This window comes from Bradyrhizobium sp. C9 (assembly GCF_002532045.1).
In the GTDB taxonomy this organism is placed as follows: domain Bacteria; phylum Pseudomonadota; class Alphaproteobacteria; order Rhizobiales; family Xanthobacteraceae; genus Bradyrhizobium.
In genome coordinates this window covers 56,289-108,730 of the sequence record NZ_NWTG01000025.1, presented here as the reverse complement: position 1 = coordinate 108,730, position 52,442 = coordinate 56,289, and the positions used below count along the sequence as shown (strand labels likewise).

The 52,442-nt window shown below is 64.8% G+C and carries 48 protein-coding genes (1 of these 48 only partly in view); 27 read left to right on the top strand and 21 right to left on the bottom strand.

What is annotated here, in order from left to right; genetic code table 11:
- Positions 1-57 precede the first annotated feature (57 nt).
- Positions 58-786, bottom strand: a complete 729-nt coding sequence (locus CO675_RS33025; protein ID WP_097675977.1) for an SIMPL domain-containing protein — start codon at positions 784-786, stop codon at positions 58-60.
- Positions 787-791: 5 nt separating this feature from the next.
- Complete coding sequence (locus CO675_RS33020) at positions 792-1,502, bottom strand: GyrI-like domain-containing protein (protein ID WP_198964828.1); 711 nt, start codon at positions 1,500-1,502, stop codon at positions 792-794.
- Between the two features lie 185 nt (positions 1,503-1,687).
- On the opposite strand from CO675_RS33020, the gene dapF reads away from it, so the two are divergent.
- Both dapF and mtaB read left to right on the top strand, forming a co-directional pair.
- Positions 1,688-2,563, top strand: a complete 876-nt coding sequence (gene dapF / locus CO675_RS33015; protein WP_097675953.1) for a diaminopimelate epimerase — start codon at positions 1,688-1,690, stop codon at positions 2,561-2,563.
- A gap of 60 nt (positions 2,564-2,623) precedes the next feature.
- Positions 2,624-3,895 carry a tRNA (N(6)-L-threonylcarbamoyladenosine(37)-C(2))-methylthiotransferase MtaB gene (gene mtaB / locus CO675_RS33010; RefSeq protein ID WP_097675952.1) on the top strand — a complete coding sequence of 424 codons (1,272 nt, stop codon included), beginning with the start codon at positions 2,624-2,626 and terminating at the stop codon, positions 3,893-3,895.
- Between the two features lie 117 nt (positions 3,896-4,012).
- Here the strand turns inward: mtaB and CO675_RS33005 are convergent, their stop codons facing one another.
- The 3 genes from CO675_RS33005 to CO675_RS32995 all read right to left on the bottom strand — a co-directional run bounded on the left by CO675_RS33005 (position 4,013) and on the right by CO675_RS32995 (position 7,378).
- Positions 4,013-4,966: an amidohydrolase family protein gene (locus CO675_RS33005; protein WP_097675950.1), complete on the bottom strand. Its 954-nt coding sequence runs from the start codon at positions 4,964-4,966 to the stop codon at positions 4,013-4,015.
- 379 nt (positions 4,967-5,345) lie between these two features.
- The gene (locus CO675_RS33000) at positions 5,346-6,485 is read right to left on the bottom strand and encodes a DUF2336 domain-containing protein (protein WP_097675949.1); all 1,140 of its coding nucleotides are present in this window, start codon (positions 6,483-6,485) and stop codon (positions 5,346-5,348) included.
- A 191-nt stretch (positions 6,486-6,676) separates the two neighbouring features.
- Positions 6,677-7,378, bottom strand: a complete 702-nt coding sequence (locus CO675_RS32995; RefSeq protein ID WP_198964827.1) for an RluA family pseudouridine synthase — start codon at positions 7,376-7,378, stop codon at positions 6,677-6,679.
- 49 nt (positions 7,379-7,427) lie between these two features.
- Here CO675_RS32995 and ftsY point away from each other — a divergent pair, with 49 nt between their 5' ends.
- Complete coding sequence (gene ftsY, locus CO675_RS32990) at positions 7,428-8,369, top strand: signal recognition particle-docking protein FtsY (protein WP_097675948.1); 942 nt, start codon at positions 7,428-7,430, stop codon at positions 8,367-8,369.
- A complete protein-coding gene (locus tag CO675_RS32985) occupies positions 8,369-8,968 on the top strand; it encodes a septation protein A (protein WP_097675946.1) in 600 nt (199 codons plus the stop codon). The genes ftsY and CO675_RS32985 overlap by 1 nt, the downstream gene beginning before the upstream one ends.
- 52 nt (positions 8,969-9,020) lie before the next feature.
- Here CO675_RS32985 and CO675_RS32980 read toward each other — a convergent pair whose 3' ends face one another.
- From CO675_RS32980 to ccmA, 6 genes are all read right to left on the bottom strand, one after another.
- A complete protein-coding gene (locus CO675_RS32980) occupies positions 9,021-9,395 on the bottom strand; it encodes a ComEA family DNA-binding protein (protein ID WP_097675944.1) in 375 nt (124 codons plus the stop codon).
- Positions 9,396-9,570: 175 nt separating this feature from the next.
- Positions 9,571-10,164 (bottom strand): DsbE family thiol:disulfide interchange protein, encoded by a 594-nt coding sequence (locus CO675_RS32975; RefSeq protein ID WP_097675943.1) that lies wholly within the window; start codon positions 10,162-10,164, stop codon positions 9,571-9,573.
- Entirely contained in the window at positions 10,161-10,340 is a 180-nt protein-coding gene (ccmD, locus tag CO675_RS32970) for a heme exporter protein CcmD (protein ID WP_097675941.1), read from the bottom strand. The genes CO675_RS32975 and ccmD overlap by 4 nt, the downstream gene beginning before the upstream one ends.
- Positions 10,341-10,344: 4 nt before the next feature.
- The gene (locus tag CO675_RS32965) at positions 10,345-11,130 is read right to left on the bottom strand and encodes a heme ABC transporter permease (protein WP_097675940.1); all 786 of its coding nucleotides are present in this window, start codon (positions 11,128-11,130) and stop codon (positions 10,345-10,347) included.
- Positions 11,131-11,205: 75 nt separating this feature from the next.
- Positions 11,206-11,874, bottom strand: coding sequence for a heme exporter protein CcmB (gene ccmB, locus CO675_RS32960; RefSeq protein WP_097675938.1), 669 nt, complete (start codon positions 11,872-11,874; stop codon positions 11,206-11,208).
- A complete protein-coding gene (ccmA, locus tag CO675_RS32955) occupies positions 11,871-12,473 on the bottom strand; it encodes a heme ABC exporter ATP-binding protein CcmA (RefSeq protein WP_097675936.1) in 603 nt (200 codons plus the stop codon). The genes ccmB and ccmA overlap by 4 nt, the downstream gene beginning before the upstream one ends.
- A 240-nt stretch (positions 12,474-12,713) precedes the next feature.
- Here ccmA and acnA point away from each other — a divergent pair, with 240 nt between their 5' ends.
- The 3 genes from acnA (at position 12,714) to CO675_RS32940 (ending at position 17,338) form a co-directional block, all read left to right on the top strand.
- Complete coding sequence (gene acnA, locus CO675_RS32950) at positions 12,714-15,434, top strand: aconitate hydratase AcnA (protein WP_097675935.1); 2,721 nt, start codon at positions 12,714-12,716, stop codon at positions 15,432-15,434.
- 225 nt (positions 15,435-15,659) lie between these two features.
- Positions 15,660-16,421, top strand: a complete 762-nt coding sequence (locus CO675_RS32945; protein ID WP_097675933.1) for a DUF1223 domain-containing protein — start codon at positions 15,660-15,662, stop codon at positions 16,419-16,421.
- A gap of 545 nt (positions 16,422-16,966) precedes the next feature.
- The gene (locus CO675_RS32940; protein ID WP_097675932.1) at positions 16,967-17,338 is read left to right on the top strand and encodes a DUF2794 domain-containing protein; all 372 of its coding nucleotides are present in this window, start codon (positions 16,967-16,969) and stop codon (positions 17,336-17,338) included.
- Positions 17,339-17,453: 115 nt separating this feature from the next.
- Here CO675_RS32940 and CO675_RS32935 read toward each other — a convergent pair whose 3' ends face one another.
- From CO675_RS32935 to CO675_RS32920, 4 genes are all read right to left on the bottom strand, one after another.
- Complete coding sequence (locus CO675_RS32935) at positions 17,454-17,999, bottom strand: GNAT family N-acetyltransferase (RefSeq protein ID WP_097675930.1); 546 nt, start codon at positions 17,997-17,999, stop codon at positions 17,454-17,456.
- A gap of 84 nt (positions 18,000-18,083) precedes the next feature.
- A complete protein-coding gene (locus CO675_RS32930) occupies positions 18,084-18,875 on the bottom strand; it encodes a Bax inhibitor-1/YccA family protein (RefSeq protein ID WP_097675972.1) in 792 nt (263 codons plus the stop codon).
- A 234-nt stretch (positions 18,876-19,109) separates the two neighbouring features.
- On the bottom strand, positions 19,110-21,680 hold the full coding sequence (locus tag CO675_RS32925; protein ID WP_097675929.1) for an ABC transporter permease: 2,571 nt from the start codon (positions 21,678-21,680) through the stop codon (positions 19,110-19,112).
- Entirely contained in the window at positions 21,677-22,396 is a 720-nt protein-coding gene (locus tag CO675_RS32920; RefSeq protein ID WP_097675927.1) for an ABC transporter ATP-binding protein, read from the bottom strand. Before CO675_RS32920 ends, CO675_RS32925 begins: the two co-directional genes overlap by 4 nt.
- A 55-nt stretch (positions 22,397-22,451) precedes the next feature.
- Between CO675_RS32920 and CO675_RS32915 the strand changes: the two genes are divergently transcribed.
- The 12 genes from CO675_RS32915 (at position 22,452) to CO675_RS32860 (ending at position 36,645) form a co-directional block, all read left to right on the top strand.
- Positions 22,452-23,123, top strand: coding sequence for an arylesterase (locus tag CO675_RS32915; protein ID WP_097675970.1), 672 nt, complete (start codon positions 22,452-22,454; stop codon positions 23,121-23,123).
- 165 nt (positions 23,124-23,288) lie between these two features.
- Positions 23,289-23,825, top strand: coding sequence for an RNA 2',3'-cyclic phosphodiesterase (gene thpR, locus CO675_RS32910; protein WP_097675925.1), 537 nt, complete (start codon positions 23,289-23,291; stop codon positions 23,823-23,825).
- A 139-nt stretch (positions 23,826-23,964) separates the two neighbouring features.
- Positions 23,965-25,155, top strand: a complete 1,191-nt coding sequence (gene zapE, locus CO675_RS32905; protein WP_097675923.1) for a cell division protein ZapE — start codon at positions 23,965-23,967, stop codon at positions 25,153-25,155.
- A 233-nt stretch (positions 25,156-25,388) separates the two neighbouring features.
- Positions 25,389-26,357, top strand: a complete 969-nt coding sequence (mdh, locus tag CO675_RS32900; RefSeq protein ID WP_092121604.1) for a malate dehydrogenase — start codon at positions 25,389-25,391, stop codon at positions 26,355-26,357.
- Positions 26,358-26,517: 160 nt separating this feature from the next.
- Positions 26,518-27,714 carry an ADP-forming succinate--CoA ligase subunit beta gene (sucC, locus tag CO675_RS32895; RefSeq protein ID WP_097675922.1) on the top strand — a complete coding sequence of 399 codons (1,197 nt, stop codon included), beginning with the start codon at positions 26,518-26,520 and terminating at the stop codon, positions 27,712-27,714.
- Positions 27,715-27,716: 2 nt separating this feature from the next.
- Entirely contained in the window at positions 27,717-28,193 is a 477-nt protein-coding gene (locus CO675_RS32890) for a DUF1579 family protein (protein WP_092121609.1), read from the top strand.
- A gap of 37 nt (positions 28,194-28,230) precedes the next feature.
- Entirely contained in the window at positions 28,231-29,112 is an 882-nt protein-coding gene (gene sucD / locus CO675_RS32885; RefSeq protein ID WP_097675920.1) for a succinate--CoA ligase subunit alpha, read from the top strand.
- Positions 29,113-29,368: 256 nt separating this feature from the next.
- Complete coding sequence (locus tag CO675_RS32880) at positions 29,369-32,329, top strand: 2-oxoglutarate dehydrogenase E1 component (RefSeq protein WP_097675919.1); 2,961 nt, start codon at positions 29,369-29,371, stop codon at positions 32,327-32,329.
- Between the two features lie 187 nt (positions 32,330-32,516).
- Positions 32,517-33,761, top strand: a complete 1,245-nt coding sequence (odhB, locus tag CO675_RS32875) for a 2-oxoglutarate dehydrogenase complex dihydrolipoyllysine-residue succinyltransferase (protein ID WP_097675968.1) — start codon at positions 32,517-32,519, stop codon at positions 33,759-33,761.
- A gap of 72 nt (positions 33,762-33,833) precedes the next feature.
- Positions 33,834-34,583 carry an SDR family oxidoreductase gene (locus CO675_RS32870; protein ID WP_198964826.1) on the top strand — a complete coding sequence of 250 codons (750 nt, stop codon included), beginning with the start codon at positions 33,834-33,836 and terminating at the stop codon, positions 34,581-34,583.
- Positions 34,584-34,666: 83 nt separating this feature from the next.
- Complete coding sequence (lpdA, locus tag CO675_RS32865) at positions 34,667-36,067, top strand: dihydrolipoyl dehydrogenase (RefSeq protein ID WP_097675916.1); 1,401 nt, start codon at positions 34,667-34,669, stop codon at positions 36,065-36,067.
- Between the two features lie 38 nt (positions 36,068-36,105).
- Entirely contained in the window at positions 36,106-36,645 is a 540-nt protein-coding gene (locus CO675_RS32860) for a hypothetical protein (protein ID WP_097675914.1), read from the top strand.
- A gap of 82 nt (positions 36,646-36,727) precedes the next feature.
- Here the strand turns inward: CO675_RS32860 and CO675_RS32855 are convergent, their stop codons facing one another.
- Entirely contained in the window at positions 36,728-37,318 is a 591-nt protein-coding gene (locus CO675_RS32855) for a DUF4337 domain-containing protein (protein ID WP_097675912.1), read from the bottom strand.
- 157 nt (positions 37,319-37,475) lie between these two features.
- Entirely contained in the window at positions 37,476-38,426 is a 951-nt protein-coding gene (locus tag CO675_RS32850) for a tyrosine recombinase XerC (protein ID WP_198964830.1), read from the bottom strand.
- A gap of 152 nt (positions 38,427-38,578) precedes the next feature.
- Between CO675_RS32850 and CO675_RS32845 the strand changes: the two genes are divergently transcribed.
- A complete protein-coding gene (locus tag CO675_RS32845; RefSeq protein WP_097675911.1) occupies positions 38,579-40,789 on the top strand; it encodes a primosomal protein N' in 2,211 nt (736 codons plus the stop codon).
- A 204-nt stretch (positions 40,790-40,993) separates the two neighbouring features.
- On the opposite strand, the gene CO675_RS32840 is transcribed toward CO675_RS32845, so the two are convergent.
- Complete coding sequence (locus tag CO675_RS32840) at positions 40,994-41,485, bottom strand: septal ring lytic transglycosylase RlpA family protein (protein WP_097675909.1); 492 nt, start codon at positions 41,483-41,485, stop codon at positions 40,994-40,996.
- 629 nt (positions 41,486-42,114) lie between these two features.
- Here CO675_RS32840 and CO675_RS32835 point away from each other — a divergent pair.
- The 7 genes from CO675_RS32835 (at position 42,115) to CO675_RS32805 (ending at position 50,206) form a co-directional block, all read left to right on the top strand.
- Positions 42,115-42,675: a F0F1 ATP synthase subunit delta gene (locus CO675_RS32835; protein ID WP_050400899.1), complete on the top strand. Its 561-nt coding sequence runs from the start codon at positions 42,115-42,117 to the stop codon at positions 42,673-42,675.
- A complete protein-coding gene (gene atpA / locus CO675_RS32830) occupies positions 42,675-44,204 on the top strand; it encodes a F0F1 ATP synthase subunit alpha (protein ID WP_050400871.1) in 1,530 nt (509 codons plus the stop codon). The genes CO675_RS32835 and atpA overlap by 1 nt, the downstream gene beginning before the upstream one ends.
- Before the next feature lie 91 nt (positions 44,205-44,295).
- Complete coding sequence (locus CO675_RS32825; protein WP_097675907.1) at positions 44,296-45,174, top strand: F0F1 ATP synthase subunit gamma; 879 nt, start codon at positions 44,296-44,298, stop codon at positions 45,172-45,174.
- Between the two features lie 26 nt (positions 45,175-45,200).
- Positions 45,201-46,643, top strand: a complete 1,443-nt coding sequence (gene atpD, locus CO675_RS32820; RefSeq protein ID WP_097675906.1) for a F0F1 ATP synthase subunit beta — start codon at positions 45,201-45,203, stop codon at positions 46,641-46,643.
- A gap of 116 nt (positions 46,644-46,759) precedes the next feature.
- On the top strand, positions 46,760-47,167 hold the full coding sequence (locus CO675_RS32815) for a F0F1 ATP synthase subunit epsilon (RefSeq protein ID WP_097675964.1): 408 nt from the start codon (positions 46,760-46,762) through the stop codon (positions 47,165-47,167).
- A gap of 203 nt (positions 47,168-47,370) precedes the next feature.
- Positions 47,371-49,032, top strand: coding sequence for an adenylate/guanylate cyclase domain-containing protein (locus CO675_RS32810; protein WP_097675905.1), 1,662 nt, complete (start codon positions 47,371-47,373; stop codon positions 49,030-49,032).
- A gap of 124 nt (positions 49,033-49,156) precedes the next feature.
- On the top strand, positions 49,157-50,206 hold the full coding sequence (locus CO675_RS32805; protein ID WP_097675904.1) for an AraC family transcriptional regulator: 1,050 nt from the start codon (positions 49,157-49,159) through the stop codon (positions 50,204-50,206).
- Positions 50,207-50,231: 25 nt separating this feature from the next.
- Here CO675_RS32805 and CO675_RS32800 read toward each other — a convergent pair whose 3' ends face one another.
- From CO675_RS32800 to CO675_RS32790, 3 genes are all read right to left on the bottom strand, one after another.
- On the bottom strand, positions 50,232-50,738 hold the full coding sequence (locus tag CO675_RS32800; RefSeq protein ID WP_097675903.1) for an RNA pyrophosphohydrolase: 507 nt from the start codon (positions 50,736-50,738) through the stop codon (positions 50,232-50,234).
- Positions 50,739-50,784: 46 nt separating this feature from the next.
- On the bottom strand, positions 50,785-51,288 hold the full coding sequence (locus CO675_RS32795; protein WP_097675902.1) for an RNA pyrophosphohydrolase: 504 nt from the start codon (positions 51,286-51,288) through the stop codon (positions 50,785-50,787).
- Between the two features lie 84 nt (positions 51,289-51,372).
- On the bottom strand, positions 51,373-52,442 hold the 3' portion of the coding sequence (locus CO675_RS32790) for a divergent polysaccharide deacetylase family protein (RefSeq protein WP_097675901.1). It continues 157 nt past the right edge of the window; 1,070 of the gene's 1,227 nt are visible here — the last part of the coding sequence; the start codon falls outside the window, past its right edge; its stop codon occupies positions 51,373-51,375.

Below are 52,442 nucleotides of genomic sequence, written 5' to 3'. Positions count from 1 at the left end.
CTTGTGCCACGGGGGCCGTCCACATATGGGTCCCGGCCTTCGCCGGGACGACGCGGTCTACTTCTCCTTGATTGCCCAGGAGACGCTCACGTTGACGGTCAGCGTTTCCTCGCCTTGCGCGACCGGCGTCGGTGCGGCGAAGCCTGCCGTGGCCATCTTGGCGCGGAACATCGGGACCGGCGCCGAGCCGACTTCCGCGATGTTCAACGGCGCGCCGAGCGTGACGCCGGCGGCCTTGGCGTAGATCTCCGCCTTGCGGCGGGCGTCAGCGATCGCGCGCTCGCGTGCCTCGTCGAGCAGCTTCGAGGCCTGCGATACCGAGAAATTGAGCCCGCCGATATCGTTGGCGCCGGCGCCGACCAGCACGTCGATCACGCTGGCGACCTTGCTCACATCGTGCAGCTTGATCGTGACCCGATTGCTGGCGTGGTAGCCGACGATGCTGGGCGGGGCGTTCGGCGACGACGGCGGACGGTTGGCGAATTGCGGCTGCAGCGACAGCCGCGAGGTCTGATAGTCCTTTTCCGCGATGCCGGCGCCCTTCAGCGCGGCCAGCACCTTGCCCATCGTCACATTGTTGGCGTCGGTGGCCTCGCGTGCGGTCTTGCCGTCGGTGGTGACGCCGGCGTCGAGCTGCGCCTGGTCGGGCGCGGTCGATACGGTCGCCTCGCCGGTGACCGAGATCGCCGGCGGAAAATCGCTGTCGGCGAGTGCGGGCGCGGCCAGCAGCGTGGTCGCGATGAGGGTAGCAGCGATGGGGAGGCCGAGGGGGAGACGATGGGGCATCTGGCTCACTTCAGGGGTACGTAGACGTTGATCACAAGCTTGTCTTCGGCGGTCTTCAGCGGATCGGTGATGTATTCCTCGATAAAAGTGTCCTTGGCTTCGAGCTTCTTGTCGTCGAGGTGATTGGTGATCGCCTCATAGGTGTTGTCCATGTTGTCGTAGGAACCGCGATGGACGAACTTGAGCGCCTTGCCGTCGGGCGAATTGCCCATGCTCATGTTCTTGCCGAGGTTCTTGACGTCCTGATCGACCGGGATTTCGGCGATGAAGGTGAAGCCGGTATCGTCGGTCGAGGTGTAGACGATCATCGGATTGCCCGCTGCCTTGATGCCGTCCTTGTCGAGCAGCGCGGTGAGCTGCTTGAACGCCTCGATCAGCGCGTCGAAGGCCGAATCCCAATTGGCCGTGCCCTTCAGCATCACGACCTTTTTCGGTTCCAGCGTGAACGGCTCGCCGAACGGGTCGGCGGTCTGCACCGGGGCGGCCGGCGGCGGCGTCGGGGACTGCGACGCGGCGGGGCTGTCGGCCGGCGACTTGGTCTCGGCAGGCGGGGGCACCGGCGTTGCCGATGGCGCAGGCGCAGGGGTGGGGCTCGGGCTTGCCGCCGGAGCGGGCGAGGCTGACGGCGACTGGGCAGGCGCCGGGCTTGCCAGGGCGATCGCGGCCAAAGGGAGCAGCACGACCAGGGCCGCGCGGAGCGTGTTGATACGGTTCATTCGGTATTCTCCATCCCCTTCCTCAAACGGCCGCTCGATCTGTCCCGGCGCGCGCGGTCCTTGAGGCGCGATATTCCTAACACGCGAGTTCTGCATTCGTCCCATGACAGATGTGTCATAGGGCTATTCAGACTGGCTAAGGGGCCACCACTCGCCATATAACCGGGCAGAATTTAGGAAAATCGATGAGCGCGCTCGCCAATCACGCATTCGCCAAGATGAACGGCATCGGCAACGAGATCGTCGTCGTCGACCTGCGCGATTCCAAAGCGCAGGTTTCGGCGGCGGAGGCGCGCGCCGTGGCGTCACCGGCCGGCGGCGTGCCATATGACCAGCTGATGGTGCTGCAGCCGCCGCGGCTCGATGGCACCGAAGCGTTCATCTCGATCTACAACAATGACGGCTCGGAGGCCGGGGCCTGCGGCAACGGCATGCGCTGCGTGGTGCGGCGGATCTTCGAGAAGACCGGGCAGACCACGGCGACGTTCCAGACCCGCGCCGGCCTGCTCAATTGCTGGCAGGGGCCGGCGCCGGATCTCTACACCGTCGACATGGGCGCGCCGAAGTTTGGCTGGCAGGACATTCCGCTGGCTGAGGAATTTCGCGACACCCGCTACATCGAGCTGCAGGTCGGGCCGATCGACAATCCGGTGCTGCATTCGCCGTCGGTGGTCTCGATGGGCAATCCGCACGCGGTGTTCTGGGTCGACGACGTCAATGCCTACGACCTCGAACGTTTCGGGCCGCTGCTGGAAAACCATCCGATCTTCCCGGAGCGCGCCAACATCACGCTCGCCCATATCGTCGATCGCGACCACATCACGATCCGCACCTGGGAGCGCGGCGCCGGCCTCACCAGGGCCTGCGGCTCCGCGGCCTGCGCGACCGCGGTCGCGGCGGCGCGGTTGAAGCGCGCCAACCGCATCGTCGAGATCACGCTGCCGGGCGGCAAGCTCGGGATCGAGTGGCGCGAACGCGACGATCACGTGCTGATGACCGGCACCGCCGATTTCGAATATGAGGGCCGCTTCGATCCGGCGCTGTTCGCCAGCGTCGCCTAAAGCATGATCCGGAAAAGTGGAAACCGGTTTTCCGACGAGATCATGCTCGAACAAAGAGTCATGAGCGTCGACGTCGTTACCTTTGGCTGCCGCCTCAACGCATTCGAATCCGAGGTGATCAGGCGCGAGGCGGAGCAGGCCGGCCTGACTGAGACCATCGTCATCAACAGCTGCGCCGTCACCAATGAGGCGGTCGCGCAGGCTCGGCAGTCGATCCGCAAGCTGAAACGCGAACGCCCCGCCGCGCGCATCGTCGTCACCGGCTGCGCGGCGCAGACGCAAGCCGAGATGTTTGCCGAGATGGCCGAGGTCGATCGCGTCGTCGGCAATGACGAGAAGATGCGCGGCGACGCCTGGCAGGCGACGCGCGCGGCTTTCGATGTTGGCGCGAGCGAGAAGGTCGCGGTCGCCGACATCATGGCGGTGACCGAGATGGCGCCGCATCTGCTCGACGGCTTCGAGCGCGGCCTGCCGCGGGTATTCGTGCAGGTGCAGAACGGCTGCGATCATCGCTGCACCTTCTGCATCATCCCCTACGGCCGCGGCAATTCGCGCTCGGTGCCGATGGGGGCAGTGGTCGATCAGGTCCGCACATTGGTCGAGCGCGGCCACGCCGAGATCGTGCTGACCGGCGTCGATCTCACGAGCTATGGCGCCGATCTGCCGGGCGCGCCGAAGCTCGGCCAGCTGACGCGGCAGATCCTGCGCCATGTGCCCGAGCTGAAGCGGCTGCGCATCTCGTCGATCGATTCGATCGAGGCCGATCGCGATCTGCTCGACGTGATCGCCGACGATCCGCGGCTGATGCCGCATCTGCATCTGTCGCTGCAGTCCGGCGATGACATGATCCTGAAGCGGATGAAGCGCCGGCATTCACGCCAGGACGCGATCGATTTCTGCGCGCAGGTGCGCCGGCTACGGCCGGACATCGCGCTCGGCGCCGACATCATCGCGGGCTTCCCGACCGAGTCCGAGGAGATGTTTGCGCGCTCGCTCGATCTGGTCGCTGAATGCGATCTCACCTTCCTGCATGTGTTTCCCTATTCGCGACGTCCGGGCACGCCGGCGGCGCGGATGCCGCAGGTCGAGGGCGGCGCGATCAGGGAGCGTGCGAAGCGGCTGCGCGCAGCCGGCGAAGCCGCGTTGCAACGGCGGCTGGCTGCGGAAGTCGGCGCGACGCGCGCGGTGCTGATCGAGAGCGACAGGCAAGGCCGCACCGAGCATTTCCTGCCCGTTGCCATTGAGGGAGATGTGCCGGGTGCGGTGCGGCGGCTCGTCGTGACCGGCCATGACGGTGCGCGTCTCGTGGGGGAGCGCGGCAACGCAATCTAGGATGTAATATTCTTATGGCCATGTCCGCCTTGCCTTCGAAAGAGGAGGTGGAGTCCACGTGATCTGCGTGTCGGCCTTGGGCCAAAAAAGCGGACTCATAATCGCAGCAAGCTTGGTTCACGTCCAGCGAAGCCGCGCCAGGATCGCTCGGCCCATGATCCAGTCCTTGTCGCTCTCGGTGAGGAACGGAAGCTCCTCCGTGAATTGCGTCACGCGTTGCAGATAGCTGGCCCGGGCGAATGAATTGGTTATGTCGGTCCCCCAGTGGCAGCGCTCGGGTCCGTAGGCGTCGAACAGGCGATGGATATGCGGGATCACGTCACGGAATGGATATGACTCAGTCGAAATCAGCGGTACCGACGACAACTTCACCGACACATTCGGATATTTTGCGAGCGCGGCCGCTTGGACAATAGCTTCCGGCACCGTGTTGTTTCCCACCGAGTCCGATGAATCAGGTCGAGGGCGCAAGCCCGCGCCGACACCCATATGATCGATGATGAGCGTAAGTTGCGGGTGTCGTTCGGCGATGCGGGCGAACAGCGATGTCTGGCCCGAGGTGAGAAACATCACAGGCAGGCGGGCCTTCTCGGCCGCCGGCCAGAACCAGTCCGCGGTTCCGTCTGTCAGCCACGCCGCTTCGCCGGGGCCGAAGTTCAACCTCACGCCCAGCACGCCGGGCTGGTCGCGCCAGGTCGCCAGTCGTGCCGAGCGGTCGGGCTTGTCGAGAGCTACGCGCGCCATGATAGCGAAGCGGCCCGGGTACCGTCTGACCGCCTCTTGGGCATAGTCGATGCGCTCGCCTTCGAGCGACACCGGCGGAACGATGACGACGCGATCGACGCCAGCCTCGTCCATCAGTGGAATTATTCGCTCGATGGTGAAGGGCTCCGGAAGCTGCGGCTTGGCACCGGGAAGCCATGGTCTTTCCGGGGTGCTCTCCTTCCACAGGTGAACCTGCGAATCGACGATCACTCGTTTTTGCTGCGCGACTGCCGCCGTGGCGTGCTGCATTGACAGCGCGACGCCGGTCGCGACGGTGCCGGTCAGAAAACTGCGGCGCGAAGGCATGCGATGTCCTTCCTGCTTTTATCGTTCACGACGATGATGGTGATCGGCACCGCGCCATCTGGGCGGGGATCGCGGCAAATTGGCTCGCAATACCGAGGATCAAATCAGGAAATCGGGACCAAAGAAATGGGCTCGAAGGTCAATTCGCGCCGCAAAAATCAGGTCGCGCATGCCTCAGTTGGGTCAAACGTCCCCGGTAGTTGTCGAATTCTGCTTCGCTTTCAGAAAGCATCGTGAGTGTCTCCGCGTTTCAGGTCGACGCCTGCCGGCGGAGGAAGCGCTCCCTGTGAGAGATTCGTGGGTCTCACGGCTGGCGCAACACGAATCAGCTGTTTGACAGGTTAAATCGCTTCCAGTCGCGTCATCGTGCATGACGTGATCAGTGCGCGCGGCCGCCGGGCTTTGGCGGCTGCGTTGCGCGAACCTGCCAGAACCGCAGCAGGCGATCGGCATCGCCGCGTGTCATCTTGGTGAACTGGGTCTTCGCATTGGCAAGCTCGACGTGTCCCATCGAGCCGGTCGCATAGCGGCATTCCATCACCGCGGCGGTGGTCTCCCAGCTCAAGCCGGCCGCCCGGCACGGCACCAGCAGGCCTTCACTGCGCAGGCTTTGCATCAGGGAGCGGATCACCTCGATGCTCGACTGCGCTAGGTCCGCCAGCGCAACAATGGTCTCTTCATATTTCCGCTGCCTGGCGAAGCCGAGCAGGGCGGCCTCGTCGAGCTCGCCGCTGTCCTTCAGCTTCGCGACCTGGCGCTTGGCCGCGGTGAAATCGCGGACCTGCGACATGTCGCGCTCGACGCCGGCCGCGACTGCGGCGATCGCGTGCCGGATTTCCTCGTACAGATACGGCGGGGCGCGCTCCAGCAGACGGCCGCGCACCTCTTCCGTTGCCCGGCGTAGGAGCTGCAGACGGAGCTCCGCCGGCAGGTCCGCGCGGATGCCGGTCTCGACTGCGAGGGTCGGATCGTGCTCGGCTTGCGCGAGGATGACGGCAAATCCGTCCGGCGATACTTTTGCACCGGGATTGGTGACCAGGCGGTGGCTCACGCTCGCAAAGCGACGGGCCAGAAGCGCGTCGGTGACGACCTCCTTCAGCCACCAGCGGCCGGCGACGGCGAGCAGGTGCTGCTCGCTCTTGGTCTGCGCGATCTCGACCAGATCCTCGGCGCTGAGGCGCGAGGATTCCTGCAGCATCGGCCGCGCGATCCGGATCTCGTCGTTGCCGGCGAGGCGGCGGACGATCGCGGGCGGTGCCTGCGCCACCGGGGCGAGCTGCTCGCTGATCTCGGCAAGCGCCATCCGGGCGCTGATCTCGGCGAGCGCGCGCAGCTCGATGGTCTTGACCAGCCGTTCGAGCACATTGTCGAACAGTTCGATCTGCTCGCTGTTGAAGCTGCCGGCGGAGTGGAGGAAGAGATCAGTGACGCGCTTCGCCGTCGCGATGCATTTCTCGGCGGAGCCGGCGCGGATCGCAGCCTCGACCTCGTCGACAATCGCCTGCCCGGCAGTCAGCATTGCTCGTCCTGAGCCCGTCCCGATTGCTTGTTCTAAGCCGGTTTGCAGCTTTATCGGGCGGACCTGAACGTTTCGTAAGGATAATGATCAGTAGAATCCCGGAGGAAGCTCTACACCTTGACGTGTTTTCTTGACGCGAGCCGGTATCCATCCCGGATCAAGGCCGGGACAGGCTTTCGCTCGAAAACGCTCTATTCGCCGTTCCAGCCGCAGGCCTTGAGCCGCTCCTGCATGTGCGCCGGCGCGGGCGCGACGACATGCACCGGGTCCTTGTTGCGGGAGATCGGGATGCCGATTTCGCGGGAATGCAGATGCAGGGTCGGCTCGCCGAAGCGCGGACCGTTGCCGTAGATATTGTCGCCGACGATCGGCCAGCCCATCGCCGACGAATGCACCCGGAGCTGATGGGTGCGGCCGGTGACTGGCTCCATCGCGAGCCAGGCGATGCCCGCGCCGCGTCCCAGCACCTTCCAGTTGGTGATCGCCTTCTGGCCGTCCGGGTCCGGCTTCTGCCACCAGCCGCGCTCGGCGTTCAGCCGGCCGAGCGGCATGTCGATGGTGCCTTCGTCCTCGGTGGGGCCGCCCTCGACCACGGTCCAATAGGTCTTTGCGATCTTGCTGTGCTTGAACAGCAGCCCGAGCGAGGCGGTGGCCTTGCGATGGCGTCCCAGGACGAGGCAGCCGGAGGTGTCCTTGTCCAGCCGATGCGCCAGCACCGGCGGCCGCGGCAGGCCGAACCGCAATGCGTCGAACGAGGCCTCCAGATTGGGGCCGCCCTTCGGGCCGCGATGCACCGGCAGGCCCGCCGGCTTGTCGATGACCAGCATCAGCCCGTCGCGGTGGAGCACCCGCGCCAGGATTTCTTCCGCGGTCAATTGGGGAACATCGATCAATTCGTCGAGACTTTCGTTTGTGAGGCGAAACGGCTAACACACCCCCGCCATGAACGATACCACGGGAACAAAACAGAGCTGGTGGCAGCGGCTGAAAGGCGGCCTGAAGCGAACCTCGAGTTCGATCGGGACCGCGGTCGCCGACCTCGTCACCAAGCGCAAGCTCGATTCTGCCATGCTCGATGACATCGAGGATGTGCTGCTGCGCGCTGACCTCGGCACCGATGTCGCGGTCCGCATTGCGCAAGCTGTCGGCAAGGGCCGCTACGACAAGGCGATCTCCGCCGACGAGGTCAAGGACGTGGTCGCGACCGAGGTCGAGAAGGTGCTGGCGTCGGTGGCCAAGCCGCTCGAGATCGATGCGACGGTGAAGCCGTTCGTGATCCTGGTCGTCGGCGTCAACGGCTCCGGCAAGACCACGACGATCGGCAAGCTGGCCGCGAAATTCTCCGCCGAGGGCCGCAAGGTCATGCTGGCCGCTGGCGACACCTTCCGCGCCGCGGCGATCGAACAGCTCAAGGTCTGGGGCGAGCGCACCAAATCGCCGGTCATCGCGGGCGCGCAAGGGTCGGATTCGGCAAGCCTTGCCTTCAGCGCGCTGACCGCGGCAAAGGAGCAGGCGCGCGACGTGCTGCTGATCGACACCGCCGGCCGGCTGCAGAACAAGTCCGAGCTGATGAACGAGCTCGAAAAGGTCGTACGCGTCATCAAGAAGGTCGATGCGTCGGCGCCGCATGCGGTGCTGCTCGTGCTCGACGCCACGGTGGGACAAAATGCGCTGTCGCAGGTCGAGGCATTTCATCGTACGGCAGGCGTCACCGGCCTCGTGATGACCAAGCTTGACGGCACCGCGCGCGGCGGCATCCTTGTCGCGCTGTCGGAGAAGCACAAGCTGCCGGTGCATTTCATCGGCGTCGGCGAAGGCGTCGAGGACCTCGCGCCCTTCACGGCGAAGGATTTTGCCAAGGCGATTGCCGGGATCGAGAATTGATGGACAAGACCCAGCCACATCCGCTGTTCAAGCTAGCGACCGAACTCGGGCCGCTGCTCGTGTTTTTCATCGCGAACGCCAAGTACCATCTGTTCGTCGCTACGGCTGCGTTCATGGTCGCGATCGTGGCCGCCATGATCGCGTCCTATGTGGTGACCAAACACGTGCCGATCATGGCGCTGGTGACCGGCGCGATCGTGCTGGTGTTCGGCACCCTGACGCTGGTGTTGCACGACGAGACCTTCATCAAGGTCAAGCCGACCATCATCTACGGCCTGTTCGCGGCCGTGCTCGGCGGCGGGCTGCTGTTCGGCCGTTCCTTCATCGCCGTGATGTTCGACCAGATGTTCAATCTGACGCCGCAGGGCTGGCGCATCCTCACCATGCGCTGGGCGCTGTTCTTCGCCGGCATGGCCATCCTCAACGAGATCGTCTGGCGAACGCAGACCACGGATTTCTGGGTCAACTTCAAGGTGTTCGGCGTGACGCCGCTGACCATGATCTTCGCCATCGCCCAGATGCCGCTGACCAAGCGCTATCATCTGGAGCCGGTCTCGCTGGAGACCAGCGAGGCGGAAGCCGGCGACCTGCGGAAATAGGTCGAAGCGCAGCGCGGGCGATTGCGCCGCGCTGCGTTCGAGGCTTCAGAGCTCAGCTCTTCTGCTTGGCGACGATCTTGTCCTTGATCTTGTCGTACGTCGCCTGCGGCAGGATGTTCTTCTGCACCAGTTCATCCTTGCCCTTGTAGGGGCGGCCCTTGATGATCGCGGCCGAATAGGCCTTGCCGACACCGGGCAGCGCGTCGAGTTGGTCAGGGCTGGCGCTGTTGATGTCGAGCAGGTCGTCCTTCGCCATTCCCGTCGTCTTCAGATCAGGGGTCGCCGTTTTCGGCGCTGGCGCCGTGTGGCTCTCGGATTTGGCGGCGGGCGCGGCCGGCTGCGGCGACTGGGCCATCGACGGCGTGGCCGTCATCAGGCCGAGCGTGAGTGCAGTAGCGAGAAGTGAAGCGAGCGTGGTCTTGCGCATATGTCCCCTCCAGAGGAACGTTGATGTCAACGTCACTGAGTTGGGGGTGCGTTCATGGCGTTGCCGTGGCCGCGAAATGAACCGCAGATAAATGCGTCGAAGTATTATGCCGCAGGTGTTTTCTTGGCCCATTCACGCGCAATTCAGGTTCGCGAGTCACGGCATGCCGACGCGATTACTTGTCCGCGCGCAGCGCCTTCTCGATCTCGACCTTGAGCACGGTGTTGACGTTGTCAGGCGTCACCGGGCCGACCAGCTTGTAGACGATCGTGCCCTCGCGTCCGACCAGGAAGGTCTCGGGCACGCCGTAGACGCCCCATTCGATCGAAGCGCGGCCGTTGCCGTCGACACCGACGACGCCGAACGGATTGCCGTAGCGGCCGAGGAAGCGCCGCGCGTTGTCGGGCGAGTCCTTGTAGTTGATGCCGATGATCTGGAAGCGCTTGTCCTTGCCGAGCTCGGTCAGCAGCGGCGCCTCATCGTGGCAGGGCACGCACCACGACGCCCAGACGTTGACGATCGAGACCTTGCCCTTGAAGGCCGCGGGATCGAGGCCGGGGACGGGCGCGCCGTCCTTCACGAGGCCGTCGAGCGCGGGCAGCGCGGTCTGCGGCGCCGGCCGGCCGATCAGCGCCGACGGGATTTTCGAGGGATCGCCGCCATAAAGCCGCAGCAAGAACAGCCCCGCGAGGGCGAGGAAAACCACCAGCGGCAGCACCACCAGCAGGCGGCGGGCTTGCGGCGGACTGTTGGTCGCCTGATCGCTCATCGAATATCCGCCGCGCTGCGGCCAGAGCGGCGCGTGACGCCGCTGGCCTCGATCTCCTTGAGGTGCGCCCGTTGCCGGCGATAGTCGGCGACGATCCAGACGATCAGCAGCAGCACGACGGCTGCGACCAGTGCGTAGGACGTCACGATGAAGGACGCGTAGGGACCAAGCGACATCGTGTTACGCCGCCCCGATTTCTTTTGGGCCGGCGGCCGCTTCGCTGGCAAACGTGACGCGACTGGCCTGCATCATCTGCAGGCTGCGCACGCGCCGGCGTAGGATCTCGTTGCGCATCGCCGCCAGGTGCAGCGTGATGAAGAGCAGCGAGAACGCGATCGCCATCACCAGCAGCGGCCACAGGAACGCCTTGTCGAGCGTCGATCCGCCCATCCGGAGCACCGAGGCCGGCTGGTGCAGCGTGTTCCACCAGTCGACCGAGAACTTGATGATCGGAATATTGATCGCGCCGACCAGGGTCAGGACCGCCGCCGCCCGTGCCGCGCGCGAAGGATCCTCCACCGCGCGCCACAGCGCCATCAGCCCGAGATACATCAGGAACAGGATCAGCACCGAGGTCAGCCGCGCGTCCCATTCCCAATAGGTGCCCCACATCGGCCGGCCCCACAGCGAGCCGGTGACCAGCGCCAGGAAGGTGAAGGCGGCGCCGATCGGGGCGGCGGCTTTCGCAGCGACGTCGGCGAGCGGATGCCGCCACACCAGCGTGCCGAGCGCGGCCACGCTCATGACGCCCCAGACGAACATCGACAGCCACGCATTCGGCACGTGGATGAACATGATCTTGACCGTGGCGCCCTGCTGGTAGTCGTCGGGCGCCATCGCCGACTGGTAGAGCCCGATCGCGAGCAGGATCGCGGTCGCACCCGCGAGCCACGGCAGGATGCGCGCGGTCAGCGCCAGAAACCTGGTCGGATTGGCGAGGTCGGTCAGCGTCTCGGTCAGCTTCATGGCACCCTGATAGTCGTCCGGTGTGTCACAGGCAATTGGCCGAATTCCCCTCGGCGAGATTTGATCGGGCTCAACTCAGTCCAGCCCGTGCCGCAGGCTCGCGGCGGCGGCAAACGGGCCGATCACGAGGCTGGCAAGCGACAGCGCGCAGAGGATCGAGAACGGTGTTCCAAAGGGCAGGGGTCCCGAGATCGCCGCCTGCGAGGCCGCGACGCCGAAGATCAGCACCGGGATCGACAGCGGCAGCACCAGCACCGCGAGCAGCAGCCCGCCGCGATGCAGCGTCACCGCCAATGCCGCGCCGATCATGCCGGTGAAGGTCAGCGCCGGAGTTCCCGCCAGCAATGTCGCCGCGACCGCAAGCGTCGCCGTGCCGTCGAGATTGAGCAGCAGGCCGAGTACCGGCGTTGCGATGATCAGTGGCAGCCCGGCGGCGATCCAATGTGCCAGCGCCTTGGCCGCGCAGGCGAGTTCCAGCGGCGTCCGGCTCATCACGATGAGGTCGAGCGAGCCGTCCTCATGGTCGGCCGTGAACAGCCGGTCCAGCGTCAGCAGGCTCGCCAGCAATGCGCCTAGCCACAGGATGGCAGGGCCCAGCCGCGACAGCAGCGCCAGATCTGGCCCCACCGCGAACGGCATCAGCACCGTGACGGTGAGGAAGAACAGCACCCCGATCAACGCCCCGCCACCAACGCGCAGCGCAATCCGGATGTCGCGGCGGATCAATGCGGTCAGCGCGCTCATGCCGCGCCTCCCATCCGCAGATCGCGCGCATCGATGCCGAGCGGCAAATGGGTCGCGGCGACGATCAGGCCGCCGCTTGCGAGATGGGCGCGCATCAGGCCGACGAAAAGCGCCTGTCCGGCCGCGTCGAGCGCCGACGTCGGCTCGTCCAGCAGCCAGACCGGCCGCCGCACCGAGAGCAGGCGCGCGATCGACAGGCGGCGGCGCTGGCCGGCGGAGAGATAGGCTGCCGGCAGGTGCGCGGCATGGTCGAGCGCCACGGCAGCGAGGCAGCGGCCGGCATCTTCCGTCTCGCCGCCGAGAAAATCCCGCCAGAAGGAAAGATTTTCCGCGACGCTTAGCGCCGGCTTCAGCGCGTCGCGATGGCCGAGGTAGTGGGCCTGTTCGGGCAGGCTGAGCTCGGCGTCGCCGCCCTCGAGCGCGATCGAGCCCTCGGCGGGAACCAGGAGCCCGGCGAGGACGCGCAGCAGCGAGGTCTTGCCCGCGCCGTTGGGCCCGGTGACGGCAAGCGCCTCGCCGGCCACCGCGGACAGATCGAGGCTGGAAAACACCTCGCGTCCGCCGCGCACGCATTTCAGATTTCGTCCCGAGAGCCGCATGGTTCGTTGTGTCACAGCCCTCTGAAATCTTTCGCTACCGCGTGAGAATTTTTGGGTCGCGCAACGCTGTCGCACGCTTGTCGGTGTGGCGGTGCTTCTAGAAAGGTTCTATAAGCCCGGAACTTGATGCAGCACACACAATCGGCGACCGCAAGCCATCCTGGCCATCCCCTCGGCCCGTGTCGGTCGCCGGTGTTTAGTTACCCTTGCCGGGTATAACTGAAAATTGGGATCCCTCGCATGACCTCGCTCGACAGCTTCAAATGCCGCAAGACCATGAAGGTCGGCGGCAAGTCCTACGTCTATTACAGCCTGCCCCAGGCAGAGAAGAACGGACTGAAGGGTATTTCGAAGCTGCCGTATTCGATGAAGGTTCTGCTCGAGAACCTGCTGCGCAACGAGGACGGCCGCACCGTCAAGAAGGAAGACATCGTTGCGGTGTCGAAGTGGCTGAAGAAGCGCCAGCTCGAGCACGAAATCGCGTTCCGCCCGGCGCGCGTCCTGATGCAGGATTTCACCGGCGTTCCGGCCGTGGTCGATCTCGCGGCGATGCGCAACGCGATGCAGAACCTCGGTGGCGATGCCGAGAAGATCAACCCGCTGGTGCCGGTCGATCTCGTCATCGACCACTCGGTGATCGTCAACTTCTTCGGTGACAACAAGGCGTTCGCGAAGAACGTCACCGAGGAATACAAGCAGAACCAGGAGCGCTACGAGTTCCTGAAGTGGGGCCAGAAGGCGTTCTCGAACTTCTCGGTGGTGCCGCCCGGCACCGGCATCTGCCACCAGGTCAATCTCGAATATCTCGCCCAGACGGTCTGGACCAAGAAGGAGAAGATGACGGTCGGCAAGAAGACCGGGACCTTCGAGGTTGCCTATCCGGACTCGCTGGTCGGCACCGACTCGCACACCACCATGGTCAACGGCCTCGCCGTGCTCGGCTGGGGCGTCGGCGGCATCGAGGCGGAAGCCTGCATGCTCGGCCAGCCGCTGTCGATGCTGCTGCCGGAAGTGGTCGGCTTCAAGCTCAAGGGCGCGCTCAAGGAAGGCGTCACCGCGACCGACCTCGTGCTGACCGTCACCCAGATGCTGCGCAAGCTCGGCGTGGTCGGCAAGTTCGTCGAGTTCTTCGGCCCGGGCCTCGATTTCCTGTCGGTCGCGGACAAGGCGACCATCGGCAACATGGCGCCCGAATACGGCGCGACCTGCGGCTTCTTTCCGGTCGACGCCGCGACCATCGATTACCTGAAGACCTCGGGCCGCAAGGCCGATCGCGTCAAGCTGGTGCAGGCCTATGCCAAGGCGCAGGGCCTGTTCCGCACCGCCAAGTCGGCCGACCCGGTGTTCACCACCACGCTGACGCTCGATCTCGCCGACGTCGTGCCGTCGATGGCCGGACCGAAGCGCCCCGAAGGCCGCATCGCGCTGCCGGCGGTGTCGACCGGTTTCGCGACCGCGCTGGTCGGCGAATACAAGAAGCCCGAGGGTGAGACGAAGCGCTTCGCGGTCGAGGGCCGCAATTTCGATCTCGGCCATGGCGATGTCGTGATCGCGGCGATCACCTCCTGCACCAACACCTCGAACCCGAGCGTGCTGATCGGCGCCGGCCTGCTGGCGCGCAAGGCTGCCGCCAAGGGCCTGAAGGCCAAGCCGTGGGTGAAGACCTCGCTCGCGCCGGGCAGCCAGGTGGTGGCGGAATATCTCGCCAATTCCGGCCTGCAGGCCGATCTCGACAAGGTCGGCTTCAACCTGGTCGGCTTCGGCTGCACCACCTGCATCGGCAATTCCGGCCCGCTGCCGGAAGACATTTCGAAGTCGATCAACGAGAACGGCATCGTCGCCGCCGCCGTGCTGTCGGGCAACCGCAACTTCGAAGGCCGTGTCTCGCCGGATGTGCAGGCGAACTACCTCGCCTCGCCGCCGCTGGTGGTCGCGCATGCGCTCGCCGGCACCGTGACCAAGGATCTCGCGGTCGAGCCGATCGGCATCGGCAAGGACGGCAAGCCGGTGTTCCTCAAGGACATCTGGCCGACCACCAAGGAGATCAACGCCTTCATGAAGAAGTACGTCACCGCGACGATCTTCAAGAAGAAGTACGCCGACGTATTCAAGGGCGATACCAACTGGCGCAAGATCAAGACCACTGAAAGCGAGACCTATCGCTGGAACATGAGCTCGACCTATGTGCAGAACCCGCCTTACTTCGAAGGCATGAAGAAGCAGCCGGACCCGGTCGTCGACGTGGTCGACGCGCGGATCCTCGCGATGTTCGGCGACAAGATCACCACCGACCACATCTCGCCGGCCGGTTCGATCAAGCTGACCTCGCCCGCCGGCAAGTTCCTCAGCGAGCACCAGGTGCGCCCCGCCGACTTCAACCAGTACGGCACGCGGCGCGGCAACCATGAAGTGATGATGCGCGGCACCTTCGCCAACATCCGCATCAAGAACTTCATGCTGAAGGGCGCTGACGGCAATATTCCGGAAGGCGGTCTGACCAAGCACTGGCCCGACGGCGCGCAGATGTCGATCTACGACGCCGCGATGAAGTACCAGCAGGAGAACGTGCCGCTGGTGGTGTTCGCGGGCGCCGAATACGGCAATGGCTCGTCGCGCGACTGGGCTGCGAAGGGCACCCGCCTGCTCGGCGTGCGCGCGGTGATCTGCCAGAGCTTCGAGCGCATCCACCGCTCCAACCTGGTCGGCATGGGCGTGCTTCCGCTCACCTTCCAGGACGGCACCTCGTGGTCCTCGCTCGGCCTCAAGGGAGACGAGAAGGTCACGATCCGCGGGCTGCAGGGCGATTTGAAGCCGCGGCAGACGCTGACGGCCGAGATCGTCTCCGCCGACGGCAGCAAGCGCGACGTCCCGCTGCTCTGCCGCATCGATACGCTGGACGAGCTCGACTACTACCGCAACGGCGGCATCCTGCATTACGTGCTGCGCAAACTCGCGGCCTAAGGCCCTTTGTTTGAGCAAAGTCTATTCGGAAAACCGCTTCACACTTTTCCGGACCATGCTCTTGCGCGGATTTGTGATCGGTGCCTCACTGCTTAGTGAGTAGCGGCTAAAAAGAAGGCGGCCTATGACAGGGCCGCTTTCTCGCGTTTTGGGGCACGCAAGTTCAAGGGACAACTTCATGCTCCGTACAATTACGGATAGAAATCATCACGACTGGTTCGCAGTATGACAGCGATGATGGCCTATAATTCTATCTCGCGATGGTCCAGCGCCCTCGGTTTCTGCGCGATCGTCGCAATCATCCGCCCCGCTCACGCCGACCCGCGTGCTGTCGTCGAACTCTTCACCTCGCAGGGATGCTCGTCCTGTCCGCCCGCGGACAAGATCATCGGCGACCTCGCGAAGGACCCCAACGTCATCGCGCTCAGCATGCCGATCGACTATTGGGATTATCTCGGCTGGAAGGACACGCTGGCCGATTCCCGCTTCAGCGCGCGCCAGAAAGCCTACTCGCACATGCGCGGCGACCGCGACGTCTACACGCCGCAGGCCGTGATCAACGGCTCCGCCCATGTGATCGGCAGCGACCGCGCCAGCATCGAAAGCGCGATCAAGGATACCGAGAAGAGCGGCAGCGTGATGTCGGTGCCGGTGACGATGACTCTCACCGGCAAGCAGATCAACGTGTCGGTCGCCGCATCGAAATCGCCCGCGGTGTCGCGCGGCGAAGTCTGGATCTGCTCGATCTCGAAGTCGGTGCCGATCTCGATCGCGCGCGGCGAGAACCGCGGCCGCGAGATCACGTACCACAACGTGGTGCGCAATCTCCTGAAGGTCGGTGACTGGAACGGCTCGTCCGGGAGCTGGACCGTGCCGCTGGAGAACATCACGCGCGATGGCGTCGATGCCGCGGCCGTCTACGTCCAGGACGGCAACCGCGACAAGCCGGGCCCGATGCTGGGCGCCGCATTCACCTCGCTTCATTAGCACTCCGCAGCGCTCGCGGGCGTCAGTCGCGTCGTTGGGCCGCACGCATGTCGTCGTGCGGCTCCGCGCAGCGGCAAGCGTGCATCCAGTGATTTGCTGAAAGGAAAGCGCCGAGGCTTCGTGCGGGTCTCGATCGCGCGCGGTCGAACAGGGCCCCAAAAACAAAAAGGACCAACTTTCGTTGGCCCAGTGTTTGGGATTTGATTCCCCTGCGAACAGGCCCGATCCCGACGGCCCCGGGGGGCTGGGGGCTGAGGAATCCGGAACCGAAAGGACCGGGCCAACGCAGGTTTTTCTTTTCGCAGGGCAGCGGGGCGGGCGATGGGCGGAAGTGGGGCAGCAATATGATTCCTCTAACGTTCCCGTGACTCTTCGGTTTTCCGGACAATCCGTCGCGCCTGACCGTGGTTAAGGGCTGGTTGCGTTGCGAATGGCCCCTTGCGGCGTCCTGCGCTTAGCGCAATCATGTCACTCACGTGACGATCCCGAAGTGGGGGCACCGGCCTTCGGAACCCGATCGTCACCGGGATGACAGGAGGCGCTCGATGAGTTTGATCTCGGAGGACACTGATCCGAGTGGGAATCGTGCCGCGGCGCGTCCCGCCGCCGCGACCGTTCAGCCCAACCGCGTGACATTCAATCGACTTGAGCTCAACCGCATTCTCAATCTCTACGGCCGCATGGTCGCCGACGGCGAGTGGCGCGACTATGCGATCGACTTCCTCAAGGACCGCGCCGTGTTCTCGGTGTTCCGGCGCGCATCCGAAGTGCCGATCTACCGCATCGAGAAGGATCCCCGGCTGGCGCGCAAGCAGGGCATGTACAGCGTGATTTCGGCGACCGGCCTGATCCTGCGCCGCGGCCACGAACTCGAACGGGTGCTGTTCGTGATCGATCGCAAGCTGTCGCTGGTGTAGGCGGGCAGATTCACTGCCGTAGCCCGGATGAAGCGAAGCGAAATCCGGGGCCGCCGAGCCCGCGGATGGACTTGTCCCGGATTGCGCTGCGCTTCATCCGGGCTACGAATCCCGTCTAATCCGCCGGCACCGTCGCCGCACCTTCGCCGAGCGCGCGCTGCATCAGCACGGTGTCGAGCCAGCGGCCGAATTTCAGGCCGACATTCGGGAGCGTCCCGATCATCTGAAAGCCGCAGCGGCGGTGCAGCCCGATCGAGCCGGCATTGGCCTGGTCCCCGATCACCGCGATCATCTGCCGGAAGCCGCGTCCGTCGCATTCGGCGATCAGGCGCTCCATCAGCTTGAGGCCGATGCCGCGGCGATGGATCGCAGGGTCGAGATAGACCGAGTTCTCGACCGTGAAACGATAGGCCGGCCGCGGCCGGTAGGGGCCGGCATAGGCATAGCCTGCGACGCGGCCGTCTAGCCTTGCTACGAAATAGGGGAAGCCGCCATCGGTCAGCGCCCGGTAGCGGCGGGTCATCTCCGCAGGGTCGGGCGGGATCAGCTCGAAGGTCGCGGTGCCGAAGCGCACCGCATGCTCATAGATCGCGGTGATGGCGGGCAGGTCCGCCTCGACGGTGGGCCTGATTTCCGGATCGGGCGGCGCAGGGTTGGACATGCCGCAAGCGTATTTTTGCCCTGCGCAAAAGAAAAGCCCCGGCCGCAAGGCCGGGGCTTTGGTCGATCGGTTGGCTCGAGGCGCTTAGTCGCGCTGGCCGAGCAGCTGCAGCAGCAGCGTGAACAGGTTGATGAAGTTCAGGTAGAGCGACAGCGCACCAGTGATTGCCGCACGCTCTGCCGCCACGCCACCCTGCGAGGCGTAGCCGTAGATGTAGTCGTTCTTCAGCCGCTGGGTGTCCCAGGCGGTGAGGCCCGCGAATACCAGCACGCCGACCACCGAGACGATGAACTGCAGCGCCGAGCTCGCCAGGAACAGGTTGACCAGGCTCGCGATGATGATGCCGATCAGGCCCATGAACAGGAACGAGCCCATGCCGCTCATGTCACGCTTGGTGGTGTAGCCGTAGAGGCTCAGCGCACCGAACGTCGCCGCGGTGATGAAGAACACGCGCACGATCGAGGTGTGCGTGTACACCAGGAAGATCGACGACAGCGACAGGCCCATCAGCGCCGAGAACACCCAGAACAAGAGCTGGGCGGTCGCAGGCTGCAGGCGGTTGATGCCGGCCGAGATGACGAACACCATCGCCAGAGGGGCGAGGATGAACAGCCACTTCAGCGGGCTCACGAACATCGCGTAGCCGAACTGCGTCAGATAGGCATTGCCGAACTTGGCAACGGCGGCGGACTGATCAGTGGTCACCGCGCCCATGTAGACACCGAGCGCGGCAAGGCCGGTGATGGCGAGGCCGATGCTCATGTAGTTGTAGATGCGCAGCATGTAGGCGCGCAGACCGGCGTCGACGGCCGCAGCGTCAATGCGCCCGGCGGCCCGGCCGAAAGGAGAAGCGTAGTTGCGGTCTAGGTCCGACATGGTCGAATTCCCGTGGTTGGTCCCGGTGGAGCGCAAGGGATTTGCGGCGCCGGTTCTAAATCTATCTCAGATGGCTCGGTTTGCGGAACATTAATTGCGTGTCATTCAAACCGACTATCCGACCCGAGTGGTATGTGGGAAATTAACACATCCGACGCAAGCTTCCACGCGCGGCCGAATGTCGCTCTGGCCTAGCATTTACAGGCAAAACGGCGCTGCCGCCGCTACAAATTGTCACAAATTCCGCAACACTGAGGCCGGCTTCTGGTTCAGCGCGAGCAGCGTTCCCGCCAGCCCCAATCCGACGGTGACGACCAGCGCGGCGACCACCACCAGCGCGGCGCTGCCGGCCTGCCAGATGAAACTCAGCGTCATCAGCCGCGTCACGATCAGCCAGGCCGCGACCGAACCGGCGATCACCCCGAAGATGGCGGTTGCAAAGCCGATCATCAGGTACTCCAGCGCGTAGGCGCCGAGCAATCGCACCCGGGTGGCGCCGAGCGTCTTGAGGATCACGGCATCATAGACGCGGTGGCGATGCCCGGCGGCAAGCGCGCCGCCCAGCACCAGGATCGCCGAGATCAGCGTCACGGCGCTGGCGCCGCGGATCGCCAGCACCAGATTGCTGACGACGGTGCCAACCGTCTCCAGCGCCTCGCGGACCCGGACGCTGGTCACCATCGGGAACGCGTCGGCGACCTGCTTGATGATGCGCGCATCATCGGCGGCGCCACCATGGGGTTCCGTCAGGGTCGCGACGTGGCTATGCGGGGCGCCCTTGAAGGCATTCGGCGAGAACACCAGCACGAAGTTGATGCCGAGGCCCTGCCAGTCGATGTTGCGCAGGTTGGCGATCTTCGCCGGCACATCGCGGCCGAGCACGTTGACCACGATCTCGTCGCCGATCTTCAACGACAGGCCGTCGGCGATCTTCTTCTCCATCGAGACCAGCGGCGGTCCGCTGTAGTCCGGCCCCCACCATTCGCCCTCGACGATCTTCGAGCCCTTGGGAATTTCGCCGGTGTAGGTCAGACCGCGGTCGCTTTGCAGCACCCACTCTGAATCGACCGACGGCTTGAGCTGGTCGGCCTTGACGCCGCGCGCGGCGACGATGCGCCCGCGCAGCATCGGCACGTCCTCGACGGTCGAGCCGGCGGCGATCTGCGCCAGGAAGGCGGCGAAGCGATCGGCCTCGGTGGAGGGGATGTCGATGAAGAAGAACGACGGCGCCCGTTCCGGCAATGCGGCCAGGAATTGCCGGCGCAGATTGCCGTCGATCTGGGTGATGGTGACGAGCACGGCGAGGCCAAGGCCCAGCGACAGCACCACCGACGGCGTCAGCGCGCCCGGCCGGTGGATGTTGGCGATGGCGAGCCGCAGCATGGTCATGCGGCTGCGCGGCAGCCGCCGCGCCACCGCCATCAGGATTTCGGCGATCCCGCGCAGCAGCAGGAACACCGCGATCGACGAGGCGACGAACACCGCAGCCACCCGCTTGTCATAGGCGAGCCCGATCGCAACCCCGATCAGGAGCGCGACCACTACCGCCATCAATGCGAGATAGCTCCAGCGTGGGCGATGCCACTCGCTGGCGACGGTCTCGCGGAACAGTGCGGCGACCGGCACGTCGTGGACCCGGCCGAGCGGCCACAGCCCGAACGCCAGCGCGGTCAGCTGGCCGTAGAGGAACGAGAGCGCGAGCTCGTCGGGATGCAGCGCCGGCACAACCGGCAGCGGCAGCACCTTGCCGAACAGGCCGACGATGACGAAAGGCAGCGCGGCGCCGAGCACCAGCCCGATCACCGAACCGATCCCGGCCAGCACCACCACTTGCGTGCAGTAGATCGTGAAGACGTCGCGGCCGGTGGCACCGAGCGCCTTGAACGAGGCGATGACGTCGCGGCGCCGGTCGATGTGGCTCTTCACCGCGTTGGCGACGCCGACGCCGCCGACCAAGAGCGCGGCGAGGCCGACCAGGGTCAGGAATTGGGTGAAGCGGTTGATGGTGCGTTCAAGCTGCGGCGAGGCGTTGTTGCGGCTGCGGACTTCCCAGCCGGCCTCCGGAGCAGCAGCCCGTGCGCCGTCGATCAACGCGGTGGTGGCGCGATCGTCGTTGGCGCCGTCGGGCAGCTTCACCCGGTAGATCCAGCGCACCAGGCTGCCCGGCTGCAACAGATCGGTGGCACGCAGGCTCGCTTCTGAGATCAGGAAGCGCGGACCGAGGCCGACGCCGCCAGCGAGCTTGTCGGGCTCGGCCGCCACCACGCTGCGGATCTGGTAGGTCGCGCTGCCGATGCTGACGCGATCGCCGAGCTTCAGGTCGAGCCGCGCCAGCAGCGTCGAGTCGGCCGCTGCGCCATAGACGCCGTCGCGTTCGGCGAGCAGATCGGTGACCGGCATGCTCGGCTCGAGCGTCAGCTCGCCGAGCATCGGATATTTGCCGTCGACCGCCTTGAGCTCGACCAACGCCAGCTTGCCGTCGCCGCTGCGGGCCATCGCGCGGAGCGTAGCTGCAACCGAAACCTCGCCGCGGGTGCGCAGATATGCGACCTCCTCCGGCTTGGCTTCGCGCGAGATCAGCGAGAATGCGACATCGCCGCCGAGTAGCGTGCGTCCCTCGCGCGACAGGCCGTCGCCGAGGCTCGCGGCGACCGAGCCGACGCCGGCAATCGCCATCACGCCGAGCGCGATGCAGGCGATGAACACGTAGAATCCGCGCAGGCCGCCGCGCAATTCGCGCAGCGCGTAGCGGAACGCAAGCGACGACGCGCGGCCCTGCATCGCGACTTCGGACGCAATGCTCATGTGGTTGATTGTCCGTCGATGCGGCCGGAGCGCAGCCGCACGACGCGATCGCAGCGCTGTGCGAGCGCGAGGTCGTGCGTCACCAGCACCAGCGTCATGCCGCGCTCGGCATGCTTGGTGAACAGCAGGTCGACGATCTGCTTGCCCGTGGCCTCGTCGAGATTTCCGGTCGGCTCGTCGGCAACCAGGATCGCGGGATCGGGCGCGAGCGCGCGCGCGATCGCGACGCGCTGCTGTTCGCCGCCGGAAAGCTGCGTCGGATAATGATGCAGGCGTTCGCCGAGCCCGACCGATTGCAGCTCCTGCGCGGCGCGCGCGGCGGCATCGGGATTGCCGGCGAGTTCGAGCGGCACGGCGACGTTCTCCAGCGCCGTCATGGTCGGGATCAGATGGAACGACTGGAACACGATGCCGACCTGGCGTCCGCGGAAGCGCGCCAGCGCATCTTCATCGAGGGCATTGAACGAGGTGCCGTCGACGACCACTTCTCCGCTGTCAGGACGTTCAAGCCCCGCCATCACCATCAGCAAGGTCGACTTGCCCGAACCCGACGGGCCGATCAGGCCGATGGCCTCACCCGCTGCCACACGAAGGCTGATATCCTTGAGGATATGGACCCGTGCCGCGCCGGTGCCGAGCGAGAGATTGACGTTCTTGACGGCAATGGTGTCCGGCTCGACGTCGGTCAGTGAAGAGGATTCGATGAGACTGTCCATGGTTCGGTCATATGGCACTTCCGCTGCTGCGGTCGAGGGCCGGTTGAGAATCTTCGTGCACATACTCGTGTTGCTTATGGGCTTGATGACGGCGGCAAGCGCGCAGACGCCGGGATCTGAGAAAGGACCGCAGGATGGCCTGGCGCAAGGTTCGGCGAAACCGATCAAAATGGTGGTTCTGGGCGATTCCCTGAGCGCCGGTTACGGCCTTCCGGCCGGGGCGGCATTTCCGGTTCGGCTACAAAAAGCCTTGGAAGACAAAGGGATAAAGGTCGAGATGACCAATGCCGGGGTGTCCGGCGACACCGCCTCAGGGGGGCGCGAGCGGCTCGACTGGTCGGTGGCTGAAGGAACTGCCGCCGTGATCGTCGAGCTCGGCGCCAACGATGCCCTGCGCGGCATCGATCCCGCGGTCACGCGTGCCGCGCTCACCGACATCATCACAAAGTTGCAGGCGCGCAAGATCGCCGTGCTCTTGTGCGGCATGCTCGCGCCGCCGAACTATGGCAGTGAGTATGCAGCGAAGTTCAACGCGATCTATCCGGATCTGTCGAAATCGCTCGGCGTGCCGCTCTATCCGTTCTTCCTCGATGGCGTTGCTGGCGATGCCAAGCTCAATCAGGCCGACGGCATGCATCCGACGGCGGAAGGTGTGGACATCGTCGTCAAGAACATGCTGCCCACAGTGGAGGCATTTCTCGGCGCAATATCAGGGCAACGCAGTTGAAACGCAGGCAGCGCGCCGTGTCGTGTCCGTAGGTTTACGAGCTGTTAACGGGTCATGCTTCGCAGAGTCACATATCTCGGGTACAAATAGGCATCGGTGATTCGTCACCGGGCTGTTACAGGGGCGGGCTCCCAAAACCCGCGCCAAGCATCGAGGATTAATGCGATGCCGCGTCTCTTCACTGGACTGGAAATTCCGGCCGAGATCGGCCAGACACTTTCCAATTTGCGTGGCGGCCTTCCCGGCGCACGCTGGATCGATCCCGAAAATTATCACGTCACTCTGCGCTTCATCGGCGACATCGATGGCCTCTGGGCCAACGAGATCGCGACGATGCTGTTTCGGGTGAACCGAAAGCCGTTCGAGGTCAAATTGCAGGGCCTGTCGAGCTTCGGCGGACGCAAGCCGCGCGCGGTGGTTGCCGCCGTCGAGCCCAGCCGGCCGCTGATCGAATTGCAGGCCGAGCTCGAGCGGATGATGCAGCGGATGGGGCTCAATCCCGAGGGCAGGAAATTCACGCCCCATGTCACGCTCGCGCGTCTGCATGACGCATCGAGCCAGGACGTCGCGGATTATCTGTCGGTGCGCGGCTACTTCCCGAGCCGCAGCTTCATGGCGGACCGCTTCGTGCTGTTCTCGTCGCGCGCGTCGACAGGCGGCGGCCCCTACGTGGTCGAGGATTCCTACGATCTCTGCGCGTAAGGGATCGCAGATCGCGGTTTGAGGCAGCCGGCGCTGCTCGTGCGGTCGGCCGTGGTATGCAAGGTCGTGCGCTTGCATACCCCATTGGCACAATTCACGGCTTGCAATTTGCTGCGCACTAGGGCCGTAAGGTGGGCCCATGCTGTCCACTTCGCCCGCCAATTCGTTCCTCGAGCACTACAAGTCTCTCGTCGCCTCCGGCGCGATCGAGGCCGATCCTGCGCAGGCCCGCGCCGCTGAAGCGTTCGGCGCGCTGGATGAGCGGCTCGCGAGCTACAAGCCGCAGCGCAAGCAGGGTCTGTTCGGGCGACTGTTCGGCGGCAACGGGGACGACAAGCCGCCGCGCGGGCTCTACGTCCATGGCGAGGTCGGCCGCGGCAAGACCATGCTGATGGACCTGTTCTTCCAGCAGAGCCCGGTCGAGCACAAGCGCCGCGCGCACTTCCACGAATTCATGGCCGAAGCGCATGAGCGCATCTACGGCTACCGCCAGCAGGTCGCGCGCGGCGAGATCGCCGACGGCGATGTGATCGCGCTCACCGCGCAGGCGATCTTCGACGAAGCCTGGCTGCTCTGCTTCGACGAATTCCACGTCACCGACATCGCGGATGCGATGATCCTCGGGCGGCTGTTCGCAAAGCTGTTCGATCTCGGCACCGTCGTGGTCGCGACCTCGAACGTCGCGCCCGACGATCTCTACAAGGGCGGTCTCAACCGCGCGCTGTTCCTGCCGTTCATCGCGCAGATCACCGACCACATGGATGTGCTGCGGCTCGATGCGCGCACCGACTTCCGGCTGGAAAAACTCGTCGGTGTGAAGATGTGGTTAGCGCCCGCGGATGACACGGCCGATGCCGCGCTCAACGCGGCGTGGCGCAAGATGACCGGCAATGCGCCGTGCAAGGCGCGCCTCATTCCGATCAAGGGACGCATCCTGAATGTGCCGTGTTCGGCGCATGGCGTCGCCCGCTTCAGCTTCATGGACATCTGCGAGAAGCCGCTCGCCGCGTCCGACTACCTCAGGCTGGCGCACGACTACCACACGATCCTGATCGACCATATTCCGGTGATGGATTACGCCGAGCGCAACGCCGCCAAGCGCTTCATCTCGCTGATCGACACGCTCTATGACAATGCGGTGAAGCTGATGGCCTCGGCCGAGGCCGATCCGGTGTCGTTGTACCTTGCAGAGGACGGCATCGAGGCGATGGAGTTCAAGCGCACGTCCTCGCGCCTGATCGAGATGAGCTCGGAATCCTATTTGGCGCTCCCGCACGGCCGCAAGGACTCCTCGGCCAGCGGCGCGTCGACCGGCCTGGTCGAGACCTGAAATCCAGCCTCGAAATTCGGTATCGAAATTCGGACTTGAGATTGGCCTTGCGCGCGGTCCGGATCGGAGCAACTTTTCGTGTCTCGGGGCGGATGTTGCTGGCATGCCTGACCGAATTGCAGGCACGGCCCGCAATCGGGCAGGCCGCGACTTGAATGGATCATTCGAAAGGGATAACCACCCTTGCAACCGACTTCCCTCCCTCCTGCACCAGTTCAAAGGACTGATTTCCCATGGCACGCGACAAGATTGCTCTGATTGGCTCCGGACAGATCGGCGGAACGCTGGCGCACCTCGTTGGCCTCAAGGAACTCGGAGACGTCGTGCTGTTCGATATCGCCGAGGGCGTGCCGCAGGGTAAAGCGCTCGACATCGCGCAGTCGTCGCCGGTCGACGGCTTCGATTCCAACCTGGTCGGCGCCAATTCCTATGAAGCGCTCGACGGCGCCAAGGTCTGCATCGTCACCGCCGGCGTGCCGCGCAAGCCCGGCATGAGCCGCGACGATCTGCTGTCGATCAACCTCAAGGTCATGGAGCAGGTCGGCGCCGGCATCAAGAAGTACGCGCCCGACGCCTTCGTCATCTGCATCACCAACCCGCTGGATGCGATGGTCTGGGCGCTGCAGAAGGCTTCCGGCCTGCCGCACAAGAAGGTGGTCGGCATGGCCGGCGTGCTCGACTCCGCGCGCTTTCGCTATTTCCTGGCCGACGAATTCAACGTCTCGGTCGAAGACGTCACCGCCTTCGTGCTCGGCGGCCATGGCGACACCATGGTGCCGCTGACCCGCTACTCGACCGTCGCCGGCATTCCGCTGCCTGACCTCGTCAAGATGGGCTGGACCTCGCAGGCCCGCATCGACGAGATCGTCGACCGCACCCGCAACGGCGGCGCCGAGATCGTCAACCTGCTCAAGACCGGCTCGGCCTTCTACGCGCCGGCGGCGTCGGCGATCCAGATGGCCGAGAGCTACCTGAGGGACAAGAAGCGCGTGCTGCCCTGCGCCGCCTATCTCAACGGCGAATACGGCGTGAAGGACATGTATGTCGGCGTGCCCACCGTGATCGGCTCCAAGGGTGTCGAACGCATCGTCGAGATCGAGCTCGCCGGCAAGGACCGTGAAGCCTTCGACAAGTCGGTCGGCGCGGTGCAGGGCCTGGTCGACGCCTGCAAGAAGATCGCGCCCGATCTGCTCGGCAAATAATCTGGCTTGGCAATGGCCCGATAGGCGATTTCAATCGCCTGTCGGGTGCAAGATGATGAAAATCCGGCGGATTTTTTAGTTGCACGAGGCTTGGTATATGGTATGCCAGCGCCAGGGCTGACGTGAAGTTCGCCGCACGAGGGTTTGGGAGCGTCTTTCCATGAATATCCACGAATACCAGGCCAAGGCACTGCTGCATGAATTCGGCGTGCCGATCTCGCGCGGCGTGCCGGTGTTGAAGCCGGAAGATGCCGATGCGGCGGCCAAGCAACTCCCGGGCCCGATCTGGGTGGTGAAGAGCCAGATCCATGCCGGCGGTCGCGGCAAGGGCAAGTTCAAGGAGGCATCCGCCGGCGACAAGGGCGGTGTCCGTATCGCCAAGTCGGTTGCCGAGGTCGACGAATTCGCCAAGCAGATGCTCGGCGCGACGCTGGTCACGGTGCAGACCGGCCCGCACGGCAAACAGGTCAATCGCCTCTACATCGAGGAAGGCTCCGACATCGACAAGGAGTTCTATCTCTCGATCCTCGTCAATCGCGAGACCTCCGAGATCTCCTTCGTGGTGTCGACCGAAGGCGGCGTCAACATCGAGGACGTCGCGCATTCGACCCCGGAAAAGATCGTCTCGTTTTCGGTCGATCCCGCCACCGGCATCATGCCTCACCACGGCCGCACGGTTGCCGAGGCGCTGAAGCTGAAGGGCGATCTCGCCAAGCAGGCCGAGAAGCTGACCGGTCAGCTCTATGCCGCGTTCGCCGCCAAGGACATGGCGATGCTCGAGATCAATCCGCTGGTCGTCACCAAGCAGGGCCAGCTCCGCGTGCTCGACGCCAAGGTGTCGTTCGACAGCAACGCGCTCTACCGTCACCCGGACGTGGTCGCGCTGCGCGACGAGTCCGAGGAGGACGCCAAGGAGATCGAGGCGTCGAAATACGACCTCAACTACGTCGCGCTCGACGGCACGATCGGCTGCATGGTCAACGGCGCCGGCCTCGCCATGGCGACGATGGACATCATCAAGCTCTACGGCATGGAGCCGGCGAACTTCCTCGACGTCGGCGGCGGCGCCAGTGTCGAGAAGGTCGCGGCTGCGTTCAAGATCATCACCGCCGATCCGAACGTGAAGGGCATCCTGGTCAACATCTTCGGCGGCATCATGAAGTGCGACGTGATCGCCGAGGGTGTGGTCGCCGCGGTGAAGCAGGTCGGCCTCAAGGTGCCGCTCGTGGTGCGCCTCGAAGGCACCAATGTCGAGCAGGGCAAGAAGATCATCCGCGAGAGCGGCCTCAACGTCGTGCCCGCCGACAATCTCGATGACGCCGCACAGAAGATCGTGAAAGCCGTCAAGGGAGGCTAACGATGGCCGATCATCTCGACGCTCCGACCCCGCTGGACGAACACCGCAAGCTCGCGGTTTTTGCGGGCGAGTGGAACGGCGACGAGATGGTCTATCCGTCGCGCTGGACCGCCGGCGGTCCGGCCACCTCGCATGTCGTTGCGCGCATCGCGCTCAACGGTTTCTATCTGATCCAGGACTGCGTGCAGACCCGCGACGGCAAGGAGAGCTTCGCCACCCACGGCGTCTTCACCTACGACCGCGAGGATCGCGCCTACCGATTGTTCTGGCACGATTCACTCGGCTACTACCCGCCGTCGCCGGCGTCCGGCGGCTGGGCGGGCAAGTCGCTGATCCTGGTGCGCGGCTCGCTGCGCGGCAATGCGCGTCATGTCTACGAGGTCGTCGACGACAACACCTACAACATGAAAATCCAGTTCTCGCCTGACGCGGAAGGGTGGGCCGACGTGCTCACCGGCGTGTACCGGCGTATCCACTGAACCCTTCACCGCTCGTCTCGCGAAAGCATCTCGAACCATGTCCATTCTGATCGACAAGAACACCAAGGTCATCTGCCAGGGCTTCACCGGCAAGAACGGCACGTTCCATTCGGAAGCGGCGATCGCTTACGGCACCAAGATGGTCGGCGGCGTGGCGCCGGGCAAAGGCGGTCAGACGCATCTCAACCTGCCGGTGTTCGACACGGTCGCGGAAGCGCGCGCCAAGACCGGCGCTGACGCCAGCGTCGTCTACGTCCCGCCGCCGGGCGCGGCGGACGCGATCTGCGAGGCGATCGATGCGGAGATCCCGCTGATCGTCTGCATCACCGAGGGCATCCCGGTGCTCGACATGGTGCGCGTCAAGCGCTCGCTGTCGGGTTCGAAGTCGCGGCTGATCGGGCCGAACTGCCCCGGCGTGATGACCGCCGGCGAGTGCAAGATCGGCATCATGCCGGCCAACATCTTCAAGCCCGGCTCGGTCGGCATCGTCTCCCGCTCCGGCACCCTGACCTATGAGGCGGTGTTCCAGACCACCCAGGAGGGCCTCGGCCAGACCACCGCGGTCGGCATCGGCGGCGACCCGGTCAAGGGCACCGAGTTCATCGACGTGCTGGAGATGTTCCTGGCCGACGAGAAGACCAAGTCGATCGTCATGATCGGCGAGATCGGCGGCTCCGCCGAGGAAGACGCCGCCCAGTTCCTCAAGGACGAGGCCAAGCGCGGCCGCAAGAAGCCGATGGTCGGCTTCATCGCTGGTGTTACCGCACCTCCCGGCCGCCGCATGGGTCATGCCGGCGCGATCATCTCCGGCGGCAAGGGCGATGCCGGTTCCAAGACCGCGGCGATGGAAGCCGCCGGCATCAAGGTGTCGCCATCGCCGGCGCGCCTCGGGCACACGCTCGCGGAGATGCTGAAGTAACCGCCGTCGGGCGAAGTTCCCTTCGCGGTTTGGCGTGGTTTGGGCGGGTTCTCCTTGGGGAACCCGCCTTTTTGTTGCGTTTTTCGGTCGGAATGCCGATCAATAAAATATGAAAATAAGTTCATTTCTTGGTTCTTTTAGGCAGGAATATCTGTCCTAGATAGGGTAAAGGGTATCTACCCAGCCGGCGCACTTCCAGACCGGCACCAGCGCCGTCTCCTACGCGCGAACCGAAAAAAATCACCAGGACTGCCCCATGTCTCGCCAAGACGCGAATGCTGCTTTTGCTCTCTCATCATTCCTGCAGGGCACCAACGCCGCCTATATCGACGATCTCTATGCCCGCTACGAGCAGGATCCGTCGTCGGTCGACGCCGAATGGCAGGATTTCTTCAAGAGCCTGAAGGACGCCCCGGCGGACGTCCAGAAGAACGCCGAGGGGGCCTCGTGGGGCCGCGCCAACTGGCCAGTGACGCCGCGTGACGAGCTGACCTCGGCGCTCGACGGCAACTGGGCCCAGGTCGAGAAGGCGGTCGGCACCAAGCTCGCCGCCAAGGCACAGGCCAAGGGCGCCGAACTGTCCGACGCCGACGTGCATCAGGCCACCCGCGATTCGGTTCGCGCGCTGATGCTGATCCGCGCCTACCGCATGCGCGGCCACTTCCACGCCAAGCTCGATCCGCTCGGCATCGAGGCGCCGCGCGACCGCGAGGAGCTCGATCCGCGCTCCTACGGCTTCAGTGAGGCCGACTTCGATCGCAAGATCTTCCTCGACCACGTGCTCGGCCTCGAATACGGCACGCTGCGCGAGATCGTGCAGATCTGCGAGCGCACCTACTGCCAGACGCTCGGCGTCGAGTTCATGCACATCTCCAACGCCGCGCAGAAGGCGTGGATCCAGGAGCGCATCGAAGGTCCGGACAAGGAGATCAGCTTTACGCCCGAGGGACGCCGCGCGATCCTCAACAAGCTGATCGAGGCCGACGGCTTCGAGAAGTTCTGCGACACCAAGTTCACCGGTACCAAGCGCTTCGGCCTCGACGGCGGCGAATCGCTGATCCCGGCGCTCGAGCAGATCATCAAACGCGGCGGCAATCTCGGCGTGAAGGAGATCGTGGTCGGCATGCCGCATCGCGGCCGCCTCAACGTGCTGACCCAGGTGATGGGCAAGCCGCACCGCGCGCTGTTCCACGAATTCAAGGGCGGTTCGGCCAATCCAGACTCGGTCGAAGGCTCCGGCGACGTCAAGTATCACCTCGGTGCGTCCTCGGACCGCGAGTTCGACGGCAACAACATCCATCTGTCGCTGACTGCAAATCCGTCGCATCTCGAGATCGTCGATCCGGTCGTGATGGGCAAGGTGCGCGCCAAGCAGGACCAGCACGGCGATCCGCCTGATATGCGCATCTCGGTGCTGCCGCTGCTGATGCACGGCGATGCGGCGTTCGCGGGCCAGGGCGTGGTCGCGGAATGCTTCAGCCTGTCCGACCTGAAGGGCTACCGCACCGGCGGCTCGCTGCACTTCATCGTCAACAACCAGATCGGCTTCACCACCTATCCGCGCTACTCGCGCTCGTCGCCCTATCCGTCCGACGTCGCGAAGATGATCGATGCGCCGATCTTCCACGTGAATGGCGACGATCCGGAGGCCGTGGTGTTCGCGGCCAAGGTCGCGATCGAGTTCCGGCAGAAATTCCACAAGCCGGTCGTCATCGACATGTTCTGCTACCGGCGTCACGGTCACAACGAGGGCGATGAGCCGGCGTTCACCCAGCCGGTGATGTACAAGAAGATCGGCTCGCACCCGTCGACGCTGGAGATCTACGCCAAGCGGCTGGTCGCCGACGGCGTATTGACCGAGGGCGAGGTCGAGAAGGCCAAGGCCGATTGGCGCGCACGGCTCGATGCCGAGCTCGAAGCCGGCTCGGGCTACAAGCCGAACAAGGCCGACTGGCTCGACGGCAAATGGGCCGGCTTCAAGTCGGCCGACCAGGAAGAAGACGCCCGCCGCGGCGTCACCGGTGTCGATGTCGCCGTGCTCAAGGAGATCGGCCGCAAGATCACCAAGGTGCCGGACGGCTTCCGCGCCCACCGCACCATTCAGCGTTTTCTCGACAATCGCGCCAAGGCGATCGACACCGGCGTCGGCATCGACTGGGCGACCGGCGAGGCACTGGCGTTCTGCACGCTGCTGCAGGAGGGCCATCATGTGCGCCTGTCCGGCCAGGATTCCGAGCGCGGCACCTTCTCGCAGCGCCATTCGGTCCTGATCGACCAGGAGGACGAGAGCCGCTACACGCCGTTCAACCACCTTGGCGGCGAGGATACCGGCCATTACGAGGTCATCAACTCGCTGCTGTCGGAAGAAGCGGTGCTCGGCTTCGAGTACGGCTACTCGCTGGCCGAGCCGAATGCGCTGACGCTCTGGGAAGCCCAGTTCGGCGACTTCGCCAATGGCGCGCAGGTGGTATTCGACCAGTTCATCTCCTCGGGCGAACGCAAATGGCTGCGCATGTCGGGCCTCGTCTGCCTGCTGCCGCATGGCTACGAGGGGCAGGGCCCGGAGCACTCCTCCGCGCGCCTCGAGCGTTATTTGCAGATGTGCGCCGAGGACAACATGCAGGTGGTCAATCCGACCACGCCGGCAAACTACTTCCACGTGCTGCGGCGCCAGCTGCATCGCGAAATCCGCAAGCCGCTGATCCTGATGACGCCGAAGTCGCTGCTGCGTCACAAGCGCGCCGTGTCGCGGCTCGACGAGCTCGGCCAGAACGCCACCTTCCACCGCATCCTGTACGATGACGCGCAGATGCTGCCGGACGAGAAGATCAAGCTGGTGCCGGACGACAAGATCCGTCGCGTCGTGCTGTGCTCCGGCAAGGTCTATTACGACCTGTACGAGGAGCGCGAGAAGCGCGGCGTCGACGACATCTATCTGATGCGCATCGAGCAGCTCTATCCAGTGCCGCTGAAGGCGCTGGTGCAGGAGCTCGGCCGCTTCAAGGCTGCCGAGGTGGTCTGGTGCCAGGAAGAGCCCCGCAACATGGGCTCCTGGCACTTCATCGAGCCCTATCTGGAATGGGTGCTGAACCAGACCAACGCCGCCAACAAGCGTCCGCGCTATGCCGGCCGTCCGGCATCGGCGGCGACCGCCACCGGTTTGATGTCGAAACATCTGGCGCAGCTCAAGGCGCTGCTCGACGACGCACTGAACTAACGGCCTTCACTGAAGCCATGCCCCGCTCTGCGCGCAATTGCGCACCGGAGCGGGGCATCCGGTATCCCGCGTCATCCAGCCTCGCCGCTGTCGTCACGGAGTACCGGGTCGTTCGCTTTGGCGGGCGGTGGCGGACCAGGTTTGCGACTGCCAATTTTGCGACCGCAAGGTTATCGAGGAAAAGATCATGACTGAAATTCGCGTTCCAACGCTCGGTGAATCCGTGACTGAGGCCACGATCGGCCGCTGGTTCAAGAAGGCCGGTGAGGCCGTCGCGGTGGACGAGCCGTTGGTGGAGCTGGAGACCGACAAGGTCACCATCGAGGTGCCTGCGCCGGTCGCCGGCACGCTCGGCGAGATCATCGCCAAGGATGGCGAGACCGTCGCCGTCGGCGCGCTGCTCGGCCAGATCAATGACGGCGCGGCGCCGGCCAAGTCGGCCGCTGCCGCCGCTCCGGCCAAGGCTGTCGCTGCGGCGCCTGCCGCCGCGCCCGCACCGGCTCCTGCCGCGCCCAAGGTGCCGCCGGCGGATGCGCCGCTGGCGCCCTCGGTGCGCAAGCTGTCCGCCGAAAGCGGCGTCGACGCCTCCACCGTTCCGGGCTCGGGCAAGGATGGCCGCGTGACCAAGGGCGACATGCTGGCCGCGATCGAGAAGGCCGCCTCGGCGCCGACCCCGGTCAACCAGCCGGCCGCCGCCGTGCAGGTTCGTGCGCCTTCGCCGGCGGACGATGCCGCGCGCGAGGAGCGCGTCAAGATGACCCGGCTGCGCCAGACCATCGCGCGCCGCCTCAAGGACGTGCAGAACACCGCCGCGATGCTGACGACCTTCAACGAGGTCGACATGACCGAGGTGATGAAGCTGCGCGCCCTCTACAAGGATACGTTCGAGAAGAAGCATGGCTCGAAGCTCGGCTTCATGGGCTTCTTCACCAAGGCGGTGGTGCAGGGGCTGAAGGACATTCCGGCCGTCAACGCCGAGATCGACGGCTCCGACCTGATCTACAAGAACTACTACCACATCGGCGTTGCGGTCGGCACCGACCGCGGCCTGGTGGTGCCTGTGGTACGCGACTGCGACCACAAGTCGATCGCCGAGATCGAGAAGTCGATCGCCGATTACGGCCGTAGAGCCCGTGACGGTCAGCTCAAGATCGACGAGATGCAGGGCGGCACCTTCACCATCACCAATGGCGGCATCTACGGCTCGCTGATGTCGACGCCGATCCTCAACGCGCCGCAGTCCGGCATCCTCGGCATGCACAAGATCCAGGAGCGGCCGATGGTGGTCGGCGGCAAGATCGAGGTGCGGCCGATGATGTATCTGGCGCTGTCCTACGATCACCGCGTCATCGACGGCAAGGAAGCGGTCACCTTCCTGGTGCGCGTCAAGGAGAGCCTGGAAGATCCGGCCCGCCTGGTGCTGGACCTCTAAGGTCATGTCGCGCGCGGCGTCCGATCTGTTCGGGCGCCGCGATTGGTTGGGTGCTCACCTTTGGGGATCAATGTGACAGACAAGGTCGTTGTCATCACCGGCGGCAGCCGCGGCATCGGCCGCGCCACCGCACTTGCGGCTGCCGCGCGCGGTTATCGCGTCGTGGTCGGCTACGCCACAAACCAGGCTGCGGCCAACGAGGTTGTCGCCGCGATCGAGGCGAAGAACGGTAAGGCGATCGCGGTGAAGTGCGACGTCGGCAGCGAGCAGGATATCCTGGCGCTGTTCAAGGCCGCAGATGGCTTCGGCACGCTGGGCGCGCTCGTCAACAATGCCGGCATCGTCGGCAAAAGTGGTGTGCGTGTCGACGAGATGTCGGCCGAGCGCATCCAGCAGATGATGGCGGTCAACGTCACCGGCAGCATCCTGTGCGCGCGCGAGGCGGTGAAGCGGATGTCGACCAAGCACGGCGGCCAGGGCGGCGTCATCGTCAACCTCTCCTCGGTCGCGGCGAAGCTCGGCGCACCCAACACTTATGTCGACTATGCCGCCTCCAAGGGGGCGATCGATTCCTTCACGGTCGGCCTCGGCTACGAAGTCGCGGCTGAAGGCATCCGCGTTGCCGGCATCCGGCCCGGCCTGATCGACACCGACATCCACGCCGCGGGCGGCGAGCCCGATCGCGCCCACCGGCTGGCCCATATGGTGCCGATGAAGCGCGTCGGCACCGCGGACGAAATCGCCAACGCCATCGTCTGGCTGATCTCGGACGAAGCCTCCTACGTCACCAGCGCGATCCTCGACGTCTCGGGCGGTCGCTAGAATACGATCAAGCGGGAAGCGGTCTTCCGACAAGATCGCGCGCCCGCCTAACTGTCACCGAGTTTAGCTACAGGACCTCAATCATGGCTTCTTACGATCTCGTCGTCATCGGCACTGGCCCCGGCGGTTACGTCTGCGCGATCCGCGCGGCGCAGCTCGGCATGAAGGTTGCCGTCGTCGAGAAGAACGCGACGCTGGGCGGCACCTGCCTCAACGTCGGCTGCATGCCGTCGAAGGCGCTGCTGCACGCCTCGGAGATGTTCGAGGAAGCCGGGCACTCCTTTGCCAAGATGGGCGTCAGCGTCTCCGCGCCGAAGCTCGATCTGCCCGCGATGATGGATTTCAAGCAGCAGGGCATCGACGGCAACGTCAAGGGCGTCGAGTTCCTGATGAAGAAGAACAAGATCGACGTCCTCAAGGGCACCGGCAAGATCCTCGGTGCCGGCAAGGTCGAAGTCTCCGGCGACGGCAAGTCCGAGGTCGTCGAGACCAAGAACATCGTGATCGCCACCGGCTCCGACATCGCACGGCTGAAGGGCATCGACATCGACGAGAAGCGCATCGTGTCGTCGACCGGCGCGCTGTCGCTGGAGAAGGTGCCGGCGAGCCTGCTGATCGTCGGCGCCGGCGTGATCGGGCTCGAGCTCGGTTCGGTCTGGCACCGTCTCGGTGCCAAGGTCACCGTGGTGGAATTCCTCGATCGCATCCTGCCCGGCATGGACGGCGAAGTGGCGAAGCAATTCCAGCGTATCCTGGAAAAGCAGGGCTTTGCCTTCAAGCTCGGCGCCAAGGTCGCGTCGGTCGACACCACGGGTAAGACGCTTCGGGCCAAGATCGAGCCGGCCGCGGGCGGCGCTGCGGAAACCATCGAAGCCGACGTCGTGCTGGTGTGCGTCGGCCGCGTGCCCTACACCGAGGGCCTCGGGCTGAAGGAAGCCGGCGTTGCGCTCGACAATCGCGGCCGCGTCGAGATCGACGCGCACTTCTCGACCAATGTGAAGGGCATCTACGCGATCGGCGACGTCGTGGCCGGGCCGATGCTGGCGCACAAGGCGGAAGACGAAGGCGTTGCCTGCGCGGAGATCATCGCGGGCCAGGCCGGCCATGTGAACTACGACGTCATTCCAGGTGTTGTGTATACCACGCCGGAAGTGTCGTCGGTCGGCAAGACCGAGGAAGATCTCAAGCAGGCCGGCGTCGCTTATACCGTCGGCAAATTCCCCTTCACCGCGAACGGCCGCTCCAAGGTCAACCAGACCACCGACGGCTTCGTGAAGGTTCTCGCAGATGCGAAGACGGATCGGGTGCTCGGTGTGCACATTGTCGGCCGGGAAGCCGGCGAAATGATCCACGAAGCCTGCGTCTTGATGGAATTCGGCGGTTCGGCCGAGGATCTGGCGCGCACCTGCCACGCACATCCGACCCGCTCCGAAGCTATCAAGGAAGCCGCGCTTGCGGTGGGCAAGCGCGCCATCCATATGTGATCGAACATCCCGGCGCGAGCCGGGTAGAGATCATAGTGATGTTGCGCCGTCTGCTTCAGCCGTTCTGGGTCCTGCTTGCGATCATCTTCCTGATCGAGGCCTGGCTATGGGATCACGTCGAGCCGATCGTGGCCCGGGTGGTGGCGTGGATCCCGCTGCGCGCGCTCAAGCAATGGCTTGCCGACCGGGTCGATGCGCTGTCGCCGGCGATGACGCTGATCGTCTTCGTCGTGCCGCTGATCCCGCTGTTTCCGCTCAAGCTGGTCGGACTTTGGCTGTTGGCGAACCAGTACTGGTTCAGCGCGGTCTCGCTGATCCTGTTCGCCAAGATCGTCGGCGTCGGCGTCACCGCCTTCCTGTTCGACGTGACGCGATCGAAACTGCTGGAGATGCCCTGGTTCGAGGCGCTCTATAACTTCGTGATGGGGTTGCGGGCCAAGGCCACCGCGCTGGTCGAGCCGGTCAAGCGGCGCATCCTCGAGATGATCAGTGGCGACGGTGACGGCTGGACCGCGCGCACGCTGCGCCTGATCGCGCGCTTCCGCAAAAGCGTCCACCAGACCAGCAAGGTTCTTTGACCTAACTCTCAGACCCGTCATCCCCGCGCAACGGCGGAGCCGTTGCGCGGGGATGACGGGTCGGGCACGGGAATCGTGGGCCTCAGTGCAGAGGCAGCAGATGCGGCTGGAACAGGCCGAGCAGGGTCATCGCGACGCCGGCGAGCGTTACCAGGCCGGACACCCAGGCCAGCGCGGCGATGCTGGTGATGATGGTCGCGGACGCCAGCACGATGGCGATCTGGAAGGCGGCGGAGGCAAGCTCGAAGTGATGATATTTCGCGGTGGCCTCGTCGCGCTCATGCTCGGCATGCTTGGCGCGTTCGGAGAGTTGCTCTGAACCCTCGCCGGTCTCCGGCTCCGAGCGGTAGCGTGCCGCGGTCTTCTGCCAGTCGTCGATCTGCTTCTGCAGCGCGGCCTTGGCCGCCTCGTCGGTGGTGGTCGTAAGGTTCAGCTTGCCCTGTTCGGCCGCGGTCTGTACCGCGGTGCGGCGGATGCTCTTGGCCTGGAAGAAGGCCCAGAGGTTGGAGGCCTCGACGTTCTTGCTGATCGATTCGGTCTGGGCGCCCTTGCCGAGCGTTTCCGACAGCGCCAGGCAGAGCGCGATCACGGCGATCAGGAGGGCGATCTTCTTGTTCTCGCCCGACGCATGCTCGGCATGCTCCGCGTGCTCCATACTTTCATGTGCGCTCATGATTCCCCCTCCGGATGAGACCACGCCACGATTGCTGAATGCGGCGCACAAGGCAAGTGCCGAGCGATTTGTGGCAGCTGTATGAATACGAACGGCGCAAGATGAACGGCGTCTTGGTGACGACCCCGCGCCGTGTGTTGAACTCAGGTCCGGGCGTTCAGCCGCGCGGGTGCGCGGAGCGATAGACTTCGAGCAGGCGCTCGCTGTCGATGCCGGTGTAGATCTGCGTGGTCGACAGCGATGCGTGGCCGAGCAATTCCTGGATCGCGCGCAAATCGCCGCCGCGGCTGAGCAGATGCGTGGCGAAGGAGTGCCGCAGCGCATGCGGCGTGGCGCTGTCGGGCAGGCCGAGCGCGCCGCGCAGCCGCTCCATGGTGAGCTGGATGATGCGCGGGCTTAAGGGGCCGCCGCGCGCACCGACGAACATCGGTCCGGTGGGGCCGAGCTGATGCGGGCTGATCGCCGCATAGTCCGCGATCAGTTGCAGCACGTTTTGCAGCACCGGCACCATGCGGGTCTTGTTGCCTTTGCCGGTGACGACAAGCACATCGCCTTCGCCGGGCTTCGGCACGTCGCGGCGCTTCAGCCCCAGCGCCTCGGAGATGCGCAGGCCCGAGCCATAGAGCAGCGCCATCACGGCGGCGTCACGCACCAGGATCCAGGTCTCGCGTGTTTCGCCGGCGCGCTCGTCGGCATCGGCAAAGCGCTTCGCCGCTTCCATATGGATCGGCTTCGGCAGGCTCTTTGGCACCTTGGGGGCGCGGATCGCCGAGAGCGCACCGACCTTGCCCTTGCCTTCGCGTTCCAGGAAGCGTCCGAACGAGCGCAGGCCGGCCAGCGCCCGCATCAGCGATCGCCCGCCGATCTCGTCTGCGCGGCGCATCGCCATGAAGGCGCGGACATCGCTGGCCTCGAGCGCGGAGAATTGCGCAAGCGTCACGCGCGCGCCCCAGTGCTCGGCCAGAAAGGCCAGGCATTGCCGCACATCGCGGGCGTAGGCCTCGAGCGTCTTCGGCGACAGCCGTCGTTCCGCGCGCAGATGCGACAGCCAGCGCGTCATCTCCTGCGTGACGCTGACGTCGGCGCAGTCGAGCTCGAGCGGTTGCATGTGCTGATCGGTCCGGGCCATGTCTTGAACGCGCATGTCCTCAAGGGCTATTGGCGCTGCTAATCTCCTGATTATATCGCACTGCCTTCGTTTACCGTTCGCTAAGAGAGCGAAGCGGTGCTAGCCCGACCGGGTTCAAGGTTTCTGATTCAATGGACCACACCACACGCCCCAGCCCGGCTCCCGCATCGACGACACGAATCGTCGACGTGCTGGTGCCTGTCGCGCTGAACCAGACCTATTCCTACCGCGTGCCGCGCGGCATGGAGCTTGCGCCCGGCGACGTGATCTGTGTTCCGCTCGGGCCACGCGAGGTCGTAGCCGTGGTGTGGGCCGAGAATGCCAGGCCGGATCCGCGGCTGCACAACCGGCTCAAGGACGTCAGCGAGAAGCTCGATGTTCCGCCGCTCAGGGCCGAGCTGCGCCAGCTTGTCGACTGGGTGTCCACTTACACGCTGTCGGCACGAGGCATGGTGCTGCGGATGACGCTGCGGATGGGCGAGAACCTCGGGCCGGAGCGGACGCGGCTCGGGGTCCGTCTGGTCGGCGAGCCGCCGCGGCGCCTGACACCGGCGCGCCGGCGGCTGATCGAGGTGCTGTCGGATGGCTTGCTGCACGGCAAGTCGGAGGCGGCGCGGGAGGCCGGCGTCAGTTCGGGCGTGGTCGACGGGCTGGTCGACGAGGGTACATTGACGGTCGAGGCGATGCCGCCGCCCGCACCGCCACCGATTCCTGATCCCGCCTTTGCGCAGCCGGATTTCTCGCGCGAGCAGCGCAGTGCGGTCGACGTGATGCGGACGCTGGCGGCGAGCGGCAGCTTTCATGTCGCACTGCTCGACGGCGTCACCGGTTCCGGCAAGACCGAGGTCTATTTCGAGGCGATCGCCGAGAACATCCGCCGCGGCAAGCAGACCCTGATCCTGATGCCGGAAATCGCGCTGACTGGCCAGTTCCTCGACCGCTTCGCACAGCGCTTCGGCGTGCGGCCGCTGGAATGGCATTCCGAGCTCACGCCGCGCACGCGGGCGCGCAACTGGGCGGCGATCTCCGAGGGCAAGGCGCCGGTCGTGGTCGGCGCCCGCTCGGCGCTGTTCCTGCCCTATGCCGATCTCGGCCTCATCATCGTCGATGAGGAGCACGACCAGGCCTACAAGCAGGACGAGGGCGCGCATTATCACGCGCGCGACATGGCGGTGGTCCGCGCCCATATCGCAAAGATCCCGATCGTGCTGGCGTCGGCGACGCCCTCGGTCGAGAGCGAGGTCAATGCGCGCAAGGGGCGCTACCAGCGCGTCGCGCTGCCGTCACGGTTCGGCGGCCAGCACATGCCGCATATCGAGGCGATCGACATGCGCCGCGCGCCGCCGCCGCGCGGGCGCTTCATTTCGCCTGTCCTGGCCGAGCAGATTCGCCATGCGATCGAGCGCCGCGAGCAGGCGCTGCTGTTCCTCAATCGGCGCGGTTATGCGCCGCTGACGCTCTGCCGCGCCTGCGGTCACCGCTTCGCCTGCACGATCTGCGACGCATGGCTGGTCGATCATCGGTTCCGCCAGCGGCTGGTCTGCCATCACTGCGGCTTCTCGATGCCGCGCCCGAACATCTGCCCGCATTGTGCGGCCGAGGAATCGCTGGCTGCGGTCGGCCCCGGCGTCGAGCGCCTGCAGGAGGAGGCAGCCCAGATTTTTCCCGAGGCCCGCACCATGGTGCTGTCGAGCGATCTCATCACCTCGATCGAGACCATGCGCAGCGAGCTCAATGAGATTGCCGAGGGCCGCGTCGACATCATCATCGGCACCCAACTGGTGGCCAAGGGGCACAACTTCCCGCGGCTCAATCTGGTCGGCGTCATCGACGCTGATCTCGGCTTGAGCAACGGCGATCCGCGCGCCGCCGAGCGAACGTTCCAATTGCTGAATCAGGTGGTAGGCCGGGCCGGCCGCGAGCAGGGCCGCGGCGTCGGCTATCTGCAGACCCATCAGCCGGAACATCCGGTCATCAAGGCCCTGATCGCGAATGACCGCGAGGCGTTCTACGCCAGCGAGATCGATATCCGCGAGCGCACCGGCTATCCGCCGTTCGGCCGGCTGGCGAGCTTGATCGTCTCCGCCGGCGACCGTCCGACGGCGGAAGGATTTGCCCGCAAGCTCGCCGCGATGGCCCCGCTCGACGAGCGGATCCAGGTGCTCGGCCCCGCCGAGGCCCCGCTTGCGGTCATCAAGGGCCGCTACCGCTTCCGCCTGCTGGTGAAGTCGCTGCGCAATGTCGACCTGTCGCAGTACCTGCGCGAATGGCTGGAGGCCGGTCCGAAGACCAAGGGCAATCTGAAGCTCGAGGTCGACGTCGATCCGCAGAGCTTCCTGTAGAGCATGATCCGGAAAGGTGTGCCGCGGTTTTCCGGCAAGATCATGCTCAAGACAAAGAAGTAGAGCGGGATGACGGATGGAAGAGAAGTCATCGCGCTCTACTGAGCGGCCAAAGAAAAAGCCTGCCGTCATTTGCGACGGCAGGCCTTTTTGGCGCGAAGCGGGCCTCGCGGCCGTTACGCAACGCAACGCTTACTAAACACGTTACGAGACGACCTCGGCGGTGACGCGGCCGACGCCGGCACCGGTCAGGCCGATGGCGCGGGCTGCGCCGGTCGAGAGGTCGAGCACGCGGCCGCGGACGAACGGGCCGCGATCGTTGATGGTGACGACGACACTGCGGCCGCCATGAGTGACGCGGAGCCTGGTGCCGAACGGCAGTGAGCGGTGGGCGGCGGTCATCGCGTTCTGATTGAAGCGCTGGCCGGAAGCGGTGCGGCTGCCCGACTCATTGCCGTAGAAGGAGGCCATCCCCGAGAACGTGTGGCCGCCGGACGGCTGGATCGATGCATTGGCGTCGCGCCAGGACGAACCTTCGGCGCGGGCGTGGTGATGATGGTGGTGGCGCTGATGATGGTGCCTGGATTTCGCGGACGCCTCCGTCACGCTGCCCCCGACCAGGATAGTTGCGGCTACAAACGCAAGCGCCGTACGCGAGCGGGTTATATTGCCCGCCGCCTTCTTGATATTCAGCATTGATAAGACCCTCAGACAGTATTGCCACAAACGCGGCAAGTGGACCCCCGTCCCTTCGTTGACCAAAGCCGTTTGGTTTCGCAATGAGGCGCGAATTGGGCAGTAAATCCTGATTGTCTCAGGTTGAAATATCTTGTTACCGCTTTGGGGTATTCAATCAAGGTTCCGTAATCTTGGCCTTTAACTAATTTTTAACCAATATAATACTTACGAATATTGATTAGTAAGCCAGCGGTAAGTTTTCAGTAAGTAATCGCCAAATGAAACCGCGGCGCGTTTCGGGTTCCTTGCGCGCTTGGCCATGGCCCCATGCAAATTTCGATGGAACAGATTCGCGATGGCGCGAATCGGAGCCGGCGCGCTGAATTTCCGCGCGCCGAATTTTTCTGAATCGAGCGCCGGCCAGGGCCGCTAAAAACCGCATGCGACAAGGCGGCTCGCACGATGCCGTCATGTTGCACCTGCGCGATTGCTATGTTAGCAAAGCCGCGATTTTAACGGTCCCGGCATGTCCTGTGCCGGTCGAAAATCGAAGTCCCGCTTGAATTCCAAGGGCTTGGATCGCTAGGCGCTGCTTTGGTGGCGACGGTTTTTCCCTTGCGAATTTGACAGCAAAAAAGAGCGAGCTCGTGGCTGCTGAAGATCCGTCCGTTTCGGGAGTGTCCGGTCGTTACGCAACGGCCCTGTTCGAGTTGGCGCGCGACGAGCAATCCGTCGATCAAGTCCGGGCCGACCTCGACAAATTCGAGGCCATGCTCAACGAGAGCGCCGATCTCAAGCGCCTCGTCCGCAGCCCGGTGTTTGCCGCGGACGCCCAGCTGAAGGCGCTGACCGCGGTGCTCGACAAGGCCGGCATCGCCGGCACGTCGGCAAAATTCCTCAAGGTGCTCACCGCCAATCGCCGGCTGTTTGCCGTGGCCGATGTGATCCGCGCCTATCGCGCGCTGGTGGCGAAGTTCAAGGGCGAGGCGACTGCCGAAGTCACCGTCGCCGAGCAGCTCAGTGACAAGAATCTCGACGGGCTGAAGGCCGCACTGAAATCAGTGACGGGCAAGGACGTCGCGCTCAACGTGAAGGTCGATCCCTCCATTATTGGTGGCCTGGTGGTCAAGCTCGGCAGCCGCATGGTGGATAGTTCGCTTCGCACCAAACTCAATTCGATCAAGAACGCGATGAAAGAGGCAGGCTGATGGACATCCGCGCCGCAGAAATTTCTGCGATCCTCAAGGACCAGATCAAGAATTTCGGCCAGGAAGCCGAAGTCACCGAAGTTGGCCAGGTGCTGTCGGTCGGTGACGGTATCGCCCGCGTCTACGGTCTCGACAATGTTCAGGCCGGTGAAATGGTCGAGTTCGAGAACGGCACGCGCGGCATGGCGCTCAACCTCGAAACCGACAACGTCGGTATCGTGATTTTCGGCGCCGACCGTGAGATCAAGGAAGGTCAGACCGTCAAGCGTACCCGCGCGATCGTGGACGCGCCCGTCGGCAAGGGCCTGCTCGGCCGCGTCGTCGACGCGCTCGGCAATCCGATCGACGGCAAGGGCCCGATCCAGGCCACCGAACGCAAGCGCGTCGACGTCAAGGCGCCCGGCATCATTCCGCGCAAGTCGGTGAACGAGCCGATGGCGACCGGCCTGAAGGCGATCGATGCGCTGATTCCGATCGGCCGTGGCCAGCGCGAGCTGATCATCGGCGACCGTCAGACCGGCAAGACCGCGATCGCGCTCGACACCATCCTGAACCAGAAGCCGCTCAACGCCCAGCCGGACGAGAGCCAGAAGCTGTACTGCGTCTACGTCGCGGTCGGCCAGAAACGCTCCACGGTTGCGCAGTTCGTCAAGGTGCTCGAAGAGCAGGGCGCGCTGGAATACTCGATCGTCGTGGCGGCCACCGCGTCCGATCCGGCGCCGATGCAGTACATCGCGCCGTTCACCGGCTGCACCATGGGCGAATACTTCCGCGACAACGGCATGCACGCCGTGATCATCTATGACGATCTGTCCAAGCAGGCCGTCGCCTACCGCCAGATGTCGCTGCTGCTGCGCCGCCCGCCGGGCCGCGAAGCCTATCCCGGCGACGTGTTCTATCTGCATTCCCGCCTGCTCGAGCGCGCCGCGAAGCTCGGCAAGGACCATGGTTTGGGTTCGCTGACGGCGCTGCCGGTCATCGAAACCCAGGCCAACGATGTGTCGGCCTACATTCCGACCAACGTGATTTCGATCACCGACGGTCAGATCTTCCTGGAAACCGATCTGTTCTTCCAGGGCATCCGTCCCGCGGTGAACGTCGGTCTGTCGGTGTCGCGCGTCGGTTCGTCGGCGCAGACCAAGGCGACCAAGAAGGTCGCCGGCAAGATCAAGGGCGAGCTCGCGCAGTACCGCGAAATGGCGGCGTTCGCGCAGTTCGGCTCCGACCTCGATGCCTCGACGCAGCGTTTGCTCAACCGTGGCTCGCGCCTGACCGAGCTCTTGAAGCAGCCGCAGTTTTCGCCGCTGAAGATGGAAGAGCAGGTCTGTGTGATCTGGGCCGGCACCAATGGCTATCTCGATGCGCTTCCGCTCAACAAGGTGAAGGCTTTCGAGGATGGCTTGTTGTCGCTGCTGCGCGGCAAGCACGTCGAGATCCTCAACGCGATTCGCGACAGCCGCGATCTGTCCGACGACAGTGCTGCCAAGCTGAAGGCGGCGGTCGACGGCTTCGCCAAGACGTTTGCTTAACGAGTGGGGCGTCGCCCGGCTCGCAGCCGGGCGTGACGAACGGAGGCTTGCGATCTGACCATTGTGGTCGGATCGCCGGGGTGAACGAAGAATGGCGTCACTAAAAGACATGCGGGTCCGCATCGCCTCGACCAAGGCGACGCAGAAGATCACCAAGGCCATGCAGATGGTCGCAGCCTCGAAGCTGCGCCGCGCGCAGAACGCTGCCGAAGCGGCGCGGCCCTATGCCACCAAGATGGACGCGGTGATTTCCAACATCGCCGCCGCAGCCAACGGCTCGCCCGGCGCGCCGGCGCTGCTCGCAGGCACCGGCAACGACCAGGTGCACCTGCTTCTGGTCTGCACCGGCGAGCGCGGCCTGTCCGGCGCTTTCAACTCCGCCATCGTGCGTCTGGCGCGCGAGCGGGCGAACGCGCTGCTCGCGCAAGGCAAGGAAGTCAAATTCTTCTGCGTCGGCCGCAAGGGCTACGAGCAGCTGCGGCGGACGTTCGAGAAGCGGATTGTCGAACACCTCGATCTGCGCTCGGTACGACAGATCGGCTTCGTCAACGCCGAGGACATCGCCAACAAGGTGCTGGCGCGGTTCGAGGCCGGCGAGTTCGATGTCTGCACGCTGTTCTATTCGCGCTTCCAGTCGGTGATCGCGCAGATCCCGACCGCGCAGCAGATCATCCCGCTCGAAGTGGTGGCGCCCGCGGCCGGCGTGGCTCCGGCGACCTCGTACGAATACGAGCCGGAAGAGGACCAGATTCTCGGCAGCCTGCTGCCGCGCAACCTCGCGGTACAGGTCTTCCGCGCGCTGCTGGAGAACAACGCCTCGTTCTACGGCGCGCAGATGAGCGCGATGGACAGCGCGACGCGCAACGCCGGCGAAATGATCCGCAAGCAAACCCTGATTTACAACCGAACCCGTCAGGCCCAGATCACGAAGGAGCTGATCGAGATCATCTCCGGCGCTGAGGCGGTCTAAGGCAGATTTTCGAAGGAGAACAGTTCATGGCTACAGCAGCCAATCAGATCGGTCGCGTTACCCAGGTCACGGGCGCCGTGGTCGACGTGCAGTTCGAAGGCCACCTTCCGGCGATTCTGAATGCGCTCGAGACCAAGAACGGCGGCAACCGCCTGGTGCTCGAAGTTGCGCAGCATCTCGGTGAATCGACCGTCCGCACCATCGCGATGGACATCACCGAAGGTCTGGTGCGCGGTCAGGAAGTGACCGACACCGGCGAGCCGATCCGGGTGCCGGTCGGCGAAGGCACGCTCGGCCGCATCATCAACGTCATCGGCGAGCCGATCGACGAAGCCGGTCCGATCAAGTCCGAAGGCATGCGCGCCATCCACCAGGAAGCGCCGTCCTACACCGACCAGTCGACCGAAGCGGAAATCCTCGTCACCGGCATCAAGGTCGTCGACCTTCTTGCTCCGTACGCGAAGGGCGGCAAGATCGGCCTGTTCGGCGGCGCCGGCGTCGGCAAGACCGTGCTGATTCAGGAGCTGATCAACAACGTCGCGAAGGCGCACGGCGGTTACTCCGTGTTCGCCGGCGTCGGCGAGCGGACCCGTGAAGGCAACGACCTCTATCACGAGTTCATCGAATCGAAGGTCAACGCCGATCCGCACAATCCGGATCCGAGCGTGAAGTCGAAGTGCGCGCTGGTGTTCGGCCAGATGAACGAACCGCCGGGCGCCCGCGCCCGCGTCGGCCTGACCGGTCTGACGGTCGCCGAGCACTTCCGCGACCAGGGCCAGGACGTGCTGTTCTTCGTCGACAACATCTTCCGCTTCACCCAGGCGGGTTCGGAAGTGTCGGCGCTGCTCGGCCGTATTCCTTCGGCGGTGGGTTACCAGCCGACGCTCGCGACCGACATGGGCGCGCTGCAGGAGCGCATCACCACCACCCAGAAGGGTTCGATCACCTCGGTGCAGGCGATTTACGTGCCGGCCGACGACTTGACCGACCCGGCGCCCGCCACCTCGTTCGCGCACTTGGACGCCACCACGGTGCTGTCGCGGGCGATCTCGGAAAAGGGCATCTATCCGGCGGTGGACCCGCTCGACTCGACCTCGCGCATGCTGTCGGCGCTGGTCGTCGGTGAAGAGCACTACAACACCGCGCGTCTCGTCCAGCAGATCCTCCAGCGCTACAAGTCGCTGCAGGACATCATCGCCATTCTCGGCATGGACGAACTGTCGGAAGAGGACAAGCTGACGGTTGCTCGCGCCCGCAAGGTCGAGCGCTTCCTGTCGCAGCCGTTCCACGTCGCCGAAATCTTCACCGGCTCGCCGGGCAAGTTCGTCGACCTCGCCGACACCATCAAGGGCTTCCGCGACCTCTGCCAGGGCAAGTACGACCATCTGCCGGAAGCGGCGTTCTACATGGTCGGCACCATCGAAGAAGCCGTCGAGAAGGGCAAGAAGCTCGCCGCCGAAGCGGCCTAAGCTTCGAGATGTCGTCATCGCCGGGCTTGATCCGGCGATCCATCGAACGAGAACTGTTTTGACTGATGGACCCGCGGGTCAAGCCCGCGGGTGACAGCGCAAAGAACGGAAAGACCATGGCCACCTTCCACTTCGATCTCGTCTCTCCCGAAAAGCTCGCCTTCTCCGGCGAGGTCGATCAGGTTGACGTCCCCGGCGTGGAGGGTGATTTCGGTGTGCTCGCCGGTCATGCTCCGGTGATCGCCACGATTCGTCCGGGTATCCTGACGATCACGACCGCCGGCAAGCGCGAGAAGGTGATCGTGCTCGGCGGCCTTGCGGAAGTGTCGGACAAGGGCCTCACCGTGCTCGCCGACGTCGCGACCGCGATTGCCGATCTCGACCGCGCCAAGTTCGCCGAGACGATCAACGAGATGCAGGAGAAGCTTTCCGAGAAGGAAGGTTCCGAGCTCGACCACGCGATCGAGCGGCTCGACCACTTCAAGAGCATCCAGCACGAGCTCAACGCGACGGCTATGCACTAAGGCGCGGTTGCTGATCAGCGATCGCGCCACCGCGTCGAGTGAGCCGGCTCTTTGTGAAATCGCTCACACTTTTCCAGTCGTCGTCTACCAAGACTTGAAGCATTCAACGCTCGCCGTACCCCGGCGGGCGTTGAATGCTTGTTGCGCCCCGAAGCGTCTGGCGGCATTCTGCCCGGCATATTTGGGTTCCGGGGCTGGTCCTCATGAAGCGCAAGATCGCGGCGATCTTTGCGGCCGATATTGCAGGCTATAGTCGATTGGTTGCCGAGGATGAGGAAGAGACGCTGCGGCGGCTCGCCTCCTATCGTCAGGTCACCGACGATTTCATTGCAAAATGCGGCGGCCGCATCTTCAACACCGCAGGCGATGCGGTGCTCGCGGAGTTTCCCAGCGCCGTCGAAGCCGTGCGCTGCGCGATCGACATCCAGGAAAGCCTGCGCACGCGCAACATGGCCTATCCGCCGAGCCGGCAGATGTCGTTCCGGATCGGCATCACCATCGGCGATGTGGTCGAGCGTGACGGCGATCTCCTTGGTGATGGCGTCAATATCGCGGCAAGGCTCGAGGGGCTGGCCGAGGTCGGCGGCATCTGCGTGTCACGCGCCGTGCACGAGCAGGTCGCCAACAAGCTGTCGGTGCAATTCGCCGACATCGGCGCGCAGGAAGTGAAGAACATCCCGACCCCCGTGCACGCCTACATGGTGGCGATGCGGCGCGAGGACGGCACCTACGCGATGCCGCAGGTCAAGAAGCCGATCAAGGCCGCAGCCGCGGGCGCACCGGCCTGGATGTGGCCCGCCGCCGTCACCTTGGTGCTGCTGGCTGCCATCGGTGTCGGTGGCTTCCTCTATTACACCAAGCTCGAGACATCGGCGACGAAGCCTGCCGTCGTGGCCAGCTCCACGCCGGCACCCGCGCCCCTGGTATCGGCTTCACCGGCACCATTGGTCGCACCGTCGCCATCAGCGATGACTGCACCGACTGCCAAGCCAGTGCCGCCGCCGCAGCTGGCTGTATCGGCTCCGCCGTCGATCGCGTCAGGCGACAAGCTCGCCACCGACATCATTCCGTTCGTCAGCGACCGCACACGCATCGCGCTCGCGACCGAGTATGTGCCCGCGGGCGATTCCAAGGCGCTCGCCATCAACATCAACGGTTTCGCCGGCTGGAGCGTGGCGCAGCCGAACCAGGACGCGGCGAAGACCTCGGCGCTGGAGCAGTGCCAGAAGCGCGCCGACAATGTGGGCTCGCCGCGCAAGTGCGAGCTGTATGCAGTCGGCAATGCCGTGGTCTATGCCCATGGCCAGCCGCCGGTGCCGCCCTTGCCGTGGGTCAAGCGTGATGCGCTGATCGAGAAACCGTACGCCACCAAGGACGTTCCGCTGCTGCGCGAGGCGGCCAGGGCCCGGCTCGACAGCCTGTTTGTGCCGGGGCACAAGACGCGAACCATCGCGCTCGGTCCGGGCGGTCACTACTTCTTCAATTCCGGCATCGATTCGCTCGAGGAATCGGCGCGGCGCAATTTGCAGGCCTGTGGCGCGGTCGCCGGCGTGCCCTGCACGGTCGTCGTGGTCGACGATGTCTTCGTGGTGCCGGTTCCGTCCACATTGCGTGTGACCGGCTTCTTCAAGGCCGCGGACAGTTCGGTCATCATGCCGGGTGAGCGGAGCGATGTCGTGCGGAAGCTTGCCGATGCGACCGCAGGCTGGAACGCGGTCGCGGTCGGGACGCAGGGACGGCCGGGACTTGGGTTGAAGGCGGAGAACGAGCAAAGTGCGGTCAACGCTGCGCTCGGCGACTGCGCCAAGCGCGACAGCGACTGCCATGTCATCGCGGTCGGTCCGTTCACGGTGGGCCCGAACTGAAGCACGATTTGAGAAATGTGAAGCAGCTAACAGCAGGGATCATGAACCGATGACAAGCTGCGGCGCGATGACGAATTGGCCCAGTCGCATCGTGATGCTACTTCTGACGTAACGGACAAATGCTGTGCTGACTTTCACGACCGATGCTCTCCGCCCGCAGGACCGTTTCGAGCACTGGTGCGACGTGCGCGGCAAAAACCTGTTCGGGGTCACCATCGAGCTCGAGCGCGACAGGCGGCCCGATTTCCGCGGGCGGTTTTCCGCGATGCAGGTCGGCGATGCTGTGCTGGCGGAAATGTCGGCGTCATCCTACCGCGTCAGCCGGACGTCATCCGACATCGGTCGTGTTCCGAGCAACAGCCTGCATCTCGGCTGGCAGGTGCGCGGCCCCGGCCATATGAATATCGGCCGCGACCGTATCCAGTGGGTCGGCAACGGAGATATGGTGTTTGGCCATTCCAATCTTCCGTTTGCGTCGACGCCCGATCGGACCGACGGCTTTCGCTTCTTCAGCCTCAAGATTCCCGTCACCGACGAGCTCGTGCTCGGTGCCCGGATCGAGGACGTGCCGCTGGTCGCGCTGGCGCGTGATGCGAGCCTGACCCGGCTGGTCGGTGCCATGTTCCGCTCCATGACGCGCGATCCGGCGCAAGCCGGGCAATTCGCCGGCGAGGTCACGCATATGGTGCGCCTGGCGCTGCTTGCGCGCGGACGGGTGCGGCCGCGCCAGGATGAGATCCGTGCCGCCTTGCATGCGGGATACCTCCATGCCGCGCGCGAAATCCTGCTGCGCGATCTGCATCGCGCCGCGCTCACACCGGTCGCGGTCGCCACCGAGCTCGGGATTTCACTGCGGCAATTGCATGCACTGTTCGAGCCGACCGGCCTGTCGTTCGCACGGACGCTGACGGCAACGAGGTTGAAGGAGGCGATGCGGCTTCTCTCATCGATGCAGGAACGCGGCATCGACGAGGTCGCGTTCTCGTGCGGCTTCGACAGCATCGCGACCTTCTATCGCGTGTTCCGCGCGACCTACGGCATGACGCCGGGCGATGCGCGGCGCCTTCCGCCGCAGGATCAGCTAGAGCATGATCCGGGAAAGTGTGAAACGGTTTTCCCTCGCGACAAACGCGCAACGCGTTTGCGCGGAGATCATGCTCGAACGAGAATCTAAAGCGCGATGACGATTCAACCTAATCTCAGCGCGTTTTAGCGAATTCCGCGAACCGGATCGCGACCGCGCGATAGACCTCGCGGCGGAACGGCACCACCAGGTCGGCGACGCGATCGAGACGCTCCCAGCGCCATTGATCGAACTCGGCGGGCTGGCCGTTGCGCGGCGTCAATGGATCGATCTGCTCGTCGCGTCCGGTGAAGCGCAGCGCGAACCATTTCTGCCGCTGACCGCGGAATTTGGCCAGCCGATGCGATGCCGGCCCGTCATAGGCCGGGAATTCGTAGGTCATCCAGTCGGTCTCGCCGAGATAGTCGGCGTTGACCGCACCGGTTTCTTCCCACAATTCGCGCATCACGGCCTGGCGCGGATCCTCGCCCGCGTCGATGCCGCCTTGCGGCATCTGCCATTCGAGGCCGGGCAGCACGATCTCCGGACCGTCGTCCTTGATCCGGTGGCCGATCAGCACGCGTCCGTCGCCGTTGAACAGCGCGATGCCCACATTGGGGCGGTAGGGCTTATCTGATGACATTCTCGGCCGGTGCGTCGCGCGTTGATCTGGCCGATCATCCGGCCAATTACTTGGCCGCCAGACCGGCGAATTCCTTCACGACGCGCTCATAGACCGGGCGCTTGAACGGCACAATCAGCTCAGGCAGATTCTTCATCGGCTCCCAGCGCCAGGTGACGAACTCGGCCTTGTGGCCGCCGCCGGGGTGGGCGACGTTGATCTCGTTCTCGTCGCCGGTGAAGCGCAGCGCGAACCATTTCTGCCGCTGGCCGCGATAGCGGCCCTTCCAGGCGCGGCCGGCGACGGTGCGCGGGATGTCATAGATCAGCCAGTCCGAGACCTCGCCGAGCTTCTCCACCGACTTGACGCTGGTCTCTTCATAGAGTTCGCGCCGCGCGGCCTGGAACGTATCCTCACCGGGATCGACGCCGCCTTGCGGCATCTGCCAGACATGGGCGTCGTCGACATGCTCGATGCCGCCGGCGCGGCGCCCGATGAAGACCAGTCCCGCGGTATTCAGCAGCATGATGCCGACGCAGGTTCGATAGGGCAGGTCCTCATAACGTGCCATGCTGCCGCTACCTCGCACAGTTTCCTGGCGCCACCCGACCCGGCCCCCCGGCAAGGTCTCAGGTTGCACCAACAGATTGATCTTCTAGCCCGATTTTGATTTCAGCATCGCCGTTGTCAATGGCACAACCATGATGCCCTTGGAGTCCAGTGTCTTGAGCCAGGCGCCGAGCCGCTCGATCGAGACCGGCAGCGCCGAGGCGACGCCCACGGCCGTGCCGCGTTCCTTGGCGATCGTTTCCAGCTTGACCAGCGCGCGGTCGATTTCCGCCGATGTCGGCACCACGTCGATGGCGAAATCGGCCTTGGCGAACGGCAGCGATTGGCCGGCCGAGAGGCTCTGCGCGACGCTGCGCGGGGTGGAACCGTCGTCGAAAAAGCTCAGGCCGCGCTTGGCCGCTTCGCGCACGATGGGCTGCATCACGGGATCGGTCGCGACGAACCGGGCTCCCATGAAATTGGCGATCCCGGCATAGCCCTGCAGGCGGCTGAGGTGCCAATAGAGACGATCGAGGTTCTGCTCGGCACTCAATGTGGTCAGCAGGGTCTGCGGGCCCGGATCGTTGTCGGGATAGTCGAACGGCTCCATCGGGATCTGCAGCAGGATCTCGTGGCGCTGCGCCCTCGCGCGTTCCGCCAGCTTGCCGGGATCGGCGCCGTACGGCGTGAAGGCCAGCGTCACGGCCGGCGGCAGCTTCATGATGGCGTCAGCGGTCTTGGCGGCGCCGACCCCGAGGCCTGAGACCACGATGGCGACCACCGGCATCCGGGCCGCCTTGGCGCGGTCGGCTTCGGCCGCATAGACCGTGAACGGCTTCAGGCCGTCGGCGACAACAGGGATCATGCCGTAGCGCGACTTTTCCAGCAGGCGCTGGTCGATCCCCGTCATCGCGAGCGGCGGCGGGTCGCCATCCATGGTCTTTTCGGCCGGATCGCCGGCGCCGATCACGACGTCTTGGCGCTTGCCGCTGGAGCCGTCGATGATGGTGACGGTCTTGGCATCGTTCTTGGCGTCATTCTTGGCATCGCCCACTGCGGCCGGACCCTTGGCGGCGGATTTGACCGCCGGCTCGGCCGGGGCGTGCTTGTCGCCGGCGGCTGCGGGCGCAGGATTGCGAAGTGTGATTCGGGCAATCGGCTCGCCGCCGAGCGGAT

Bases quoted from the DNA above. Each gene is read 5' to 3' on its own strand.
- CO675_RS33025 (WP_097675977.1), bottom strand. From the start codon at position 786: ATGCCCCATCGTCTCCCCCTCGGCCTCCCCATCGCTGCTACCCTCATC.
- CO675_RS33020 (WP_198964828.1), bottom strand. From the start codon at position 1,502: ATGAACCGTATCAACACGCTCCGCGCGGCCCTGGTCGTGCTGCTCCCT.
- dapF (WP_097675953.1), top strand. From the start codon at position 1,688: ATGAGCGCGCTCGCCAATCACGCATTCGCCAAGATGAACGGCATCGGC.
- mtaB (WP_097675952.1), top strand. From the start codon at position 2,624: ATGAGCGTCGACGTCGTTACCTTTGGCTGCCGCCTCAACGCATTCGAA.
- CO675_RS33005 (WP_097675950.1), bottom strand. From the start codon at position 4,966: ATGCCTTCGCGCCGCAGTTTTCTGACCGGCACCGTCGCGACCGGCGTC.
- CO675_RS33000 (WP_097675949.1), bottom strand. From the start codon at position 6,485: ATGCTGACTGCCGGGCAGGCGATTGTCGACGAGGTCGAGGCTGCGATC.
- ftsY (WP_097675948.1), top strand. From the start codon at position 7,428: ATGAACGATACCACGGGAACAAAACAGAGCTGGTGGCAGCGGCTGAAA.
- CO675_RS32985 (WP_097675946.1), top strand. From the start codon at position 8,369: ATGGACAAGACCCAGCCACATCCGCTGTTCAAGCTAGCGACCGAACTC.
- CO675_RS32980 (WP_097675944.1), bottom strand. From the start codon at position 9,395: ATGCGCAAGACCACGCTCGCTTCACTTCTCGCTACTGCACTCACGCTC.
- CO675_RS32975 (WP_097675943.1), bottom strand. From the start codon at position 10,164: ATGAGCGATCAGGCGACCAACAGTCCGCCGCAAGCCCGCCGCCTGCTG.
- ccmD (WP_097675941.1), bottom strand. From the start codon at position 10,340: ATGTCGCTTGGTCCCTACGCGTCCTTCATCGTGACGTCCTACGCACTG.
- CO675_RS32965 (WP_097675940.1), bottom strand. From the start codon at position 11,130: ATGAAGCTGACCGAGACGCTGACCGACCTCGCCAATCCGACCAGGTTT.
- ccmB (WP_097675938.1), bottom strand. From the start codon at position 11,874: ATGAGCGCGCTGACCGCATTGATCCGCCGCGACATCCGGATTGCGCTG.
- ccmA (WP_097675936.1), bottom strand. From the start codon at position 12,473: ATGCGGCTCTCGGGACGAAATCTGAAATGCGTGCGCGGCGGACGCGAG.
- acnA (WP_097675935.1), top strand. From the start codon at position 12,714: ATGACCTCGCTCGACAGCTTCAAATGCCGCAAGACCATGAAGGTCGGC.
- CO675_RS32945 (WP_097675933.1), top strand. From the start codon at position 15,660: ATGACAGCGATGATGGCCTATAATTCTATCTCGCGATGGTCCAGCGCC.
- CO675_RS32940 (WP_097675932.1), top strand. From the start codon at position 16,967: ATGAGTTTGATCTCGGAGGACACTGATCCGAGTGGGAATCGTGCCGCG.
- CO675_RS32935 (WP_097675930.1), bottom strand. From the start codon at position 17,999: ATGTCCAACCCTGCGCCGCCCGATCCGGAAATCAGGCCCACCGTCGAG.
- CO675_RS32930 (WP_097675972.1), bottom strand. From the start codon at position 18,875: ATGTCGGACCTAGACCGCAACTACGCTTCTCCTTTCGGCCGGGCCGCC.
- CO675_RS32925 (WP_097675929.1), bottom strand. From the start codon at position 21,680: ATGAGCATTGCGTCCGAAGTCGCGATGCAGGGCCGCGCGTCGTCGCTT.
- CO675_RS32920 (WP_097675927.1), bottom strand. From the start codon at position 22,396: ATGGACAGTCTCATCGAATCCTCTTCACTGACCGACGTCGAGCCGGAC.
- thpR (WP_097675925.1), top strand. From the start codon at position 23,289: ATGCCGCGTCTCTTCACTGGACTGGAAATTCCGGCCGAGATCGGCCAG.
- zapE (WP_097675923.1), top strand. From the start codon at position 23,965: ATGCTGTCCACTTCGCCCGCCAATTCGTTCCTCGAGCACTACAAGTCT.
- mdh (WP_092121604.1), top strand. From the start codon at position 25,389: ATGGCACGCGACAAGATTGCTCTGATTGGCTCCGGACAGATCGGCGGA.
- sucC (WP_097675922.1), top strand. From the start codon at position 26,518: ATGAATATCCACGAATACCAGGCCAAGGCACTGCTGCATGAATTCGGC.
- CO675_RS32890 (WP_092121609.1), top strand. From the start codon at position 27,717: ATGGCCGATCATCTCGACGCTCCGACCCCGCTGGACGAACACCGCAAG.
- sucD (WP_097675920.1), top strand. From the start codon at position 28,231: ATGTCCATTCTGATCGACAAGAACACCAAGGTCATCTGCCAGGGCTTC.
- CO675_RS32880 (WP_097675919.1), top strand. From the start codon at position 29,369: ATGTCTCGCCAAGACGCGAATGCTGCTTTTGCTCTCTCATCATTCCTG.
- odhB (WP_097675968.1), top strand. From the start codon at position 32,517: ATGACTGAAATTCGCGTTCCAACGCTCGGTGAATCCGTGACTGAGGCC.
- lpdA (WP_097675916.1), top strand. From the start codon at position 34,667: ATGGCTTCTTACGATCTCGTCGTCATCGGCACTGGCCCCGGCGGTTAC.
- CO675_RS32860 (WP_097675914.1), top strand. From the start codon at position 36,106: ATGTTGCGCCGTCTGCTTCAGCCGTTCTGGGTCCTGCTTGCGATCATC.
- CO675_RS32855 (WP_097675912.1), bottom strand. From the start codon at position 37,318: ATGAGCGCACATGAAAGTATGGAGCACGCGGAGCATGCCGAGCATGCG.
- CO675_RS32850 (WP_198964830.1), bottom strand. From the start codon at position 38,426: ATGCAACCGCTCGAGCTCGACTGCGCCGACGTCAGCGTCACGCAGGAG.
- CO675_RS32845 (WP_097675911.1), top strand. From the start codon at position 38,579: ATGGACCACACCACACGCCCCAGCCCGGCTCCCGCATCGACGACACGA.
- CO675_RS32840 (WP_097675909.1), bottom strand. From the start codon at position 41,485: ATGCTGAATATCAAGAAGGCGGCGGGCAATATAACCCGCTCGCGTACG.
- atpA (WP_050400871.1), top strand. From the start codon at position 42,675: ATGGACATCCGCGCCGCAGAAATTTCTGCGATCCTCAAGGACCAGATC.
- CO675_RS32825 (WP_097675907.1), top strand. From the start codon at position 44,296: ATGGCGTCACTAAAAGACATGCGGGTCCGCATCGCCTCGACCAAGGCG.
- atpD (WP_097675906.1), top strand. From the start codon at position 45,201: ATGGCTACAGCAGCCAATCAGATCGGTCGCGTTACCCAGGTCACGGGC.
- CO675_RS32815 (WP_097675964.1), top strand. From the start codon at position 46,760: ATGGCCACCTTCCACTTCGATCTCGTCTCTCCCGAAAAGCTCGCCTTC.
- CO675_RS32810 (WP_097675905.1), top strand. From the start codon at position 47,371: ATGAAGCGCAAGATCGCGGCGATCTTTGCGGCCGATATTGCAGGCTAT.
- CO675_RS32800 (WP_097675903.1), bottom strand. From the start codon at position 50,738: ATGTCATCAGATAAGCCCTACCGCCCCAATGTGGGCATCGCGCTGTTC.
- CO675_RS32795 (WP_097675902.1), bottom strand. From the start codon at position 51,288: ATGGCACGTTATGAGGACCTGCCCTATCGAACCTGCGTCGGCATCATG.